Below are 54,970 nucleotides of genomic sequence, written 5' to 3'. Positions count from 1 at the left end.
ATCTGCGGGGTGCCCTGCCAACGGTGCTGCCGCTCGGCCGCGGTCAGGCGCATCCGGGCCGACTGGAACTGCCTCACGGCTTCCTGCTCGTGTCCCTGGGCCAGTGCGTCTGCCGCTTGGTCGAGATCCTTCGCCGCCTCCTTCACGGTCCGGCTCCCTCGGCCGTCCTGCGCACTCTCGCGCACCAGCCGGGCGAGCGTGCGCAGAGACTGCGGGCTGGCGGTCTGCGGTTCGGACGGCGTCTTGGTGGGAGTCGGCTTCGGAGTGGGCTTCTTCGACGAGGTCTTGCTCGGCGTCGGAGTCGGCTTCGGCTTGACCACCGGCTTCACCGTGGCAGACGGCGCCGTCGTCGCGGGCGGGCCGGCCTCGGCCGTGTCGTTGGAGACCCCTTGGCGGAGCAGTGCAGCGATCACCACACCGGCCAGTAGTACTGCGGCCGCCAGCAGCACCTTCGGGAAGGGGAAACCCTTGGTGTCGCGTCGGTGCGAGGCCGGCTCGGGCACGTCCTCGTACTCGTCGTCATCAGCCGGCTCGAACCCGATCCGCGCCAACCCGTCACCAGACTCCCCGCCGTCCGCCGACTCGGCGGCTCCGGCGGCAGGTAGGAGCGGCAGCACCCTGGTGCCGTCGTCCATCGGCGCCACCATCGTCGGCTGGCTGTTGAGGACCTCCGTCACCGCAGCGACCGAGGCCGGCCGGGCGGCGGGGTCCTTGGCGAGCAGCCGCATCACCAGCTCAGCGAGTCCCCCGGGCACGTCGGGACGGCGTACGGCAATCGGTACCGGGGTGGCCTCCAGGTGCTGGCGCAGCACGCTTTCCACGTCGTCGGCGACGAACGGCGGCCGGCCCCCGAGCAGTTCGTACAGGACACAGCCCAGCGCGTACCAGTCGCTGGCAGGTGTGGCTGTCTGGCCACCGACCTGCTCGGGCGCGACATAAGAAGCAGTGCCGAGCAGTACTGCGCTGCCGGCTCCTTCCAGGCCTGCTGCCTCGGCGATGCCGAAGTCGGTGATCTTGAGCGTGCCGTCAGGCGCCAGCAGGAGGTTGCCCGGCTTCACGTCCCGGTGCACGATCCCCGCGGCGTGGGCTGCGTCCAGCGCCCGAGCACCCTGCAGGGCGATATCGCCGACCAGCTTGCTGGACGGGAGGCCCTGGCTGCGGAGCAACTGCGCGAGGTCGGGGCCGTTCACCAGTTCCATCACCAGGAACACCTGACCGCCCGCGGTCCCCACGTCGTACGTGCCGACCACGTTCGGGTGGGTCAGCCGAGCCGCCGCACGGGCCTCCGTGCGGAATCGCTCGGCGGCGTCCATCGGGTCGCCTTCCATCCGGCGCAGCAGTTTCACCGCCACCGGCCGGGCGAGGACCTCGTCCTCGGCTCGCCATACCTCGCCCGCTCCGCCGTGCCCCAGTGGGGACAGCAACCGGTAGCGCCCTGCGAGTACCTCGCCGTTCACACCAACACCCCACTACACCTCAGCCACGGCCGGATCGCCGCCGCTACCTTAGGCGGCCACGCCGAGGAGAGCGAGTGCGCGCGGAATTCCTTCAGCCTCCTTTGAGGCAACCGCCCCGCTGGGCGTGCACAACGTCCGCTATCCGAATGCCGCGGCCGCCGTACCCGCGCTGATCCGGACTACGTACATTCGCCGTGCTCATGAGCACGCGGAGTACTAGCGTGAGCGCATGATGCGATCACTCAGGTCCACTACCGCCCTGGTCGCGGCCGTACTGCTCGCCGCGACACTCACTACAACCACCGCGGCGGCCGCGCCCGAAGTACCGGCCAAGGCCAAGCCCGTCGTCCGGTGCGAGTTCACCCCGACGCCGGAGAACCCGGCCGCGAAGCCGGTCCGGATCCCCTCCCCCGTGGCGAAGGCGAAGGGCACGGTCGACGTGTACTTCGTGACGAACTACGGGCCCTTCGTGGTCCGGATGGACCGGGCCAACGCGCCGTGCGGTGTGCACAACTTCGTGCACCTGACGAAGAGCCGGTTCTACGACTGGACCCAGTGCTTCCGGCTGACGAACTCGGCCCGGCTCGGCGTGCTCCAGTGCGGTGACATCTACCGCCAGGAGGAGGGCGGCCCGGGGTACAAGTTCCCTGACGAGGTCACCGGCCAGGAGACCTACCCGCGCGGCACGGTTGCCATGGGCAACCAAGGGCCCGGGACCAACGGCAGTGAGTTCTTCGTGGTGCACTCGTTCGCGAACATCCCGCCGAACTACACCGTGCTCGGCCACGTCATCTACGGCATGAGCACGTTCGACCGGATGGTCGCGGCCGGCATCGCCGACCCCGACCAGGACGGCCCGCCGGTGCACCCGATCCGGCTGCTGAAGGTCTTCACCCTCGGCTGATCACAGCTCTGTCCTGAAATCCGTACTGAAAGGCGAACCGATCAAGTGACGATCCAGGTCATCGTGCTGAACGGCGGCTCGAGCTCCGGCAAGACCGGGATCGCCCGCTGCCTGCAGGCGATCCTGCCGCGGCCGTGGCTCAGTCTCAGCGTGGACGACTTCGTCGACGCGCTGCCACCCTCGCTGGTGAATTCGGACTCGGCCCCGGGCTCGGGCTCGGGTATTGCGTTCGGGCAGCAGGGCGAGGTCGTCGTCGGCGAAGGTTTCCGCGAGCTGGAGGCCGCCTGGATGGCCGGGATCGCCGCGATGGCCCGGGCCGGGGCACGGGTCATCGTCGACGACGTGTTCCTCGGCGGCGCCGCCTCCCAGGAGCGCGTCCGGGCGCAACTGGAGGGTCTCGAGGTGCTGTGGGTCGGGGTGCGCTGCGACGCCGCGATCGTGGCCGGCCGGGAGCTCACCCGGGGCGACCGGGTGGTCGGGATGGCCGCGTCGCAGGCGGAGATCGTGCACGAGGGCGTCGTCTACGACGTCGAGGTCGACACCGGCCACGCCGAATCCCTGGACTGCGCCCGCACCATCGCGGCATACGTCAAGGACAGTTGAGCCCTCCCCTCGGGGAGCACCTCGAGGGGAGGGTAATTCGGCGAGGCCGGGGCTAGCGTGAGGTCGTGAGCAGTAAGCGCGGCCGGCCGCGGCACCCCGACGTACTGACTCCCGCCGAGTGGCGGGTGGTGGACGCGGTCCGGCACGGGATGTCGAACCGGCAGATCGCCACCCGCCGCGGCATCAGCGTCGACGCGGTGAAGTTCCACGTCGCGAACGCGTTGCTGAAACTCGGCCTGCAGCGCCGCGCCGACCTGCGCACCTGGCGCGGCGTACCGGCCGACAGCGCCCTTCGACAAGGAGTCCTCGAGATGACCAGAACGACTGTGCAACTCGGCGCCATCGGCCAGATCTCCCGGCCGGTCCGCGACATCACCGCCGCCGTGGAGTGGTACGGCAAAGTGCTGGGCCTGCCGCACCTCTACACCTTCGGCGACCTGGCCTTCTTCGACTGTGGCGGCACCCGCCTGTTCCTCAGCGCGACCGAGGAGTCGCAAGCGAACGCCGAGCCGTCGGTCCTCTACTTCCGCGTGGACGACATCCAGACCGCGTACGACGACCTGCGCGCGCGGGGCGTCGAGTTCGAGAACGCCCCGCACCTGATCCACAAGCACGAGTCCGGCGTGGAGGAGTGGATGGCCTTCTTCCCCGACCCCGACGGCCACCTGCTCGCGATCATGGCCCAGGTACCACCTGAATGACCCCTTGCGTCCGAAGAACTGCGGACACGTCTCCGCAGTTCTTCGGACGCAAGGTCGGTGGAATCACTCGGACGGTGGTTGCCAGACGTCGGTGCGGGTCATGCCGGCGGCGCGGCCCTTGGCGGAGATGACCAGCGCCATCTTGCGGGAGGCCTCGTCGATCATCTCGTCGCCGAGCATCACCGCGCCGCGAGCGCCACCGGCCGCGGAAGTGAAGTGGTCGTAGGCGTCGAGGATGTTCTCGGAGTGGTCGTAGTCCTCCTGCCGCGGCGAGTAGACCTCGTTGGCGGCGGCGATCTGGTCCGGGTGCAGCACCCACTTGCCGTCGAAGCCGAGCGCCGCCGACCGGCCGGCCACTCGGCGGAACCCGTCGAGTTCCTTGATCTGCAGGTACGGCCCGTCGATCGCCTGCTTCCCGTGCGCCCGCGCCGCCATCAGGATCTGCATCAGGATGTAGTGGTAGGCGTCGCCGACGTCGTACCCGGGCGGCTGCTCGCCGACCACCAGCGACTTCATGTTGATCGACGCCATGAAGTCGGCCGGGCCGAAGATGATCGTCTCCACCCGCGGCGACGCCTGGGCGATCGCGTTCACGTTGGTCAGGCCGAGCGCGTTCTCGATCTGCGCCTCGATGCCGAGCCGGCCGATCTCCAGGCCGTGCACCTTCTCCAACTGGGTCAGCAGCAGATCGAGCGCGACCACCTGCTCGGCGGTCTGCACCTTCGGCAGCATGATGCAGTCGAGGTTCGCGCCGGCGCCGGAGACCACCTCGATCACGTCGGCGTAGGTCCACTCGGTGGTCCAGTCGTTCACCCGGACCACCCGGGTCTTCTTCCCCCAGCCGCCCTCGTTCAGCGCGGCGACGATGTTCTTGCGGGCGTCCACCTTGGCGATCGGCGCGACCGAGTCCTCCAGGTCGAGGAACACTTGGTCGGCGTCCAGGCCCTTGGCCTTCTCGAGGAATCGCGGGTTCGAGCCCGGGGTCGCCAGGCAGGAACGCCTGCTGCGAAAGGCCTTGCCGGTGGTCGTCTCGTCAGCCATCTTCGCGATCCTTAGCCTCGGTTACCCGTCGGTCACTCGCAGCGTACGGCGAAAGCGCCCGCCGCTGCCCGGTGACATCCCTCACGCCCGGCGGAGTTGTGGCAGGCGTCACCGGACCTCCGCGGGTCCGGGCGTGTGGGACGCTGAGGCGGTGACGATGGAGCAGGCTGTTGCGGAGATCGCCGGGGTGATGAAGAAGGCGGGGCTCGTCTGGCTGTCCTGGGGTGGCGGACGCCCGGCACCGGCGTGGTTCGCGGCCGTCGACGGCTCTTATGTCGTGCTCGCGGACAGGTCAGGCAGCGCGGAGCAACCCCTGCCCGGACTGGCCGACGCCGGCGCGGCCCAGGTCGTAGTACCGGCGAAGCCTGCCACCAACCGCCTGGCCGGCTGGACGGCGCGGGTGCGCCGCCTCGAGCCGGGCAGCGAGGAGTGGACGACGGCCGCCCAGGTACTGCGGACCGAGCGGCTGAACGCGTCCGGCCTGGACACTCAGCTGGATCGCTGGCAGACAGAGGCCGACCTGCTCGTCCTGGAGCCCACCGGGGAGATCACCGAGAACGCCGGGAACTACGACGACACCTCGCGGCTGGAGTCCCCTGCATCTACTCCCGCCACCACCCGGGGAGCGCGGCCGATCACCTTGCACCGGCGGTCCAAGCGGCGCCCGAAGCTGACCTGATCACCCCGCTCGGGGAAACCGCGGGCTGCCGGGCCATGTCCTGCGCCGGGTGGGCGTGACAAGGGCACTAACCTTCGAGTTATGAGCGGATCACCGTCGCGCGTCTACATCGCCCGGCTGGCCGGTCTCCCGGTGTACGACCCGAACGGGGACCAGGTCGGCAAGGTCCGTGACGTCGTGGTGATGCTCCGGCAGGGAACGCAGCCGCCCCGGGTGCTCGGGCTGGTGGTCGAGGTGTTCACCCGGCGGCGGATCTTCCTGCCGATGACCCGGGTCACCTCGGTGGACGTCGGGCACGTGATCACCACGGGTCTGGTGAACATGCGGCGGTTCGAGCAGCGCCCGACCGAGGTGCTCGTGCTGGGCGAACTGCTCGACCGGACCGTCACGATCCGCGAGACCGGCGCCACCGCGGTCGTCTTCGACCTGGCCATGGAGCAGTGGCGGACCCGCGACTGGGTGCTCTCGAAGGTCGCGGTCCGGGAGGGCGGCAAGCGGTTCCGGCGCCGCGGGCAGACGCACGTGCTCGACTGGACCGACGTCAGCGGTTTCGCGCAGATGGAGGAGGGCCAGGGGGCGACGCACATCCTGGCCGCGTTCGAGTCGATGAAAGCCGCGGACCTGGCCGGCGTACTGCACGAGCTCTCGCCCAAGCGGCGCAAGGAGATCGCCGCGGCGCTGGACGACGAGCGGCTCGCGGACGTACTGGAGGAACTGCCCGAGGACGACCAGGTCGAGATCCTGGCCGGCTTGGACACCGAACGCGCCGCGGACGTGCTCGAGGAGATGTCCCCCGACGACGCGGCCGACCTGATCGCCGAGCTGCCCACCGAGACCGCCGAGGCGCTGCTGACGCTGATGGAGCCGGATGAGGCCGAGGACGTCCGCCGGCTGCTGACGTACGAGGAACGCACCGCCGGTGGCCTGATGACCTCGGAGCCGGTGATCCTGCCTGCGGACGCCACTGTCGCCGACGCGCTGGCCCATGTCCGCAACGCCGAACTGAGCCCGGCCCTGGCCGCGATGATCTACGTGTGCCGGCCGCCGCTGGAGACCCCGACCGGGCGGTTCATCGGGATCGGCCACATCCAGCGGCTGCTCCGCGAACCCCCGTCCGCGCTCGTCTCCGGCGTGTTGGACACCGACCTGGACGGGTTGCGGGCCGACGACAGCCTGCACACCGTGAGCAAGTACCTCGCCACCTACAACCTGGTCGCGGCGCCCGTGCTCGACGACGAGGGCCGCCTGCTCGGCGCGGTCACCGTCGACGACGTGCTCGACCACCTGCTGCCCGACGACTGGCGCGACCCCGAACCTGAGGAGGTGGACCGCCATGCCCCGTGACGACCGCGGCACCGAGGAGCGCCGGCTGACCCGGCCCGCCGCCGCCCGGCTGGACATCCCCCGCGAACTGCGCCGCACCATCGTCCGCCGCCGCGCGTACGACGCGGACGCGTTCGGGCGGCTCTCGGAGCGGATCGCCCGGTTCCTCGGCACCGGCCAGTTCCTCGTCTACATGACCGCGACGATCGTGCTCTGGGTGGTCTGGAACATCTTCGCGCCGCAGAACCTGCGCTGGGACGAGTACCCGTTCATCTTCCTGACGCTGGCGCTCAGCCTGCAGGCGTCGTACGCGGCGCCGCTGATCCTGCTCGCGCAGAACCGGCAGGAGTCGCGCGACCGGGTCGAGTACGAGCGGGACCGCGACGTGGATGCCCGGACCAGGGCCGACATGGAGTTCCTGGCCCGCGAGATGGCCGCGCTGCGGATGTCCGTCGGCGAGGTCGCCACCCGCGACTTCCTCCGCTCCGAACTCCGCTCCCTGCTGGCCGAGCTCGAGCTCAAGGACCGCGAGGACGGCCGCGTCTGATCACGGCTGGGTAAGGGTAGCCTTGCCGGGCCTACGTCACAGTGGACTGCGGTCCGCCGGTAGACGGGAAGCACGTAACCTGGTGGGTATGGCCCCCACTGCTGATCAGGTGACCGCTGCGCTCGGTGGCGTGATTGACCCCGAGATCAAGAAGCCGATCACCGAGCTCGGAATGGTCGAGTCCGTCGTCGTCCGCGACGACGGTGTCGTCCACGTCCGGATCCTGCTGACCGTCGCCGGCTGTCCGATGAAGGACACGCTGCGCCGTGACACCAACGCCGCCGTGAGCGCGCTGGACGGGGTCACCGGGGTGGAGATCGACCTCGGCGTGATGTCGGCCGAGCAGCGGGCGGCCCTGCAGACCCAGCTCCGCGGTGGCGTGGCCGAGAAGGAGATCCCCTTCTCCCGGCCGGACTCGCTCACCAAGGTGTTCGCGATCGCCTCCGGCAAGGGTGGCGTCGGCAAGTCCTCGGTGACGGTGAACCTGGCCGTCGCGATGGCCGCCAAGGGCCTGTCGGTCGGCGTCCTCGACGCCGACATCTACGGCCACTCGATCCCGGCCATGTTCGGGGTCGCGGACGAGCGTCCGACCGCGGTCGACGACATGATCATGCCGGTGCCCGCGCACGGCGTGAAGGTGATCTCGATCGGCATGCTGAAGCCCAAGCGCGACCAGGTGGTCGCCTGGCGCGGGCCGATCCTGGACCGCGCCCTGGTGCAGATGCTCGCCGACGTCTACTGGGGCGACCTCGACGTGCTGCTGCTCGACCTGCCGCCCGGCACCGGTGACATCGCGATCTCGGTCGGCCAGCGGCTGACCAGCGCCGAGGTCATCGTGGTGACCACGCCGCAGGAGGCTGCCGCCGAGGTGGCCGAGCGGGCCGGCACGATGGCGCAGATGGTCCACCAGCGGGTGGCCGGCGTGATCGAGAACATGTCGTTCCTGCCCTGCCCGCACTGCGGCCCCGAGCACCGGATCGAGATCTTCGGCGCGGGTGGTGGCGCGCGGGTGGCCGCGACCCTGTCCCAGCGCCTCGGGTACGACATCCCCCTGCTCGGCGAGGTCCCGCTGGACGAGCGGCTGCGCAGCGGTGGCGACGTCGGCCAGCCGCTGGCGCTGTCCGACCCGGAGACCCCGGCGGCCCAGGTCCTGAGCCAGATCGCCGAGCGTCTCGGCGGCAAGCCCCGCGGCCTCCTCGGCCGCCAACTCGGCCTGTCCCCAGTCGGCCGCTAGTCCCTGGCGGTGCGGCGGCCACCTGCTGTTGGCCGCCGGCTGCTGTTGAATGGGCAGGGTGCCTTTCCCTGCCGAGACACCGGTTCTGACCGACGGTGTGGTGACGTTGCGCGCTCCACGCCCCGAAGACCTGCCCGGCGCGATCGAACGCAACACCGAAGACTCGGACGGCACGTTCGACGCCGACGACGCGCTGCGATGGATGACCTACGGGATCCCCGAGGCGTGGTCCACCGGCACCCGGCTGGTCTTCGTCATCGAGCACCAGGGCCGGTACGCCGGCACGGTCGGGCTGGCGCCTGATTCCAACGGGAACGCGAGCGTGCACTACGGACTCGGCAGTTGGGCGCGAGGGGCGGGCGTCGCCTCCCGGGCGGTGCGGCTGGCCCTGGAGTTCGGGTTCACGGTCTGCGGGTTCCACGTCATCCACTGGTGGGCCCGGGTCGGGAACTGGCCTTCGCGCCGGGTGGCCTGGGCGACCGGGTTCCACCTAGGGCCGACGATTCCCGCGCTGGCAGAGGACCGGGGCCGCCGTACCGATGCCTGGACCGGGTGGATCGGGCCGGACGACCCGCGGTCGCCCCGGCAGCCGTGGTTCGTGAACCCGGTGCTCGAGACCTCCCGCCTGCGGCTGCGGGCCTGGCGTGACGACCAGGTGGACCGGATCACCACCGCCCGGACGAACCAGGCGACGGCTCATTTCCTGCCGTTCATCCCCCAGCCCTTCACGGCTGAGGACGCGCGATTCTGGCTGAAGGACATGGCCGAGCAGGCCGCCGCCGGGCTCCGTTTCAACTGGTGCGTCGCCGATCGCGGCACAGATGTTGCCATAGGCAACGTCACGCTCTACAACGTGGCCACCCGGATCGACGGTGAACTCGGGTACTGGGCCCACCCCGACGCGCAGGGCCGCGGTCTGATGGCGGAGGCGCTCCGCCGGGTCGCCGACTGGTACTTCTCCCCGGGCGGCTTCGGTGGTCGCCGCCTGGTCATCCGGACCGCCGCCAGCAACAAGGCCGCCCGCCGGGTCGCCGAGTCAGCGGGCTTCCGGCCAAGGGGCCTCGACCGCGCCGCCTTCGCCTTGGGCGACAAGACCGTCGACGACCGAGCCGTCTACGACCTCCTCCCCACCGACTAGCTGTAGGCGTCGGCCTGGATCCGGTACAGCGCGGCGTACTGGCCGTTGCGGGCCAGCAGGTCCTCGTGGCTGCCGGACTCGACCAGCCGTGATCCGTCCAGGACGACGATCAGGTCGGCCATCCGGACGGTGGAGAACCGGTGCGAGACCAGGACCGTGATGCGGCCGTCCGTGTTGTCGCGCGCCGTCTCCGCATAGCGCTCGAACAGTTCGTGCTCCGTCTCGGCATCCAGCGCGGCGGTGGGTTCGTCCAGGACCAGCAGCAGCGGGCGGTCCCGCATGAATCCACGAGCGAGAGCCAACTTCTGCCACTGGCCGAAGCTGACCTCGGCCCCGTCCGGCCAGGTGGGACCGAGTTGCGTCTCCAGCCCGTCCGGCAGCCGATCGACGACATCCTCCGCACCGGCACGACCAACCGCAGTGGAGACCGCGGACTCCTGGTCGTAGCGAGGGAGATCGCCGACCCCGACGCTGTGCCGGGCGCGGAACTCGAACCGGAAGAAGTCCTGGAACGCCCCGGCGAGCCGGTCCCGCCAACTGTCGGTCCGCATCCGCGCCAGCGGGCTGCCGTCCACCAGGATGCGGCCGGAGGTCGGCGCGTACATCTTGGCCAGCAGCTTCACCAACGTCGACTTGCCCGCGCCGTTCTCGCCGACGACCGCGATCACCCGACCGGCAGGCAGGTGCACCGAGACGTCCTCGAGCACTAGGCGATCCGTGCCCGGGTAGGCGAACGACACGTGCTCCAGCCGGATCCCGTCGTCCAGCCGCTCCGGTACCTCGACGTCGGCCTCCGCGTTGAACGCCTCGGCGTAGTTCTCCAGCCAGACAAGCCGGCGGGAGCCGTCGAGCCAGATCCCGCGGAGGAAGCCGATCTCCCCCACGGTCGCTCCGACGTACGCCGAGAGCCTGGCCCCCGCCGCGAGGATCAGCAGGACGTCGCCGACCGAGCCGTCGAGGCCGACAGCCACCAGCACCACGGCACCGACGTACGCGGCGCCGAAGATCGCCCAGGCGAGGGCATGCCAGGCGGCACTGATCCAGCGCACCTTGGCGATCGGGCGGTACCAGCGCTCCCACTCGCTCCTTCGCCGGCTGACCAGGTCCGGGCCGATCCCCGTCACCCGGACCTCCTTGCCGGCCGACGCTGTGGTCGCAGTACGGAACAGGTGATCTGCCAGCCTGCTGTACGACGCGTGGCGTTCTTCGGTGACCCGCTCGATCCCCGGGCGCCAAGCGGACGTCAGCACCGTCGGCAGGGCGAACACGACGAGCAGCACCAGGATCGGGTCGATGGAGACAAGCAGGGCGATGGTGATGCCCAGCCGGAGGATCCAGCCGCAGGTCGAGAACAGGGACATGTACATGTGGTCGAGCACGAACACCTGTTTGCGCAGGACCGACAGCCGGTCCAGGTAGTCGCGTCGCTCGTGGTGCTCGATGGTCGACACGGAGGCCTGCAGCCGGGCGACATGCGCCTCCAGCGCGATCGTCACGCGGTCGCGGAACCGGCGGGAGACCCGGGTGCTGACCGTGCGGAGCAACCAGGTCGCGGTCACCGAGGCCGCCATACCGGCGGTGGCCAGGATGACCTTGGAGCGATCCTCTTCCAGCAGGCCGTCGGCGAGGATCTTCAGCAGGAGCGCGAGCAAGGCATCGGGGATGGCGGCCAGCAAGGTCATCGAGAAGGCGAACACCAGCAACCCCGGCTCGTGCTGATAGCCGAGCTTGCACAACCGCCACATCGCCGGCAACGCCCTCGGCATCTGCTCGGCGGCCTGGACGGTGGCCTGATCGGTGGCCTGATCGGTGACTGGTTCGTCCGGCTCAGAGGACGTCATAGGTCAGTCCTTCCTCGTCGGTCTCGGCCGTGAACCGTCTGGCCTGCAGGTCGAACATCGTCCGGTAGCGGCCGTCCAGCGCCATCAGTTCGTCGTGACTGCCGAGCTCGATCACCTTGCCCTGCTCCAGGACGCAGATCCGGTCGGCATGCCGAACGGTGGAGAACCGGTGCGAGATCAGGATCGTGGTCACACCACGCGTCGCGGTCAGGATCCGGTCGAAGACCGTCGCCTCCCCGCGGACATCGAGCTGAGCAGTCGGCTCGTCGAGCAACACCAGCCCCGCGCCCTCTCGCACCGCACACAATGCCCTCGCGAGCGCCACCCGCTGCCACTGTCCGCCGGAGAGGTCGGTGCCGCCGTCATAGCCCTTGGCCAGTGGTGTGCTGAGGTCCGCGAGCCCATCGGCACCGGCATCCCTCAACGCAGCAATGATGTCTTCGTCCTTCGCTCCGGCCGGTGCGACGTTGTCCCGCAGCGGCAGCTCGAAGCGGATGAAGTCCTGGAACACCGCAGTGACCTGCTCCCGCCAGGCCGTCACGGACAGGTCGCGCAGGTCCTTGCCGCCGACCTCGATCGCGCCGCTGTCCGGGTCGTACAGGCGGCACAGGAGCTTGGCCAGCGTCGTCTTGCCGGCGCCGTTGCGCCCGACCACCGCGAGCGAAGTACCGGCGGGGATCGTCAGGTCGAGGCCGTCGAACACTTTCCGCGTCGCGCCCGGGTAGGCGAAGGTCAGGTCGCGGATGCGCAGGTCGCCGGGGACGGCTGCGACTGGCGACGGGTTCATCACGAGAGCACCGGCTGGCGCCATCGCCGGCCGGAGATGCTGCACTGCTGCCACCGGTGCCGAGGCGCCGTCCAGCGACCAATTCAGGCCGCCGAACGCGACCATGGAGACGCCGATGGCCAGTTGCGCATTGGTGATCAGCGAGTCCAGACCGATCCGTCCGTCGAGCGCTGTCGCCGCCAACGCCCAGAACACCAGGCCGTTCGCGACGGCGACGATGAGCAGACTCCAGGCCAGTGGTTGCTCCCGCAGCCGGGTCGCTTCGTACTGCAGGCTGAACAACCGGCGTCGCCGCTCGGTGAACCGCTCAACCGCCCAGTCGGCCAGCCCGAACAGCCGCAACTCCTTCGCCGGTTCGGGGTCGACGGCCAACTGATAGGCGTACGACGCGTGCCGCTGGGCCGAGCGGACCTCGTCGGTGTTGCGGTCGCGCCAGACACCGCTCTCGCGCAGCAGCCAGTGAGTCGAGCCCCAGGCCGCGACCAGCACGATCGGTGCCCACCAGGTGAAGTTGAACAGCACCACCGCGCAGGCGATCCCACCGAACAGTTCCACCAGGCTGCCGGCGATGAAGTCGACGTTCAGGTACATCGGCGGTCCGGTCTGACCGCGGTCGAACTCGCGAGCGACCTCCAGATCCTCGGCCAGGTCCGGGTCTTCGAGGTGGCCGATGCCCGGCGGGTCGACGCACGCGCCGGCCAGCTCGTCGTTGAGCCAGGCGGCGACCCGGCTGCCGAGGTTGGAGCTGACAGCCTGGTGGATCGGCATCAGCACCTGCATCAGGACGAAGGTGATGCCGACTCTGGTGAGCGGTGCGGCCAGCTCACCGCTGTGCTGGACGGTCCCGACCAGCTGGCCCATGGTGAGCGCGAACAGCGCGGGGAGGGCGCCGCGCGTGAGCAGCAGCAACCACCAGAGCGCGGCCAGCGGCGCACTCGCGCGGGGCAGGACGGTGAAGAACTGCCACTCCGGGCGACTGCGGACACGGGCGATCATGCCGACAGCGTGGCAGAGACCGCCGACGCTTTTCTTGACGATTTGCCGGATCGCGCCGGCTCAGGCGATGCCTGAAGAGATCAGGTGGCTTCGGGGTCGAAGGGGGCGCGGACACCGGCGGGGAGGCGCTGCGGTGTGTCCATCGCGTCCATCGAGGAGACCGGCTTGTCCTCGTCGAACTCGTCGTCCATGCCGTCCAGCAGGTGCTTGCGGACGAAGCTGCGCGGGTTCAGGTCGCGGACGTCGAGGTCGGCGAACTCAGGGCCGAGCTCGTTGCGCAGGTCGTTCTGTGCGTTGTTCACCATCTGGCGGACCTGGCGGAGCAGCCGCCCGGCGGTCCGGGCGAACTCCGGCAACCGGTCGGGGCCGAAAACGAGCACCGCGACGATCGCGATCACCCCGAGCTCGAGTGGCCCGATGCCGAACATGTCCCCACCTCTCCGAACGTGGAATCCAACACCGCGGGACAGCGTAGCCCGCCCCTGGTCAGCCCGCGTCCCGGGCCGACCGTTCCGGCTGTGCCGGTCAGCCGGTCTGCGTGCCCAGCGTCACCGTGACCTCGCGAGGCTTGCCCGCGCGCTCGAACTCCAGCCGCACATTCTCGCCCGGCTGGTGCGTCCGGATCGCCACGATCAGCGCCTCGGCGGTCTCCACCACCTGGTTGTTGATCGAGGTGACCACATCACCGATGCGGATCCCGGCCCGCTGGGCCGGCGAGCCTGCCGTCACCTTGCTGACCCGGGCACCGCCTTCGAACTGCATGTCGACCTCGGCACCGATCACCGGGTACGACGCTCTGCCCGACGCGATCAGTTGCTGCGCAGTACGGCGGGCCTGATCGATCGGGATCGCGAAACCGAGGCCGATGTTGCCGCTGCTGCCCTCCTGGGCGCCGCGCACGGTCGCGATCGCGGAGTTCACGCCGATCACCCGGGCGTTCATGTCGACCAGCGGACCGCCGGAGTTTCCGGGGTTGATCGCGGCGTCGGTCTGGAGGGCGTTGATGTACGAGAGCTCGCCACCCTCGCCGCCGGCCGTGACCGGGCGGTTCTTCGCCGAGATGATGCCGGAGGTGACCGTGCCGGCCAGGCCCAGCGGCGAGCCGATCGCCACGACGTCCTGCCCGACGACCGCGGCCTCCGACCTGCCGAACTGCACCGAGGGGGCATCCAGCCCGAGCACCTGGACGACGGCCAGGTCGTATGCCGGCGAGCGGCCGACCAGCCGCGCGGTGGCGGTCTTGCCCTTCTGGGTCACCACCTGGATCGCGCCACCGGTCGCCGCCGCGGCGACCACGTGGTTGTTGGTCAGGATGTGCCCGGAGCCGTCGATCACGAAGCCGGAGCCGGTCGCGTTGGAGTCGTCCGCGCCCTCGACCTTCAGCTGAACCACGCTCGGCAGCAGGGTCTCCGCCACGGACGAGACGGATCCGCTGCGGACCTTGGGGTCGGCGACGCCGATCGGCGGGCCGGACTGGTCGTCGATCGTGCCGCTGTGGTCCAGCGCGACGACGGTCGCGGCCGCGCCGGCACCGGCGAGCAGCCCGACGATCAGCGCAACGATCGCGGCGATGCCGATCATCCGGCCACTCTTCGGCGGCGGAGCCGGCGTGTAGGCGCGGGCCTGCTGCTGGTGCCAGTCGAGCGGCGGGGGCGGCGTATACGTCGGCTGGTAGGTCGGCCAAGCCTGCCCCGGATAGACCGGCCGGAAGAGCGGATCCTGCGGCTCGGGCTTCCCGAAGCTCCGCTGGCTGGTGGAGCGAATCGGCCCCTGCTGCCGGTACGGCGCGTCGCCCCCGGGCAGCGGAATCGGCGCGGCCCCGACACCAGCCGACGGCGGCGTCAACGCGGTCTGGTCGGACGGGGGGACTACTGGTCCGGCGGTCAGGGGGTCCTTGGGGAGCTCACGGGTGGGTTCCGGGTCCGCGGGATCCCGCGGCGTCCGCACTGTCGGCTCGGCGTCATCCCAGCTCACGGTGCCCCGCCTCACGTCGTCGTTGTCTCGTGGTCGAAGTGCCCCGCCGGGATCGCCGGGAGGTACTCCCACACTTGATTATCCCAGCTTGTGGGAGAGAGCACCCATCGGAGTGAGCCAAGAAGCGATTTTGGCCAGTCCCGTGCCCATTCTCTGGACGGCCGTGACTCTCGGTGGCGGCACGTGCGGGAAAGCCGCCACGACCTGGCCGAGTACGTCGGACGGCAGGTCGCCGACCAGGGTGTAGACGATCCCTCCGGACGACCAGACCGCGTACGACGGCATGCCGTAGCGCTGGTAGACCCGGGCGCCCTCGGGCGCCGTGGTGGCCGTGTAACCCGCCACGGCGGCCGGGTCGAGCTGCCCGCGCTGCTCGAAGAGGGAGACGTTGAAGAGCCCGTCGGAGTACGAGAACTGCAGGGACTTGGTCGCGGTGTCCTGGTGCACGTCGTACAACTGCAGGGACGCGGGCAGCGCGGCCGAGCAAGTCCAGCCCTGGGAGCGGAGGTTGTCGACCTTGCTCATGCCGACGGACTCCACTCCGCCCGGAGCCATCGGCGGCAGGTGCCCGAGGAACTCGGAGTCCTCGATCTCCAGCTCGGTGAACACGGTGGCCCGCACCATCGTTTTGCCGTCGACGTTGAACAGTTGCCGCTGCAGCAGTAGCCCGGTCGCCTTGTCGATCCAGAAGCGCGCGGCGAGGGTCTGGTCGTCCCGCAGCGCCTCGATCATCACGGCGGTCCGCCCGATGGTGTCCGTGCAGCACTTGTAGACCAGCTGGTACGTCGCCTGCAGCAGTGCGAGGGGTCCGCCGTCGATGGTCGGGCCGGCAGCATGGTTGGCCCGCTGCACGAACGCCTTGGCGCCCGGTGACGCCGAGGAGCCGAGCACGCTGATCTCGCTCCCCTGCGAGGCGGCGTGCACGATGTCGAGCATCGCCGAGCTGGAACCCTGCGGTCCCCAGGAGGTGATGATCTGGGTGCCGTGGAAGGAGACGAGGTCCGGAGCGGCCGCGGCGCGCTCCAGCCAGGTCACGGCGGACGGCGAGTCCTCACGCTGGCCGGAGGGCGCAGGCGTGGCTGCTGCGGGCAGGGGCAGGCCGAAGCCGATCAGCGCGGTGCCGACCAGGACGGCGAGCCGGGAGAGGCTCACTGCTCAGCGCCCCGTCAGCGCCACCGGCTGCAGCGTCGGGCTGAGCCCGGCGTAGCCAGCCCCGTTGAAGGAGTTCAGCAGGGCCACCGGGTCCGCGAACGGTGTCCCGCTCGTGGCGGCGGCGTGGTCGGAAGAGAAGCTCGCCACGGGCGGCTGCAGCACTGGCGGCTGCTCCGTTCGCGCCGGGTCACCCAGCACGAACGCAGTACCCAGCAGTGACGCCACGGCCGCTGCCGAACCGGCTGCACCCAGTACTCCGGTACGCCGGCGAGAGCGGGTCGCCGTGCGGGTGCCAGGGCGGGTGGCTCCGGTCCGGGCGGCGGGGAACGCCGAGCGCTGGGGGCTGAGCGAGATCGTCGGCGTGAGCACCGGGCGGATCTCCTCGCGCGGCTCCGGGGAGAACGACGGAACGCCGAGCAGGCGCTGCATCAGGTCGGTCGAGGGCTCCGGGTCCGGCGTGGCCGCCAAGCGGGTCTTCAGCCGGCGCTGGGCGTCCACCTCCGACCGGCAGGAGTCGCAGCCGACCAGGTGGCTCAGCACCTTGTCGCGGGAATCGTGGTCGAGCTCGCCGTCGACAACGGCGCTCAGCTTGTCCAGGGGGTGTTGCAGCGTCACCGGTCGTCACCTCCGGCACCGAACGGCCCGTCCGCCGGCGGGCCACTGACACGGGTCTGGCCGGATCGCGGCGCACGGTGCTCGAGGTGCTTGCGGAGCATCGAGCGGCCGCGGTGGATCCGGCTGCGCACGGTGCCCAGCTTCACGTCGAGCACGTCCGCGATCTCGTCGTACGTCATGCCCTCGATGTCGCAGAGCACCACGGCCGCCCGGAAGTCCTCCGGCAGCGCGTCCAGCGCGTCCTGCACATCGTGGTCGAACAGGTCGTGGTCCAGCTTCTCCGCCGGGCCCGAGCCCTTGGAGGGCAGCCGGTCGTGCGCGTCGTCGGGCAGTCCGTCGAAGCGGATCCGCTGCCGGCGGCGGGCGCCGTCCAGGAAGAGGTTGGTGGTGATCCGGTACAGCCAGCCCTCGAAGGTGCCCGGCGTGTAGGACGACAGCGACCGGAAGACCCGGACGAAGACCTCCTGGGTCAGGTCCTCGGCGTCGTGCTTGTTGCCGGTCAGGCGGTAGGCCAGCCGGTAGACGCGGGCCGAGTGGGTCCGGACGATCTCGTCCCAGGACGGCAGCACCTCGGCGTCGGCCTCGGCCTGGACCTTGGACCGGGCGTCGGCGGGGGCCTGCTGGGGTACGAAGGCAGGCGCAACAGAGGTGTCGACCGGCTTCACGGCAACGCCTCCCTGGGTACCCGTCCTGCGATCCGCACTCTGCGGGGCAACGAGCGTGACCACCATGGTGCCGCGTTCACCGTCCTCTGCGCACGTCGGGGACACCCGGGTTGAACCCTGAGATGCCGGTACGACGAGTCAACGGCCTCCGTCTCCGGGAAGTTCCCCGGCCCGGTGATCGCACTCGTAGTACTGGACGCGCGAGCTGACATGTTCGTTTGAGTTCTACTTTTCTTCGATCACGGCGATGGGATCTCCGTCTCGGACGACCTCGCCCTCGGCGACCTTCATCTCGGTGATGGTGCCGGCCACCTCGGCGAGCACCGGGATCTCCATCTTCATCGACTCCAGGATGACCAGGGTGTCCTCCGGGCCCACCGTGTCCCCGGCCTTGGCGGTGACCTTCTGGACGTTCGCCACCAGCTCTGCGACCACGGTGTGACTCAACGTGCACTCCTCTGCATCGGATCCTCGCTGTCGATCCTAGTGCCCTGCGTCGGATGTTGTTTGAGTGATTGCGGTGGTCAGGTGCGTGCATCGCGGTGCTGGACGAGCGTCCTCGATGCGGAGCATCGTGGATGATTGGCCAGTGGCGCGAGGTGCGCGCCTGGGCGCCGCAAGCACCAAAGAACATCCGACGCAGGGCACTAAGTGCCGCTGCCAGCGGCCTGGCGGGCCCGGTACGACGCTACGCGGGTGCGGCTGGAACACGTAGGGGTGCAGAAGCGGCGCGGGCGTCTCTCGGCCGGGTTCACGAACACCCGCTCGCAGTCCTCGGCGGCGCACGAGTCGATCGCGGCGAACCCGTGCCCGGCGGCGAACCCCGCCAGACCGAGCGCAGTACCGGCCGCGAGCCACGCGGCCCAGGTTGCCTCCGGCCTCGCCACATGCAGGTGCCATGGAGCACCGTCATGATCGGAGAGATAGGGCCGTACCGCGTACTCGGCGAGCAGGTCGTTCAGGATCCTCGCGGCGTCGCGGGGCTCGGCGTGGAAGACCGGGCGGATCCGCTCGCGGACCGCCTTCACCTGGGCGAGGTCGTCCTCGTCGACGTCCGCGGTGGGCTCGCCGTGATCGAGCAGGAACCTTTCGAGCGCCCCGGCTGAGGTCAGCTTCTCCGGGTCCAGCGACTTGGTGTTCACCAGGTCCACCGCGAGCCGGATCAGCCGGTCCGGTGTCTGCAGGGTCTCCACGCGAGCCTCCTTTCCGATGGCGGCATCGTAACGGCTTTGTTAGCGTAACGCGTAACGGAGTCTTATGCGTTACAGGAGGCTGAGTGATGTCCGATCGGCTGCCGGCGAGCTACTACCTCGCCGCGACGCTGGCCCGGGTCGGGGACGAGATGGTGGCGTTCACGCTCGTCCTGCTCGTGCTGGAGCGCACAGACAGCCCGGCGCTGGCTGGTCTCACCGGAGCCGCCTACGCCCTACCCGCAGTCATCACTGGACCGCTGCTCGGTACTTGGCTCGACCGCACGCCATACCGGCGTACTGCGCTCGGGCTCAACCAGGCTGTCCTGGGCGCGGTGATGCTGGCCATGCTCGCGGTCGTCGGCCACACCGCTCACTGGGTCACGCCGGCCCTGGCCGCTCTCGCCGGTACGACGCTGCCGCTCGTGAGCGGGGGTTTCACCAGCATGCTGCCGAGTCTGGTCCCTCAGCCGCTGCTGGCGCGGGCGAACTCGCTGGAGGCCGCAAGCTTCGGTGCAGCCACGATCACCGGTCCGGCGACTGCTGCCACGATCGCTGCCGCTGTCTCGGTCGACGCTGCCGCAGCGGTCATTGCCGTCACCGCGACGCTCAGCATCGTCGCGATCATGCGGCTGCCCGCACTACCTGCCGCGATCGACGTCGCAGACCGAGAGCCCTTCCTTGGCTCGGTAGTGGCCGGCCTGGCGCATCTGGCCCGTACTCCGCGGCTGCGGGCCTCCACTGTCACGACGACGCTGCTCATGGGTGTCATGGGCGTCCTGCTGATCACACTGCCGCTCCACATGGAGTCACTGGGCGCTCCAAGGTCCGCCGCTGGGTACCTGTGGACCGCTCTGGAGATCGGGAGCGTCGCCACCGCCCTACTGTTTGGCCGTTGGCAGACCCGCTGGCGCCCCGAGCACGTGGTGATGGTGTCGGTGGCGCTCTACGGACTGGCCTTCACCACCTGGCCGCTGGCTTCGAGCCTTGCCGTCCTCCTGGTGCTCGCGGCGGCCACCGGTCTTCTGGAGGGGCCGATGCTGCCCGCGATGTTCTCCGCGCGTCAGCAGTACAGCTCGGTTGAGCTGCAGGGCCGCGTGAGCACCACAGCCGCCAGCCTGCGCGTTGGAGCGGCCGCCCTGGGCCAGGCAGCCGGCGGACTCCTGGTGCCGGTCGTCGGCACCCACGCTGCGCTGCTGGCCGTGGGGGCAGCACTGCTCGCCGCGTCGGCTCTTGGCTACCTCTCGACGCTCAGCCGGGCCGCCGTACCGGCGCGGCTTTGAGGATCAGTCGAGGATGACCGAGCGGGTGAGGCTGCGGGGCTGGTCCGGGTTGAGGCCCAGGGCGAGGGCCTTGGCGACCGCCACCCGCTGGGCCACCACCAGGGAGGCCATCGGGTCGAGGTCGGGATGGTGGACGATCGTCGCGCCGGTCGCGGCCACGTCGTCGAGCAGACCCTCGGGCGGAGTACCGAAGATCCAGACGCCACGGCCCGGCTGGGCGATGGCGATCGGGCCGTGCCGGTAGTCCATCGCCGGGTACGCCTCGGTCCACGCCGACGCCGCCTCGCGCTGCTTCAGGCCGGCCTCGTGCGCCAGGCCGACGGTCCACCGGGTGCCCAGGTAGGTGACCTGCTCCAGCTTCGCCAGATCGTCCACGTCGACCGTGAGCGCCGTCTCGGCATCGACCGCGGCCTGGGTCAGGTCCTCCCCCAGCGACGCCCGGAGCAAGGCCAGCGTCGTGGTGGCGAACCGGGTCTGTACGACGGACTGCTCGTCGGCGAAGTCCAGCAGGATCGTCTGGTCGGCCAGGTCGACGATCGGTGAGCCGGGGGTGGCGGTGATCGCGATCGTCGGGATGCTGGTCTGCCGGATCAGCTCGAGCACCTCGGTCGTCGTACCGGACCGGCTGATCACCACCACCGCGTCGTACTCCCGGCCGGCCGGGAACTCCGACCCCGCGAACGCGTCGGTCAGGCCCTGGCCGAGGTCCTCGCGCAGCGCGGCGTACGCCATCGCCATGAACCAGGAGGTGCCGCAGCCGACGGCTGCAACCCGTTGACCAGAGGCGGGCAATGCGCCACCGTACTGCGCGAAACCGGTCGACACCTGCCGCCAGAGGTCGGGCTGAGTGGCGATCTCAGTGCTCACGAATGGCGTGTCGGTCATGTCGTCTCCGGAGATGTAATGGTCGAAACTGCTCGAACGTGATCGAATGGTGCCAACCGGCAGCCGTCCGGCTGACCGATTGTGTGAAGGAGGAGCCCCGGGTGAAACGTTATGAACGTCTGAACACGTTGCTCGAGTCGCTCGCCGAGAAGGGGGCGATCGATGTCGACGAGCTCGCCGAGCAGTTGCACGTGTCCGCGGCGACGATCCGGCGCGATCTGGACCACCTGGGAAAACAGCAACTCCTGACCCGTACTCGCGGCGGCGCGGTGGCCAACGCGGTGTCGTACGACCTGCCGCTGCGCTACAAGACTGCGCGTTTCGCATCGGAGAAGCAGCGGATCGCGCAAGCCGCTGCCACCCTGGTCCGCCGCGGCATGGTGATCGGCATGAACGGCGGCACCACGATCTCCGAGGTGGCCCGGACGCTGGCCACCCGGCCGGAGCTGTCCGCCGAGCACGGTGAGCCGGCCTTCACCCTCGTCACCAACGCGCTGAACATCGCCAACGAGCTGATCGTCCGGCCGCACGTCAAGATGGTGCTCACCGGCGGCGTCGCCCGGCCGCAGTCCTACGAGATGATCGGCCCGCTGTCGCACCGGATCCTGGCTGACCTGTCGCTGGACATCGCCTTCATCGGTGTCGACGGGATCGACGAGACCGGCGCCACCGCCCATCACGAGGGCGAGGCGAACATCAACCAGCTGATCGTCAGCCGCGCGGCCAAAGTGGTCGTGGTGGCCGACTCCAGCAAGCTCGGCCAGCGGGCCTTCGCGCGGATCTGCGAGCTGAGCGAGATCGACACCCTCGTCACCGACGCCCAGGCCGACGAGTCCCAGCTGGCCGTCTTCAAGGAAGCCGGCATCGACGTCATCCGGTCCTGACATCGCCCGCACCTCCTTCAAGGATGATTTCTGACCTGTCGGCACGATCATATCTGCTCAAGGGCCGAAGTTACGAGCAAGAGTGCGCAGCCTCCGCGCGGGAGACGCTGGCAGAGCGCCTCGGGACGCTAGGCTTCGGGCTAGATGAGTACCGCAGCGTCATCGATCAGGGAGGGCATCATCGCCACGGGCATCGACCCCACGTCCTGGGCCTACGCCGAGGACTACACCGGTGAGGACGAGGTTGTCACCGGTGCACGGGCGAGCGCCGAGGACAGCGGCATCTCCGCGATCGGCCCGGGCGCGGCCTCCGCGCTGAGCATGCTGGCCGCCGCGGTGGGCGCCAAGGCGGTCGTCGAGATCGGCACCGGCACCGGCGTCTCCGGGCTGGCGCTACTGCGCGGAATGCGCACCGACGGCACGCTGACCACGGTCGACATCGACGCCGAGAACCAGCGCCTCGCCCGCAAGACCTTCCTGGACGCAGGCGTCCCCTCGAACCGCTTCCGGCTGATCGCCGGCTCCGCGCTGGACGTGGTCACCCGGCTCACCGACGGCCACTACGACCTGGTCTTCTGCGACGCCGACAAGCGCGAGTACACGGCGTACCTACACGAAGCCCTCCGCCTGCTCCGCCCCGGCGGCCTGGTCGCCTTCGACAACGCCCTCTGGGAAGGCCGCGTCGCCGACCCCTCCCACCGCGACCCCGACACCAACGCGATCCGCGACCTCATCCGCGCGATCCGCGAGAACGACGACCTGGTCTCCGCCCTCCTCCCCGCCGGCGACGGCCTCCTTACCGCCGTCAAGCGCCCCTGAACCAAGTACTTTCCGTCTTCGTCACTTGCTGCGCACGAAAGTTGCAGAAAGTGAACGGGGGTGTGGTAGAACTACCTAATCAAACCGACATTGGCGCTAATCAGGCCCTCGATTAGCATGATTGTTGGTTGTTGTTAGGGGGTTCAGCATGCGCTCGTTCGCCGACCTCGACCGACTGATCGGCCAGGTACCTTCACACGTCGTGATGCGTCTCCGCGACATCGACACCGGCCGAGGAAGCGAGGCACTCTACCGGCATCAACTGCCGGCCCTACTGACGGAGCTCGCGAGCCGTGCCCGTGTTCAGAGCATCACCGCGTCATCGGCGATCGAAGGTGTGGTCGTTCCCGACTTGCGGAGAGCTCAGCGGATCATCGACGGCGACGCCGGAGTACTGCGTAACCGCAGTGAGCAGGAGCTGGCTGGTTACCGCAAAACGCTCGACTACCTGTTCCAGGAGGACTGGCACCCTCTGAACGTCGGCCTGATCCTGCACCTGCACCGGCTGCTCTGGTCGGAGACCGCCTTGGATGGCGGTCGACTCAAGATCGACGACAACCTTGTAGTGGACCGCTCGCCCGACGGCAGCGTGACGGTACGTTTCGTACCGGTTCCCGCGGCCAAGACGGAGAGCTGTCTCGCCGATCTGCTCGAGCGCTATCAGGCCGCGCAGACAGCATCGCGCCACCATCCGATCCTCTTGGTCGGCCTGGCGATCCTCGATCTGCTGGTCATCCACCCCTTCGCTGACGGCAACGGTCGAGTAGCCAGGGCACTGACCAACGCGCTGCTGATCGACGCGGGGTACGAAGTCTGCCGGTGGGTATCGCTGGAGCAGTCCATCGCCGATACCGCTGACGAGTACTACGACACGCTGCTGCGCTCGACCGCCGATTGGCATGAAGGCGAGGCCGATCCGTGGCCGTGGCTCAGCTACTTCGTCGTCACTCTTGCTTCGGCGTACGACACCTTTGCTCGTAAGGCGGCAGCAGACCGGTCCGGCAGCACGAAACAGGATCGAGTCCGCACTCATGTGCTGAAGCACGCCGCACCCGTCTTCAAGCTGGCCGACGTCCGGGAGGCGTTGCCCGGGATCAGCGACCAGACCATCAGACTCGTTCTCGATGAGCTCAAGACGGACAAACTGGTCATGCCTGAGGGCACTGGCCGGGCCGCGCGCTGGCGGCGAATCCCACCCATACGATCGAGCAGCTCGCCCGCCTAGCAGATTGCCCAGGCGGGCTAGCGGGCTAGAGGGTTAGCCGGAGTGTTTGGTTAGTTCGGCGGTTACCTGGTGCCAGGCGTCGGTTTGGGGGTCTATGACGTCGTAGTGGCCCGCGCCTTGGACGGGGATCAGGCGGGCGGTGGGGTGGGCCGTGACGTAGGAATCGGCGATGGTGATCGGGACGCGGGTGTCGCCGGTGCCGTGGACGATCGAGATCGGGGTGATCGGGGCCGGGAGGCGGACCGGGTCCAGGTCGTTGCGGACGCCGCTGCCGATGAAGTCTTGTACTGCGCCGTCGTCGAGCCCTAGGCGGTCTGCCATCAGCAGGTCGGCCACCGGGGCCAGGGCCACGGTGCCGCGCAGGCGGACCGGGTTCATGGTTGCAGCGGCCCACAGCGCGAGCTGGCCGCCTGCCGAGTGGCCGGCGAGGACGAAACCCGCGTGGAGGTCCATCAGATCCGGCAGCCTCTCCAGAGCGTCCCGTACGTCGTCCATGGTGGCGTCGGGGTTCCCCGGCTCGCGGCGGTACTCGATGGACGCCACCGACCATCCCTCGGCGGTCAGGGCCTCCCCCAGCGGCCGGGCGTGCACCCGGTCGTACTCCGGCCGCCAGAACCCGCCGTGGATGAACACGATCGCGGGCCGGTACTCCTTGGCGTGCCAGACGTCGATCACCTGGTCCTCGTGGTCGCCGTACCGGAGCAGTTCGTCCGGGTCGGCGGCCTCGCGGGACAGGACAGAGCGGTTCTCACTCATCTGACCTCCCTAGGAAACGCAGGGCGTTGTCAGACAGCAGCTTGACCTGCTGCACCTCGGAGAGCCAGTCGGCCCGCCGGACAACCTCCCCGACGGGACGTTCACCGAGCGGGTACGGGTAGTCACTGCCGACCATCACCCGGTCCTCGCCGAGGGTGTCCACCAGTAACCGCAACGCCGCCTGCTCAAACACCACGGTGTCGACCGAGAACCGGTCCAGGTAGTGACTGGGCGGATGCTGCGACCGCCCCCGTACGACGTCGCCGCGCCGCTGCCAGGCGTTCTCCACCCGGCCCAGCCAGAACGCGAAACTCCCGCCACCGTGGGCGAAACACAGCCGCAGCGACGACGGCAGTTCGTCGAAGGCGCCGCCCAGGATCATCGCCAGCAGGGACAGATGCGTCTCCGCGGGCATCCCGGTCAGCCAGCGGGCCATCCACCGGTCCAGCCGCGGCCCGCCCGGCATGTCCCACGGGTGCACCAGCACCGGCGCACCCACCTCGGCGCAGTGTTTGAGGAAGGCAACGATCCCGGCGTCGTCGAGATCCTTGTCGCCGACGTGGTTGCCGATCTCCACCCCGACGTGGCCCGCGGCGAGGCAACGGTCCAGTTCGGCGCAGGCTGCGTCGGGATCCTGCAGCGGCACCTGGCAGAACGGGACCAGGCTGTGGTCGCCGGCCAGCGTCTCCAGGGTCAGGTCGTTGAAGATCCGGGACACCTTCACCGCCTGGTCCGCGGGCCGGTCGTAGGCGAAGAACACCGGCGTCGGCGACACCACCTGCAGGTCGACGCCGTCCGCCGCCATGTCCTGGTGCCTTACCGCCGGATCCCAGGTCTGCGGCCCGATCGGGCGGAACTCGTTCTCCCCCACCATGATCATCGCGGCCCGCTCGGAGTCGATCCGCAACCACGGCCAGCCCTCCCCGCCGCACGCCGCCGCGAGATCCGGCCAGCCCTTCGGGACCAGATGGGTGTGGACGTCGACGACCGGACGCATCAGCCCTTGCCTGGGTGGACTGTGCCGCAGTTCGGGCAGGTGCGGGCGTCCTCGCTGTCGTAGAACGCCTTGAACACCGGCGGCAGGTCCTCGACGATGTCGTTGACCTGAAGTTCGACCTCGTGCACGACGCCGTTGCAGTTGGCGCAGTACCAGCGGAACTTCTCCAGCGTGCCCTGCTCCCGGACTCGCTCGATCACCAGGCCGATCGAGTCCGCGTCACGCTGCGGCGAGTGCGGCATGCTGCGCGGCAGCACCCACATCTCGCCCTCGTTGATGTCCACCCGGGCCGGTCCGTCGTCCGTCATCACGTCGACGTGCATGGTGCCCTTGATCTGGTAGAAGAACTCCTCGTACGGGTCGACGTGGAAGTCGGTGCGCTGGTTCGGCCCGCCGACCACCATGGTGATGAAGTCGTCGCCGGTGGGGAACATCTGCTTGTTGCCGACCGGCGGCTTCAGCAGGTGCTTGTTGTTCTCGATCCACTCCGGGAAGTTCGTCGACTCCAGGTTGGCCATCACGTCACTCTCCAAGTTTCTGCGGGATCGCCGCGACTGCTTGAATCTCGATCAGTAGTTGCGGATGGGGCAGTTGATGTACTGCGACTGTGGTGCGGGCCGGCCCGTTCTCGTCGAAGAACTCGCCGTACACCTCGTTGTAGCCACCGAAGTCGTTCATCGACACCAGGTACGTCGTGACGCTGACCAGATCTTCCAGCCCGGCGCCGACCGCGCCCAGGATGTCCCGGATGTTCTCCAGCACCGCGCGGGTCTGCACCCGAATATCCAATGAGGTGGTCCCGAACTCGTCCACGGAAGCGCCCGCGATCGTGTTGTCCGGCAACCGGCTCGACGTCCCCGACACATACGCGAACCCACCTGCCACCTTCACGTGCGGGAACCGCCCGCGCGGCGTCGCCTTCCCTGCCACGAGTTTCGCGTCGGAGCTCATGACAACTCCACGCAGACGTTGGTGAGCTCGGAATAGAAGTGCAGTGAGTGCTTGCCGCCCTCGCGGCCGATCCCGGAGAGCTTGACGCCGCCGAACGGAGTCCGCAGGTCGCGGAGGAACCAGGTGTTCACCCAGACGATGCCGACCTCGAGTGCCGCTCCCGCGCGGTGCGCCCGGCCGACGTCCCGGGTCCAGACGGTTGCCGCGAGCCCGTACTGGCTGTTGTTGGCCAGCGCGAACGCCTCCTCCTCGGTGTCGAAGGGCGCGATGTGGCAGATCGGGCCGAAGATCTCCTCGGTGTTCGTCCGGGCGTCCGCCGGCAGCCCGGTGACCACCGTCGGTTGCACGTAGCAACCATTGTCGCGGGCATCCCCGAAGGTCGGCACTCCGCCGCCCGCGAGGAACTTGGCTCCCTCCGAGCGCGCCAGTTCGTAGTACCCGAGGACCTTTTCGCGGTGCTGCTGCGAGATCAGGGGCATGTTCACAGTGGCCTCGTCCGAGGGCCAGCCGAACGTGAGCTCACTCGCCCGCGCGGCCAGCCGCGAGCAGAACTCTTCGTAGACGGGTCGTTCGACGTAGAGCCGTTCGGTGCACAGGCAGACCTGGCCGCCGTTGGTAAAGACCGAGCGGACGGAACCCTCGACAGCCGCATCCAGGTCGGCATCCGCGAAGATCAGGCCCGCGTTCTTGCCGCCCAGCTCGAACGAGGTCGCCTTGACCCCGTCGGCCGCCGCCTTGGCGATCGCGCTGCCGGTCGCGGATTCCCCGGTGAAGGTGATCGCGTCGACCCCCGGGTGCTTGGTCAGGAACTCCCCGGCCGAAGACGGCCCGAAGCCGTGCACGAGGTTGAAGACACCAGCCGGTACTCCGGCATCGGCCATCACCTCGGCGAGAACGGTGGCCGAGGAGGGGGTCTCCTCCGAAGGCTTCACCACCACAGTGTTGCCGCAGGCAAGCGCCGGGGCCACCTTCCAGGTCAGCAACAGCAACGGGAGGTTCCACGGCACGATGATCGCGACCACGCCGACGGGCTTGCGGACCGCGTAGTTCAGCGCCCGGCGGCCGTCGGCGAGCGTGGTCGTGTACGACTCGGTGGAGGCGGTGGTGGCGAAGTCGGCGAAGGCGCGGAAGTTCGCCGCACCGCGCGGGATGTCGAGTGTGCGGGCCTGGCTGATCGACTTCCCGGTGTCGCCTACCTCGGCGGCCACGAGGTCTTCGAAGCGCCGTTCCAACTCGTCCGCGACCCGCCGGAGGATCACCGCCCGCTCCTGCTCGCTCATCCTTCCCCACGGGCCCTTCAACGCCGCCCGGGCCGCGGTCACGGCGGCGTCCACCGTCGCGGCGTCCGCCTCGCAGACATCGAAGATCTTCTGCCCGGTCACGGGGCTGAGCTTGGCGAAAGTGGATTCGCTCTCCACGAAGGCGCCATCGACGAAGTTCCGCAGCAGCCCGGCCTCACTCGGCTCTCCGGTCAACAACTCCGGCCGCCACAGAGTCGCGTTCATCGCCGTCTCCTGCCCGCGCGGGCCGCGGCGCCTATAACAGCGGCTCCGGCGAGGACCGCGCCGGCGAGGTACTGGTGCTGGCGGTGGACGCGGTCGCGGACCTGGGCGTACGGAGTCGTGGAGAAGGAGACGAGTTCGTAGCGGGAGACGTAGCGGCCCGGGAGGAGGCGTTCGAGACCGTGCTCGATGCGCTTGCCGAGGCGGAAGACCGGGGAGGCGACCTTGTCCCGCATCTCGACGAAGTTCGCCAGCGCCATCTCCGCGATCGCCTCGGTGTTCTCCCGCCGCCGGTGCTCGTACAACGGCAGCGCCCGCGCCCAGGATCCGCCGGTGTCACCGAGGCTGCGGTCCAGCTCGACCACGTCCTCGAAGGCACAGTTCGCGCCCTGCCCGTAGAACGGCACGATCGCGTGCGCCGCGTCCCCGACCAGCGCCGTCCGCCCGTGCGCCTGCCACGGCTGGGTGTGCACGGTGCCCAGTACGCCGACCGGGTTGTGCCGGTAGTCGTCGACCAGCTCAGGGGCCAACGGCAACAAATCCGGGTAGTTGGTGCGGAAGTGCTGCTCGATCGCCGCGGAGGTGTTCAGCGCGTCGAAGCTGCCGGTCGGCCAGAACAACGTGCAGGTGAAGGACCGATCCGGGTTCGGCAGGGCGATCATCATCGACGTCCCCCGCGGCCAGATGTGCAGCGCACCCGGGTCCAGCGCGAACTCGCCGCCAGCCGACGGGATGCTCAGCTCCTTGTACCCGTAGTCGAGGAAGTCCACCTCCTCGGCCAAAGCCCCCTCAGCCAGCAACTGCCCGCGTACTGCGGACCCTGCCCCGTCCGCACCCAGTACTACGTCCGCATGCGCCTCGACCTTGCCCGCCGGTGTCTCGAAGATCAGCTTCCCGGCCTGCGAGTCGAGCTCGAGCAGCCGATGCTCGAATCGGATCTCCACCCCGGGAGCAGCCTCGGCGGCGTCGAGCAGGGCGTTGTTCAGCGCACCCCGGCTGATCGAGTTGATCGCCCGCTCACCGCTCGCGCTGTACTGCTGGAAGTCCAGCGGCCCTTCCACCGGGTGGATCATCCGCCCCTTCATCGGCAGCGCGTCGGCCATCACCTGGTCGACCAGGTCGATCCGGCGCAACGCGTCCAGGCCTCGCTCGGAGATCGCCAGGTTGATCGACCTCCCGCGCTCGGCCTGACCGCCGCGCGGATCCGGCCGCCGCTCATACAGGGTGACGTTCAGGCCCCGCCGCGCCAGGAAGCAGCCCAGCAGGCTCCCCGCCAGCCCCGCACCGACGATGGCGACACGCTCACTCATGCAGTCTCCGGAACTGTCTCGGCCAGCGCTTGTGCCGCGCGCCAGCAATCGTGGTACGTCGAGTAGAGCGGCACCGGCGCGAGGCGCAGTACGTCGGGCTCGCGGGCGTCGGCGATCACCCCGAACTCGAAGCGGAGCACCTTCGCCAGCTCCCCGGCAGTACGGGCGCCGCCGATCCGCAATGAGAGCTGGGCGCCGCGGCGAGCCGGGTCGGTCGGCGTGATCACCTGCAGCGGCCGGCCCGGCGTGACACCGGCAAGCAACCTCTCCAGGTACTCCGTGAGGCGGATGCTGCGCTCGCGGAGAACCGCGATGCCAACCTTGTCGAACAGCTCGAGGGACGTCCGGACCGGGCTCATCGAGAAGATCGGCGGGTTCGACACCTGCCAGGCGTCCACCGAGGCGGGTGGACGCGAAACAGCGGCCATCTCGAACCGGCTGCTCGCCTCCGTGCTCCACCACCCCTCGAACCGCTGCAGCGTCGGGTCACCCAGATGGCGCTCGTGCACGAAGGCTCCGGCGAGTGCTCCCGGGCCGGAATTCAAGTACTTGTACGAGCACCAGGCGGCGAAGTCCACGTCCCAGTCGTGCAGGGCTAGCGGGACGTTCCCGGCGGCGTGCGCGAGGTCCCAGCCGACCACAGCACCGGCGGCATGACCCGCGGTGGTGATCGCCGGGATGTCCATCAGCTCGCCGGTCAGGTAGTTCACCCCGCCCAGGAGCACCAGGGCCACCTCGGACCCCAGCCGCTCGACGACGTCCGCAGTACGGAGGCAGTCCTCGCCTTCGCGTGGGCGGAGGCGGACCACGGCGTCGTCCGGGTCGAAACCGTGGAAGCGCGCCTGCGAGCGGACCGCGTAGCTGTCCGACGGGAACGCCGAGTCCTCGATCACGATCCGGAAGCGTTCGGGGGTCGGCCGGTAGAACGACACCATCAGCAGGTGCAGGTTGACCGTCAGCGAGTTCATCACCACGGTCTCGCTCGGGAGCGCACCGACCAGGCGGGAGGCCGGACCGGTGAGCAGTTCGTGGTAGGGCAACCACGGCCTGGCGGCGTCCAAGTGACCCTCGACGCCCAGTGCCGCCCAGGAGTCGAGATCCTCGAGCAACTCGCTCCGGGTCGCCTTGGGCCGCAGGCCGAGGGAGTTGCCGGCGAAGTACGCCACGTCCGGGTAGCGGCCGCCGTCCACCGGCGGGACGTCGAACAGCTCCCGGTGGCCGGGGTCGGCCGCGTCCAGCGACTGGGCCCCAGCCTCGGACAGCTCGGCGGCTGCTGGGTCGCTCACGCCTCGATGACCGTGCCCTTCCCGATCGCCGTCACGCCACCCTTGCTGACGGTGAAGCCGCGCTCGCGGTCCAGGTCGGGGTCGACGCCGATCTTCACCCCGTCCGGCACGATCACGTTCTTGTCCAGGATGACGTTCTTCAGCACCGCGTTGGCGCCGATCTTGCAGTTGTCCATGATCACCGAACGCTCGATGGTCGCCCCCGAGCTGACGATCACGTTGGCGCCGAGCACGGAGTGGTCGACGCTGGCGCCGGTGATGATCGACCCGGCGCAGACGATCGTCTCGCCGACGGTCGCGTTGTCGGTGAACTTCGCGCCCGGAAGTTGCGGGTGCGAGGTGAAGATCGGCCAGTCGTGGTTGTAGAGGTTGAACACCGGCTGGATCGAGACCAGGTCCATGTGTGCCTCGTGGTAGGAGTCCAGCGAACCGACGTCGCGCCAGTACGAGTGGTCCCGCTCCAGCGCGCCCGGGATGTCGTTGTCCTTGAAGTCGTAGACCCCGGCCTTGCCCTCGGCAACCAGCATCGGCACGATGTCGCCGCCCATGTCGTGCCGGGATGCCGGATTGGCCGCATCCTTGCGCAGGGCCTCGACCAGCACGTCCGCGGTGAACACGTAGTTACCCATCGACGCGAACGTCTCGTCCGGCGAGTCCGGCAGCCCCGGCGGATCGGCCGGCTTCTCCAGGAACTCCGCGATCGTGTGCCCGTCGTCCCCGGTCTTGATCACGCCGAACTCCGACGCCTCGACCCGCGGTACCCGGATGCCGGCCACGGTGACGCCGTTCCCGCGCTCGAGGTGGGCGTCCACCATCTGCGAGGCGTCCATCCGGTACACGTGGTCCGCGCCGAAGACGACGATGATGTCGGGCTGGTGGTCGTTGATCAGGTTCATCGACTGGTAGATCGCGTCGGCGCTGCCCTGGTACCACTGCGGGCCGAGCCGCTGCTGGGCCGGCACGCAGGTGACGAAGTTGCCCAGCAGGGTCGACATCCGCCAGGTGAGCGTGACGTGCCGGTCGAGCGAGTGCGACTTGTACTGCGTCAGCACGCACAGGTGGCGGTAGCCGGCGTTGACCAGGTTGGACAGCACGAAGTCGATCAGGCGATAACTGCCGCCGAACGGCACGGCCGGTTTGGCCCGGTCCGCCGTCAGCGGCATCAGCCGCTTCCCCTCGCCACCGGCCAGCACGATTCCGAGAACTCTGGGTGCCTTCGCCATGTCCGCACCTTAGCTTCGCTTGGCCCTTCGCAATAGACGGTTGCGAGTGTCGCCACACCAGTGACCGGTACCGCCGGTGCGCAGCCGCCGCCAACACCGGACACTGGGTCCATGCCAACCCTCGTCGAGCCGACTCTTGCTGTTCACCGTTCCTTCCTCGAGGCTTGGGACGAGTTGGAGCCGCACGAGGAGCGCTGGATGGGGGCCGCGGGGCTGAACGACCAGTGGACCCGGGCCGAGGCGGAGGATCCCGAGCAGTTCGCCCAGCTGATCGACGCGATCCTGGCGGAGGCGGACGAGGAGACCGAGATGCCCTCCGACCTCGTGCACCAGACCGTGCTGTGGTTCGTCGAGGCGGACCAGTGGCTCGGCCGGCTCTCCATCCGGCACCGGCTCACCCCCGCCCTGCTGGAGCTCGGCGGCCACATCGGGTACGTCGTACGGCCGTCGGCCCGGCGCAAGGGGTACGCCACCCAGATGCTGGTCCAGTCGCTGCCGTTCGCGGCCCGGCTCGGCATCGATCCCGCGCTCGTGACCTGCGACGGCGACAACGAACCGTCCCGCAAAGTCATCCAGGCGGCCGGCGGCGAACTCGAGGACGAACGGCACGGGAAGCTGCGATTCTGGGTCCCCACCCGCGTGTCCTGATGCCCTATGGTCGGGGGATGAAGATCGCGATCCTGACGCGTGAGTTCCCTCCGGACGTGTACGGCGGGGCGGGGGTGCACGTGGACTTCCTGGTCCGCGAACTGCGCCGCAGGCTCGACGTCGAGGTGCACTGCATGGGCGAACCACGGCTCGGCGCGATCGCGCACTCCGAGGACGACCCGCGGATCCCTCAGGCGAACGCGGCCCTGCGGATTCTGTCCACCGACCTGACCATGACCGCAGCCGTCGGCTCGGCCGAGCTGGTGCACTCCCACACCTGGTACGCGAACATGGCCGGCCACTGGGCGAAGCTCCTGTACGGCGTACCGCACGTGGTGACGGCGCACTCGTTGGAGCCCCGGCGGCCGTGGAAGGCGGAGCAACTGGGTGGCGGTTATCGCCTGTCCAGCTGGGCCGAGCAGACGGCGTACGAGGCCGCGGACGCGGTGGTCGCGGTGAGCCGGGGGATGCGGGACGACGTCCTCGACTGCTACCCCACGATCGACCCGGCCAAGGTGCACGTGATCTCGAACGGCATCGACGCGGACTTCTACCACCCCGACCCGGCGACCCACGTGCTCGAGCGGCTCGGGGTGGACCTGAGCCGGCCGTACGTCACCTTCGTCGGGCGGATCACCAGGCAGAAGGGCGTTCCGCACCTGCTCCGCGCCGGACTCCAACTGGACCCGTCGGTGCAACTCGTCCTGCTGGCCGGCGCGGCTGACACAGCCGAGCTCAAGGCGGAGACGGACGCGCTGATCGACGAGCTGAAGGCCGCCCGCGACGGGGTCTTCGTTGTCTCCGAGATGCTCCCCCGCGAGGAGGTCCGCCAGGTCCTCACCCACGCCCTGGCCTTCTGCTGCCCCTCGGTCTACGAGCCCCTCGGCATCGTCAACCTGGAAGCCATGGCCTGCGAAACGGCCGTCGTCGCCAGCGCAGTCGGCGGCATCCCCGAGGTCGTCGACGACGGCGTCACCGGCACCCTCGTCCGGTACGACGAGAACGACATCCCAACCTTCGAACGCCAACTGGCCGAAGGCATCAACGACCTGGTCGCCAACCCCGCCAAAGCGGAAGCCATGGGCAAGGCGGGCCGCGCCCGGGCAGTCTCCGAGTTCGGCTGGGACGCGGTGGCCGACCGCACTATCAGCCTGTACCAGTCGCTCGTCCAGTAGGTGGCATCCGGCGCCCCGAGGGCGCGCCACGGAGTACAGCGGTGGTTGCGGTTCGCTTGAGCTACTTGTGGAGGACCACCAGGTTGTAGTCGGTGCCTGGCGGTACTCCCGTGCCCAGCGGCGGCGGGAGGCCGACATCAAAGCGGGCGTTGACCAGGGCAAGCTTGCCGTTCTGCTCGGCGACCGCGGTCGGGATGCGGAAGGCGCCCTTCACGTCCGCGTCGGTGACCGTCGCGACGATCCGCGCGGTACGGAGGTCATGACTGAGTTTGAGCGTCATCAGTCTCTCGGTGAAGTTCTCGACCACGTACAGCTTGTTCCCGCGCAACAGGATGCCGTCCAGCGAGCCCGCGCTGAGCGCGCCGCCGGTGACCGTGATCTCGCGGCTGGAGCCGGTCCGGGGGTTGATGGTGAACAGCTTGCCGAGGTCGGTGTGGTCGACGATGAGCCTGCCGTTCGCAGCCGCGATCCCGTTGAGGTTGAAGCCGCCGGGAACGATCGTCGCTGCCGGTCCACTCAGAGCAATCGCTCGCGCGCTGCCGATCTTGCCGTGGTGGCCGATCCGGACCTTGTAGATGACCGGGTTGAACGAGTCGGTGAAGTAGGCGGCGTCCTTCGTCAATGCCACGTCATTGATCAGTGAGGCGCCGGGAGTGGCGAGAGCGAGGTCGGCGAGCGGCGTGCCGTTGCGGGTGTCGTAGACGTACGCGTGCCCGGTGGGACCACCGGCGACCCACAGCCGGTGATGGGCCCGGTCGAACTTCAACCCGCCCGCGATCCTGCCCGCGGGCGCATCGATGAACGTCGCCCCCTTGCCGGTGCGCAGATCCGCCCGATAGATGTCCCCGTCCCGCAGCGACCCGACGTACACGGTCGTTCCGGTGCCTGCCGCGATGCCCTCGGGCGAGAAATCGTCCGGCAGCGGCACGGACCGCACCGACGGCGCGGCCATTCCCATCGTCAAGACCACCACTGGCACGACAGCCAGCAACCTGCTGATTCTTCGCACGATGCCCTCCCTGAACAGTGCCTCCCCTCTTTCGAAGCTAGGCCTGCATCGCGCACCGGTCCAGGTTCCGCCCCCACCCATCACCCACCGCCAGCCACCGCTCCCCCAGCGTGGCCAGCCGTTTGCCTAGTTGATGCCGGCGGTCGGGTTGTCTGTGGTTAGCCAGGTGGTGAGCAGGCGGGCGCCCGCGCCTGTCGCGCCCAGGGAGTACTCGTACTCGTCGCGCTGGGACTCCGCGATGCTCGACAGGTCCAGGTGCGCCCAGGGGAGGCCGCCGGAGAACGCCTTCAGGAAGAGGGCCGCGGTGATGGAGCCTGGGCCCTTCGAGCTGTTCACCGAGTCGGCGATCGGGGTCGAGATCAAGTCGGTGTACACGTCCGGCAACGGCATCCGCCACAACCGCTCGCCCGCGGCATCACCCGCGCCGGCCAGGTTGTCGGCCAACGCGTCGTCCGTGGCGAAGAGCCCGCCGTACAGCATCGAGCCGAGGGACACCTTGATCGCGCCGGTCAGGGTGGCGATGTCGACGAGTGCGTCGGGCTTCAGCTCGTTCACCGCGTACGCGAGTCCGTCGGCGAGCACCAGGCGGCCTTCGGCGTCGGTGTTCTTGACCTCGGTGGTGCGCCCGCCGTAGTGCCGGATCACGTCGTCCGGCCGGTACGCCGTGCCCGACGGCATGTTCTCGGCCGAGCAGATCAGGCCGGTGACCTTGATCTTGGCGCCGAGCTCGCGCAGGGCGGACATCGTCGCGATCACCGAGCCGCCGCCGGTCATGTCGCGCTTCATCGACACCATGCCCTCGCGCGGCTTGAGCGACAGCCCGCCGGTGTCGTAGGTGATCCCCTTGCCCACCAGTACGACGTACGGCGTGTTCTTGTTCGCGCCCTCGGGGACGTAGTCGAGGCGGATGAACCGCGGCGGCCGGGTTGAACCCTGGCCGACCGCGAGGATGCCGCCGAAGCCGTCGGCGGCGAGCTGCTTCTCGTCCCAGACGCGGACGTCGAGGCCGGTGGCCCCGGCAAGCTCAGTCGCGCGGGCGGCGAGCCAGGCAGGGTCCTTCTCGTTCGACGGCGTGGTGGCGAGCTCACGGGCCAGCCATCCGGTCCGGCCGATCACCAGGCCCCGGTCGAGTACGGCCGCCCGGTCGTTGCTGGTGCCGTCGGTCAGGCTGATCCGCTCGACGGCCGGCTTGCCCGGGTCAACGGTCTTGCGGTGGAAGGTGAAGGAGCCGAGCGCGACCCCCTCGGCGAACGCCTGGAGCGCCGCGTCCTCGATGCCTTCGGCAACGACCGTGGTCAGCTCGTCCTTGCCGCGGCCGAACCGGGCGATCGCCGCACCGGCGTGTCGCAGATCCGCGGGCGAACCGTCCCCCGCGCCGACGAGCAGCACCTCGGCCACCTCGCCGGCCAGCAGCGGGTACGCCGCCGTGGCACCGGCAGTCGGGCTGAAGCCGGTCGACTGCTGCACCTCCAGCAGCCGGTCCAGGTCGACGCCCAGTCGCTCTCCGGCCTCCTTGGCGGCAGCGGGCAGACCGGCCTCGCCGACCACGATCACCCAGGTATGGGAGCCGTGGACAGGGAGCCCGGGCTGCCAGGTCAGAGCCGGCAGGGTGGGAAAGACGTTGCGCGCAGCGGTTCGGCGAGCCACCAGGGGGTCCTCACTCTTTGATCAAATGTGTCGGGGCAACCGTAACGACCCCGGTCGGTGCCTCAAAAGGCACCCACCGGGGTCGTGGAGATGTCGCAGGTGCGCTCTGGGTCGAGCACCCCGCGGAGATCGTCTCAGCCGACGACGGCCTTGAGTGCGTTCCCGAGTTCGGTTGCCTCGTCGGCGTTCAGCTCGACGACGAGCCGACCGCCGCCCTCGAGCGGAACCCGCATCACGATCCCGCGGCCCTCCTTGGTGACCTCGAGCGGACCATCGCCCGTCCGCGGCTTCATCGCCGCCATGCGCGCACCCCTTCCCTCATTGGAACAGCCCTCTTCGGTATTGAGCGACGACACCGCACAGAATCCGTCGCCGGCTCTATGCGGTGATGCGCCGTCGGCGCGTATCGCAGTGTGTGTCGCGACCCATTATCCCCGATCGCAGGCCAGAGCCGTGCACCATACGGCAGACTCCTGTCTTGTGCACGCCCGTTCAGCGCTCTTCGACCTGTACGGCGACCACCTGCGCGCGCGTGGAGCGCGTGCACCGGTGGCCGCCCTGGTCCGCCTGCTCGCACCGCTGGGCGTGCAACCACCGGCCGTTCGGACCGCCGTGTCGCGGATGGTCCGGCAGGGCTGGCTCGAGCCGGTGCGGATCGACGGACAGCCCGGATATGTCCTGACCGCCCGGGCGCGTCGCCGCCTCGACGACGCGGCCGCACGGATCTACCGCACCGAGACCGACGGCAACGGCCGCGGCAGCTGGGACCGGCACTGGCATCTCGGCATCCTCCGGGAGGTGCCGAACGCGCGCCGCCGCGAGCAGCTGGCGAGCCAACTCGCCTTCCTGGGTTGGGCTCCGCTGTCCGACGCGGCCTGGGTCGGACTGCGCAACGATGCCGAGGTGGACCAGATCCTCGGCATGGAAGGGATCGCCGCGGACCGGTTCCGCGCGCCCGTCGACGAGGGCGCCGTCGAGTTCGCCCGGCGGGTCTGGCGACTCGACGAGCTCGGCGCGTCGTACGACACCTGGCTGAACGAGGCGAAGGCGCTGGCCGAGAGTGCCGGCGACGACGCCACCGACGAGCAGGCATTCGCGGTCCGGTCGAACCTGGTGCACGAGTGGCGCAAGTTCCTGTTCCTCGATCCGGGCCTGCCGGCCGAGCTGCTGCCGGACGACTGGGCCGGCACCCGGGCGGCCGCGTTCTTCGATTTCCATGCGACACGGCTGGGCCACGCGGCCGGGCGTTTCGTCGACAACTGCCTGACCATTCACTGAATATTCTCACCGACTGTTGGGAGCCTGCCACGATGAGTGACTCTGTCGCGTACGACGTGTTCGAGGGGATCGCGACGATCACCCTGAACCGTCCCGAGGCGATGAACGCCCTCGACACCCCGACCAAGGTGGCGCTGAGGGACACGGTCCTGGCGGCCGCCGAGGACGACGCAGTCCGGTGCGTCGTGCTCACCGGGACCGGCCGCGCGTTCTGCGTCGGCCAGGACCTGAAGGAGCACATCGGGCTGCTCGAGGCGAACGACATGGACGCGCTATGGAACACCGTGCCCCTGCACTTCGCCCCGATCGCACTGGCGCTGGCCGAGATGCCGAAGCCGGTGATCGCCTCGCTGAACGGCGTGGCCGCCGGTGCCGGCGCGTCGATGGCCTTCGCCTGCGACTTCCGGGTGGCCGCCGACACGGCCGGCTTCAACCTCGCCTTCACCGGTATCGCCCTGTCCTGCGACACCGGCATCTCCTGGACGCTCCCCCGCCTGATCGGCCACGCCCGCGCGACGGAGCTCCTGTACTTCCCCCGCACGATCCCCGCCGCTGAGGCCCTGACGCTCGGCCTGGCGACGAGCGTCGTACCGGCTGACGAGCTGGCGGCGGCGACAGCCGAACTGGCGGGCCGGCTTGCCAACGGGCCGACGGTCGCGTACGGATCTGTGCGCCAGTCGCTCGGGTACTCCGCCTCGCACACGCTGGCCGAGGCACTCGAGTTCGAGGCCGGCAAGATGCGCCTGACCGGCGACACCGAAGACCACCGCAACGCGGTCGCCTCCTTCGTCGCCAAACAAAAACCCACCTTCCACGGCAAGTAGCCAGCACTCCGCCCCCACACCTCCCCTGTCGCCGCTCCCGCCGACCCGGACGCGGCTCCGGCACGGCCGTACCGAACGACAGGAGGAGGTCGCTCACGACGCCAACCTCCACACTTACCGAGACGGCAGAGGCGCAGGCGGCACGCAGTACTTCCTGTCCTTCCGTACGCAACTCGCCCATCCACGGCAATTGCCGGAGCTCCCCACCTGCCCAGACGTGCCAGCCCGGGAAATAACCGAGGGTATTCATGCGCGCACGCTGGGCACACATCGCCCAGCCGCCGGGGAATCCCGACGTTTAGTGCCGACCGGGACCGCCTTCGACACGGCCGCGCGCGGGTTGCCGGCTAGCGGGCGATGCAGTCGGCGAGATGGTCGTTGACGATGCCGGTGGCTTGCATCAGGGCGTAGGCGGTGGTCGGTCCGACGAAGACGAAGCCCTTCTTTTTCAGGGCTTTGGACATCGCAATGGACTCGGGCGTGGTCGCCGGGACGTCGGCGCTCGTCTTCGGCGCCGCACGATCGATCGGCTGGAACGACCAGAGGAACTCGGTCAGCTCGCCGTCCGCCAGCTCCAGGAGAGCCCGGGCGTTGGAGATCGTGGCGTTCACCTTGAGCCGGTTGCGGACGATGCCGGGGTCGGCCATCAGCCGGTCGAAGTCCTCCGGCCCGTACGCCGCGATCAGCCGCGGGTCGAAGTTGTCGAACGCCTTCCGGAAGTTCTCCCGCTTCCGGAGGATGGTGATCCAGGACAGCCCGGACTGGAACCCCTCCAGCGTCATCCGCTCGAACAGGCCGTGGTCGTCGCGGATCTCCCGGCCCCACTCCTCGTCGTGGTACTGGATGTACTCCGGAGCCGACGTCGCCCAGCTGCAGCGCGGCTGACCGTCGGGGCCGGCCACGGTCACCGGATGACCTTGTTCTCGAGGCGCTTCAGGGACGTCCTCATCATCAGCTCGAAGCCGGGCCGGACCAGCGTCCAGCCGATGCGCCCGGGTCGCCCGAGCGGCGGGATGACGTCCTCGGACCAGGTGAAGGTGCTGCCGGCCGGCGCGGGGGTGACAGCGAAGGTGCCGGTACCGCGGACGATGGTGCCGAGGTGCTTCACCGTGCACTCGCGCGGCGGATCCCATTGTGTGATGACCATGTCGTCAGTGAAGCCGAGCGGACCGACACTTGTGCGCGCGGCGACTCCACCGCCGAGGCCGCGGCCCTGGTTCTCGGTCGCCCAGACGCGGGTCAGGACCATCCACTCCGACTGGGCATCCCAGTCCATCACCGCGTCCCAGGCGGCCTGCGGGTCCAGCGGCAGGTCGATCGACGCCTCTGCATGGCAGGTCGGCTCGTCGGCGGTCATCAGTTCGGCCGCTGCGGGACGTTGACGTCAGGGGCCGAAGAGTGCCGACCCCGAGTCGTCTCGTCGCCGTTGACTCCCGGCTCGTCCTCGGCTGCGTTCGGGGCCTGCACGCTGTTGTGGTCCGGCGGCGGCTCCTTGGCCTGGAACCACGGCTCCGGCTCGGGCTCGTCGTCGTAGTTCGTGTGCACCAGTTCCTGCAACAACGGCGGCAACGCAACCTGGGCCGGCGGCTCCGGCTGATCATCCAGAACCGACCCTACTTCGTGCTCCCGCTCGTCCTGCTGTTCCCGCTCGTCTGCCATCGGCTGCGGCTCACCCTCGCCGCCAGCCTGCTGGACTGGGGCCGCGGGCTGCTCCCGCTCAGCAACAGGCTGAGGAGCTGCCTCTGCCGCACCGACCTCGCTCGCCGGTACTGCGGCCGCCGCGCTCGCGGGTGCGGTGCCTGAGGGAGCCGCGCTCGCTGATGCGGTGTCTGCGGCGGGCGCGCTCGCCTGCGCGGGTTCAGCTACAGCGGGGTCCGCTGGGACCGCGGGCTGGTCGACTGCCGTGATCTCGGCCGTGGCGGGCTCGGCGGTAGTCGGCTCGGGCGACGTCGGTTCGGGTGAGAGCGCATCTGTTGTGAGCGCATCTGTCCGGGCAGGCTCGACCGGGACGCCCTGGTCGGTAGCGGGCGCGGACTCTGCAGCGGCGGGCTCGGCTGCAACCGCCTCGGCCTGAGCGGGCGCGGGGTCGGCAACGGCCGGCTCGGCAGCGGGCGACTCCGGCGATACGGGGTCTGGGGTGGGTTCGGGGAAGTCGCCGCCTACCAGGATGGGTTTCTGGAAGCCGGTGTCGTCGAAGTCTGCGGCGGCGTACTCGGAGCGGGAGGTGAAGCCCGCGCCTTCCGGGCCGTGCAGGATCGGGGTGACGGCGCGCTCGAGGTCGGCGATCCGGCGGTCGCGCTCGGCGACCTCCCGGGCGACCCGTTCGAGCAGCGTGTCGACCTCGTCCATCCGGTAGCCGCGCAGCCCGACGCCGAACCTGGCCGTCTCGAGATCAGCCGCGGTGAGCGCTTGCCGAGCGGGCACGGACATGTCGGGCCGGTCGTCGTACGCAGTACTCATGCCGCCCCACCGCCCCGAGGCGACGACGGCAACCGCTCCGATCAGGAGCACGACAATGAGCCCGAAGAACCACATCACGTGACCGATCGTGCCATGTCGGTGGGCCTCACCGCACAACCGCTACAGGAATCAACTGCCATCCGAGCCCAGCCGGTGCGCCTCACGCCGCTCGCGGGCTTCCGGGCTGTCGGCCTCCGCCACATCCCGAGCGGCGGCCGCAGCGGCCTCCTCGGCGGCAGCGTCGGCCATCTCGCCGGCCTTGATGATGTAGCTGATCGCCTCGTCCACGTCGTCGGTGATGGTGAACATTTCCAGGTCGGCCGCGGAAATCTTGCCGTCGGCAAGCATCGTCTCGCGCAGCCAGTCCGCCAGCCCGCTCCAGTACGACGTACCGAAGAGCACCACCGGGAACGAGGTGACCTTGCGGGTCTGGGCCAGGGTGAGCGCCTCGAACAGCTCGTCCAGGGTGCCGAACCCGCCCGGCATCACCACGAAACCCTGCGCGTACTTGACGAACATCGTCTTGCGGGTGAAGAAGTAGCGGAAGTTCATCCCGATGTCGACCCACTCGTTCAGGCCGTTCTCGAAGGGCAGTTCGATGCCGAGCCCGACGGACACGCCGCCCGCCTCGGAGGCACCCTTGTTCGCCGCCTCCATCACACCCGGCCCGCCGCCGGTGATCACCGCGTACCCGGCGGCGACCAGCTTGCGGCCGCACTCCTCCGCCGCGCGGTACATCGGATCGTCAGGCTTGGTCCGGGCCGAGCCGAACACGCTGATGGCGGGCCCGAGCTCGGCGAGCATGCCGAAGCCCTCGATGAACTCCGACTGGATCCGCAGTACACGCCAGGGATCGGTGTGCACCCAGTCCGACGGTCCACGGCTGTCGAGCAGCCGCTGCTCCGACGTCGACTGCTGCACCTGCTTGCGCCGCATGACCACCGGGCCGCGTTGCTGCGAGCCCTGGGGACGGTCGGGGTGGATCGATGGTTCTGCCATACCCCCAGATTAGTGGGCGGACCAGGTACGGACGTGCCGGAACCGGGCGCGCCCTACGCCGTCAACCAAGTCCTCAGCCGCTGTTCACACTGCTCGATCTCCGCCTCCGGCACGAACTCCTCCTGCTTGTGCGCGAGCAGCGGGTCACCCGGCCCGTAATTCACCGCGGGCACCCCCAGCAGGGTGAACCGGGCCACGTCCGTCCAGCCGAACTTGGGTTGCGGCTCACCGCCGACCACCCGCAGGAACGCCGCCGCAGCGGGCCGCTCCAGCCCCGGCAGCCCACCCGGCGCGGTGTCCGTGAAGGCGAGCTCGAACCCCTCGAAAACCTCCCGCAGGTGCGCCTCGGCCTCCGCCTCCGACCGGCTCGGCGCGAACCGGTAGTTCACCGTCACCGTGCACAGATCCGGTACTACGTTGCCCGCGACGCCGCCGCTGATGGCGACCGCGTTCAGCCCCTCGCGGTACTCGAGGCCGTCGATCGGCACCCGCCGCGGCTCGTACGCCGCCAGCCTGGCGAGGACCTCCCCGGCGGCGTGGATCGCGTTCTTCCCCATCCAGGAGCGGGCGGAGTGCGCTCGCTCGCCGCGGGTGGTCACCTCGACCCGCATGGTGCCCTGACAGCCGGCCTCGACCACCGCGTTCGACGGCTCCATCACCACGGCGAACACGCCCTGCAGCAGCTCGGGGTGCGTCTGGGTCAGCTTGAACAGGCCGTTCCGCTCCGCTTCGATCTCCTCGCAGTCGTAGAAGACGTAGGTGATGTCGCGGTTCGGCTCGGCCAGCGTGGCAGCCAGCCGGAGCGCCACCGCGACGCCGCCCTTCATGTCGCAGGCGCCGAGGCCGTGGATCAGCCCGTCCGCGCGGCGGGACGGCAGGTTGTCGTTCAGCGGCACCGTGTCCAGGTGCCCCGCGATCACGATCCGCTCGTCCCGGCCGAGGTCGGTCCGGGCGACGACCGTGTTGCCGTGCCGCGACACGGTCAGGTGCGCGAAGGCCGACAGCGCCGCCTCGACCGCGTCCGCGAGCTCCTCCTCGGTGCCGCTCACCGAAGGGATGTCGACCAGCGCCTGGGTGAGGTCCGGTCCGGAGACGGTGAGATCGAGCTTGGCCATCAGTCTTCCTCTACAGCTGGGGGCAGGAACACGCAGAACTCGTTGCCCTCCGGATCGGCGCACACGTGCCAGCCGATCTCGTCGTCCTTGCGCCGCAGCAGTGTCGCACCCGCGTCGAGCACCCGCTGCAGGTCGTCCGCCGTCACGTCCCAGTGGATCCGGTTCTTCACCGTCTTCGGCTCGGGCACCGGCACGAATACCCAGTACGGGAACGGCAGTCCGGGCACGTTCTCCAGCCAGTAGTACGGCTTGCCCGAGTTGTTCGTGACCTCACCGCCGACCACGCCGGCCCACCATCGCGCCTGGGCCTCGGGATCCGCCACGTCGACCACGAGCTCCATCAGCCTGTACGCCGGAACCTTGTCCCGCACGAATCCGCAGAACTCCCCGCCCTCCGGGTCCTCCATCACCGCCCATTGCTGCTCGTCCGTGATCGGACTCCGCACCTTCGCCCCGAGCCGCTCGAGCTCCTCGATCGAACTGGTGTGCAGGTCGAGGTGCACCCGCTGCTTCACCGTCGGCGGCTCGGTCACCTTGTTGATCCAGATCGTCTTCTCCGGCCGATCCCCGACCAGCACCTGCGGATTGTCCGCAGGCGACGTCAACCCCACCACTCGCCCCCAGAAGGACGTCATCGCACTAGGAGAGGCGACGTCCAGACACAAATCCTTGAACCGAGCCAGACTCATCCCCAAAGGCTAGTGCTTCGGTCGCCCCACGCAGCTCCCTCCATGCCCGTACCCGAGGCGTGCTGGCGATCGGAGCCGTCCCGGGTTTCATGCCCCGTGTTCGATGCGAGGCCTGGCCACCGTCGTACAGGACGGAGCAGCTCAGCTAGCTGTCTGTTTGCGGTGGTAGTGGCGGTTGACTCGTTCTCGGTTGCCGCACTTCGGGGAGCACCAGGTCTGGCGGGGGTCGTCTTGGAGGAAGTACTTGACGCAGCGGGCGGCTGGGCAGGCTCGGAGGCGGGGGCGGTCGGGGCCGGTGAGGAAGTCGATGCCAGAGCGGCCGATCGCGCCCAGGAGGAGTGGGAGCGGCTCCGAAGCTCGGCGGGACCAGTGGGTGATCGGGTCGCCGTCGTCGGGCCAGGTGAGGTGGGCGGTACCCAGTTCGTCGGCGGCCGTGTTGAGGAGGCGGAGGGCTGTCGCCGGGGCGAGAAGGGTGTTCGCGTCGGCGCGGCTCGGTGGCGCGGGGCTGACGGCTCGGGCGAAGAGTGACCTGACGGCTCGCCGGATCTCGTGGAGCGGTGCCCCGAGCGCATCACCCGCGGGCAGTGCGCCAGGGTCGAACGGTCGGCCGAGCACATTCTCGACGAGCGGGGTGTTGTGGTGGACCCACTCCCGTACGCCGGCGTCCGTCTCCAGGCTGTCCGCGATTCCGCCATGCCCGTCGTGGCGGATCGTGGCGGCGAGTTCGAAGGCCAGCGCGCTCATGGCGGCGAGTCTAATGGGAAAGCCTCTTGCTGCCATATGAGTCTGCCGTCTAGGGTCTCTAACGGAATCAGGTCGATCTACCGTTAGGAACAGCCGATGAGCCCTGAGGTGGCAGTAATCCCCGCGGTGAGAGATGCCACCGAGCGACTGAACGCAGTACTGGTCGAGGTCGACGACACCGCGGTACGGGCGTCATCGGGGCTGCCGGGGTGGTCGCGGGAGCACGTGCTGACGCACATCGCGTACTTCAGCGAGGCGATGACGCGCCAGGTCGAGGAGGCGCTCGCGGGCCGACTGATCGAGATGTACGACGGAGGCCGGCCGGCGCGGGAGGCCGCGATCGAAGCAGGGGCGGGGAGATCGGCCGACGAGCTCAAGCAGCACGTGAGCCGGGCGACCAAGGGGTTGCTCGGCGCCTGGGATCGGGTGGACGACTGGAGCCGCCCAGTCCTCCACCGCGACGGCACGCTCGCGGACACCGTCTACACGGCCTGGCGCGAGATCGAGATCCACACCGTCGACCTGGCACTGGAGCCGACCAGCGACCAGTGGTCAACGGAGTTCTGCCTCCACCTGCTCGACTTCCTCCGCCCACGCACCCCCGAAGGCACCCGCCTGATCCTGCAAGCCGGCGACACTCGCTGGGAACGCGGCGAAGGCACCCCCGTCCTCCTCACAGGCACCCTCCAAGACCTCACCGCCTGGTTCGCCGGCCGCACCCCCGTCAACAACCTCACCGGCCCCGCCCCGGCCCTCCTCCCCTGGCCCTGACCACCCAGCGTGAAACCAGCCGCCCCAACCCTTGGCTCACGGATCGGCGGTGAACCGACAGTGGGTTTCCGGCACGGGTCTAAGGTTGTCTGCGGCGGTCCACATCCATTGGCGGCTGCGAGGTGACGGCTTCGTGAGCTCGGGGAAACTGATGTCAGCGGACCGGACGACAGGTACGCCGGCGCTGTCCGTCCGTGGGCTGGGCAAGCGCTTCGGCGACAGGATCGCGTTCCAGGATGTGTTCTTCGAGGTTGGGTATGGCGAGGTCTTCGGCTTCCTGGGCCCGAACGGCGCGGGGAAGACGACGACCGTGCGGACGCTCGGCACTCTCGTCGCACCGACCTCGGGCTCGGCGACTGTTGCCGGAATCCCGCTGGCGGCTGAGAACGGAGTGGAGATCCGCCGGCGGATCGCCATCGTGCCTGAGTCGCCGGGCCTGTATCTCCGCCTGAGCGTGATGGAGAACCTTGAATGCTACGGAGACCTCTACGAGACGCCCGGCTTGAAGGCTCGCATCGACGATGCCCTGCAAGCCGTCGACCTGACCGACCGGGCCGGCGACGCCTGCGGCACCTTGTCCAAGGGTCTGCGCCAGCGGGTCGCCCTGGCGAGGGCGCTGCTCAGCGACCCCGAGGTGTTGTTTCTCGACGAGCCGACGTCCGGGCTCGACCCGGTCGGCGCCCGCGACGTCCACGAGCTGATCGACGAACTCCGGAAGCGCGGCGTGACGATCTTCCTCACGACGCACCGGCTCGAGGAGGCCGAACGCCTCTGCGACCGCGTAGCGATCCTGAACACGACGCTGCGAACGATCGGCCGGCCGGCTGACCTCCGCGAACAGCTGTTCGCCAAGACACTGGCCGTCAGAACGCTCGTCCCGCTCCCGGAGCCGGGGCGCGTCTTTGACGGCCTCCCGGCTGTCGACGGCTGGCGCGAGAGAGATGCCGGTGCGTACGTCGTCTCCGTGTCCGACACTGCCGTCGCCGCCCCGGCCGTCACCCGCGCTCTCGTGGCTGCCGGCGCGGACGTCTTGTCGATCAGCGAGTCGTACCACTCCCTCGAGGACATCTACCTCGAGCTCATCGACGAGGACAGCGAGGTAGGCCGGAGATGAGCGTGAGCTGGAGGAGGGTCAGGGCTGTCTTCCGCAAGGAGCTGCGCGAGTACCGGCGCAACACCTCGATCGTCGCGGCGATGGCTGTCCTCCCCTTGATCTTCGCCATCAACCCGCTGATCGCCGTCTTCGCCGTACCGGCGTCATCCGCGGACGCCCTCGCGCAGGGCAACTCTCTGCTGTACCTGCTGGGCATACCGGCGGTCGTGCCGGCCTTGATCGCGGCGTACTCGGTGGTCGGCGAGCGTCAGCAGGGCACGCTCGAGCCTGTGCTCACGACGCCGATCCGTGGCGAGGAGTTCCTGCTGGGCAAGGCGCTGGCGTCCTTCGTTCCGTCAGTCGCGATCTCTTTCGCGGTCTACGCGCTTGTTCTCGCCTGCGTCGGGGTGTTCGCAGCTCCGGCTGTGGCATCGGCCCTGTTCAAAGGCCCGGAACTCGTCGCCCAGGTGCTCTTCACGCCGCTGCTCGCCGGCTGGTCGATCTGGGTCGGCATCGCCATCTCGGCGCGGTCGAGCGATGTCAGGGTCGCGCAGCAGCTCGGCATGCTCGCGAGTCTCCCGTCGGTCGCGGTGTCGACGCTCGTGGCGTACGACATCATCCCTGCGACCGTCGGTCTTGCGATCGGCCTCGCCGTGCTGCTGCTGGTGCTCGATGGCCTCGGCTGGCGGATCGTGTCTGCCATGTTCGACCGCGAACGCCTCATCACAGGCACCAAGCCCTGAGCTGCCGTCAGCTCAGGGCCCGATGCGACAGCCGGACCGGCCTACGAGACGGTGAAGTCGTCGACCTGGATGAACGTGTCGACGCCGGGAGCGGTGAAGCCGGCATGGACAGTGACCTCGTATACGGCGAGTAGAGCCCCACGCTTCATGAATTGCCTTTCGGGCTATTTGAGGCCTGTGGTCTTCATTGCGTCGACCAGGCGCTTCTGGCCGGCGACGAACACCACGACGGTCGGGATGGCCGCGATCACCGCGGCCGCGAGGATGAGGTTCCAGGCCGAGGCGTACTGGCCCTGCATGCCGGAGATGCCGAGCTGGATCACCCGCAGGTCCGGGTTGCGGGTGATGGTCAGCGGCCAGAGGAACGCGTTCCAGTTGGCCAGGAAGAAGAGCACGGACAGCGAGGCGAGTACGGGCCGGCTCAGCGGCAGGATGACGCTCCAGTACCGCCGCCAGTAACCGCAGCCGTCCAGGTCGGCCGCTTCCTCCAGCTCGCGCGGGATGTTCAGGTAGTACTGCCGGAGCAGGAAGATGCCGAAGGCATGGAAGATGCTCGGCACGATCAGCCCGGCGTAGCTGTCCAGCAGACCGAGTTGCTTGGCCACCAGGAACAGCGGCACCAGGATCACCGGCAGCGACACGAGCAGCGTCGACATGATGCCGGAGAAGATGATCCCGCGGCCGGGGAACCGCAGCCGGGCGAGCGCGTACGCCGCCATCGAGTGGAAGAACAACGCCACCACCGTCACCACCACGGAGACGATCGCGCTGTTCATCAAGAAGGTCGGCAACGGGATCTTCAGCAGCACGTACTGCAGGTTGTCGAGCGTCCAGGTCGACGGCCAGCCGAAGGAGAACACGTCCTCGGCCGGCTTCAGCGCGCTGATCAGGATCCACAACAGCGGAGCGACCGCGATGATCGCCAGCACATGGGCGAGGATCGGGAAAAGCCTAGTCCTCATCGAAGCGACCTCCTCGCGTGAAGGCGAACATCAGGCCGGTGCAGAGCACGAGGATTCCGACGACGACCGTGGTCAGAGCGGCGGCGTACCCCATGTTGTTGAAGGTGAACGCCTGCTCGTAGATGTAGAGCACCACCGTGCTGGTGGCCCGAGCCGGACCGCCCTTGGTGAGCACGTAGACCAGGTCGAACGCCTGCAGACCGGTCACCGCACCAATGGTCGAGTTCACCACGATGAAGAAGCTGGTCGGCCGCAGCAACGGCCAGATCACGTGCCGGAACCGCTGCCAGGCGCTTGCGCCGTCGATCTCGGCCGCGTCCTCGAGCTCCTTCGGGACGTCCTTCAGCCCGGCCAGGAAGACCAGCATCTGGTAGCCCATCAGGAACCAGACGCTGATCACCACATAGGTGCCGAGCGCGAGGGACGGCGTACCGAGGAAGGACACGTCACCCAGGCCGAGCGGTGCCAGCAGGTTCGAGATCGCGCCGCGCTTGTCGACCAGCAGGAACTGCCAGATCAGGCCCACCACGACCAGGCTGACGACGTTCGGCAGGAAGAACGCGGACCTGACCCAGCCGATCCCCTTGAAGTGGTTGCGGACCAGCATCGCCAACGCGAAGCTCACCACGAAGGCGATCGGCACGAAGGCGACCACGTAGATGGCGGTGATCTTCAGCGACGCCCAGAGTTGGTCGTCGGAACCCATCAGCTTGTAGTTGGCCAGGCCGACGTACTGGTAGTTGCCGAAGCCGTCGACCTGGTAGTTGCCGAAGCCGTCGACCTTGAAGAACGCGACGCCGAAGGCCAGCACCATCGGTACGGCGACGAAGATCAGCAGGCCGAGGACGTCCGGCGCGAGGAACGCGTACGCCGCCAGGGCCTCGCGCCGCTTCTTCGTCATCGGCGTCTTCTCGCGAGCCGTCCGAGCCAACACCTGCGGCTCGGACGGTGGTGCGCTGGTCGTCGCCGCATGTGATGGGCGCGCCCTGGTAGGTCTTCAGGAAGGTGTCGATCTTCTGCGCCGCGTCAGCCGCCGCCTTGCCTGGGTCGGCGCCGTTCAGCTGGCACGCCTGGATCGCGTCCGCGATCGGCTGGTACACCTCCGGTGGGAACCGCGGCTCCGGCTTGCCGGTCGGCGCGATCTCGCTGACGAACTTCTTCAGCGCGCCCTCGGCGAAGGCGCCCTTGGCGTCCGCGGCCTGCTGGACCGACTTGCGCGGCGGCACGTTGGTCTTCACCACGGTGTTCCACTGCCGCTGCCGCTCGACGCCCTCGGCATCGGTCGAGCCGAGCGCCCAGGTGATGAACTTGGCCGCGGCCTCGGGGTTCTTGCCCTTGGAGTTCGCCACGAAGGCCCAGCCGCCGAGGTCGGTGGCCGGCTTGCCACCGTCGGGCGTCGGGTGCGGGATGATCCCGTACTTGAAGTTCTTCGCCTTGGTGCGCAGGTCCGAGACGGCCCAGATCCCGCTCTGCTGCATCGCGACCGCGCCCGAGCCGAGGTTGGAAACGACGTCACCGCCGCCGTCGCCGAGGGCCTTGCGCGGAGCCACCTTGTTCTTGATCGTGTCCTGCCAGAACTTGAGCGCCTGTACTGCGGCCGGCGAGTCGAAGGCGACCTTGCCGTCCTTGATCGGGGTGCCGTCGCCCTGCCAGAGGAACGGGTACCAGGTGAAGTTCTGGTAGTAGCCCGGCAGCGTCTCGAACATCACGCCGTTGCGCTTGTCACCGGTCAGCTTCTGCGCGACGGCCAGCGTCTGGTCCCAGGTCTTCGGCAGGTCGGCCTCGGACAGGCCCGCCTTCTCGAACGCGGTCTCGCTGTAGTACATCGCAAGCGGCTCGATCTCCATCGGCAGGCCGTAGATCTTGCCGTCGACACTGCGCGCCTCCAGCAGACCCGGCAGGTAGTCCGACTTCGACTCGGCCGGCAGCACCGAGGACAGATCCTGCAGCACACCGCCGTTGTAGTAGCGAAGGAAATCGCCCGGGCTGATCAGGAAGATGTCCGGGCCCTGCCCCGACTGGAACGCCGTCTGCAGCGTGGTGCCGCTGAGGTAGTCCTTGCCGGGGATGTAGCGCAGCTTGACCTTCACGTCATTGTTCGCGTTCCACTGCTCCGCGAGCGAGACGAACCACTTGCTCTGCGGACCGTTGTCGTCGGCCGGCCCGTAGAAGTTCCAGAACGACATCTCCTTGCCGTTCCCACCACCGGCGTCGTCGCCACCGCAGGCGGTCAGCAGCGGTCCACCGACGGCCGACGCTGCCAGCGCGCCGAGGCCGCCGCGCAGCACGGATCGCCGGCTGACCGACCTAGCGGGCTGCACCAGTTTTCTGGGGGAGGTTGCGGACATCAGGAGCTCCAGGGGTCTCGTCCGGCCCAGACGGGCAATCGATTTCACGCAATCTACGAGTGCCGCCCGGAGTGGTCAAGACTTACAGCCGGTCGATTTTGATCGAAGGTCGCGATCCGCCTTATTTGGAACAGACTCACCGCGTTTCGACCAGGGTGCAGACGTTGACACTCGCTCATTCGGCTGCCTAGTCTTCGGAAATCGATTTCTGACGATTGACGGGAAAGCGGGTCGAGGATGCCAGTTGTGCCGAACCGTGCGAACGCCCAGCGCACGGCCGACGAACTGCCGCGGGACCTGGTCACCCGGGGGCTCGACGCTGCCCGGAACGCGATCGAGACCGAGGCCGCCGCGGTCTCGGCGCTAGCGGGCCGGCTCGACGGAGTCTTCCTGGACGTGCTTACCGCGGTCGCCGCCTGCGAGGGCCACTTGGTCGTCACCGGTCTCGGCAAGTCCGGACTCGTCGGGCGCAAGATCGCCGCCACGCTCGCGTCGACCGGGACGCCGGCGACCTTCATCCACTCCGGCGACGCGCTGCACGGCGACTCCGGCGCGGTCACCTCGCGGGACCTGGTGCTCGCGCTGTCCGCGTCGGGCGAGACGGCCGAGGTCTGCGCGTTCGCCCGGATGCTGGCCGAGAGGGACATCCCGGTGATCGCGATGACCGGCGCCGAGGAGTCGACCCTTGCCAAGCTGGCGACGTACACGCTCGACACCATGGTGCTGCGCGAGGCCGACCCGCTGAACCTCGCTCCTACCGCGTCGACCACCGCCGCCCTGGTGATGGGCGACGCCCTCGCCTGCGCACTCGTAGTACTGCGGGAGTTCACTCACCACGATTTCGCGCGGTTCCATCCGTCCGGGGCGCTCGGCCGCAAGCTGCTCGGGCTCGGGGAGGACGCATGAACGAGCAGAGCGAGTTCATCATCAAGTGCAGCGCGTGTTGTGCCTCATCCGCGCCCGGAGCGAAGCGAGGACGCGGATGAGCAAGTACGACGTCTGCGTGCTTGGGTCGTTCATGAAGGACCTGGTGGCGAGCGCGGACCGCCGGCCCTTGCCCGGGGAGACCTTGCACGGCACCGGGTTCGCGGAGTTCCTCGGCGGCAAGGGCGTGAACCAGGCGATCGCCGCGGCCCGGATGGGAGCCCGTACCGCGATCGTCGGCACCATCGGCGACGACCGGTACGGCGAGGAGTTCCTGGACCTGCTGAAAGCCGACGGGGTCGACACGGACTGGGTCGTCCGGCATCCCGAGCTCGGCACCGGCGTGGGACTTCCGCTGGTGCTTCCGGACGGCAGCAACTCGATCATCATCGTGTCCCGCGCGAACTCGGCGATCACCCCGGCCGATGTCGAGGCGGCCGCCGACCTCTTGACGTCCAGCGCAGTACTCAGTGTGCAACTGGAACTCCCGGTCGAGGCGAGCAGAGCTGCCCTCCAGCTCGCCTCGACCGCGGGCGTCACCACGATCCTGACCCCGGCACCGGTCGGGCCGGTCGATCCGTCGCTCGCGTCCTTCGTCGACATCCTGGTGCCGAACGAAGTAGAGGCGGCCGCGCTCACCGGGCTCGACTGCGACGACGAGTCCCAGGTGCCGGCGATCGCGAAGCGGCTGGCCGGCGAATGGGACCTGCGTGGTTGCGTGATCACGCTGGGCTCACGAGGCGCCTATGTGCTCGACCTGGTCGCCGGTATCGAGGCTCGAGTGCCCGCGCATCGGGTGGCGACGGTGGACACGGTCGGCGCTGGCGACGCCTTCTGCGGATCACTCGCGGCATCACTCGCCGCGGGCGCGACGCTGGCGGACGCAGTACGGCTCGCCAACGCCGCCGGGGCGCTCTCCACCACCGTGAACGGCGCGGCCGCCTCAGCCCCGGACCGGTCGACCGCCCAGGCGCTTCTCGACGCGCAACCTTTTGATCAGTCGCCTTTCCCGGTCGGACAGCCGCCGCCGTGAGATCCTAGTGCCGTCCAGGCGGCAGAACGGCCTCAAGCGGGGAGCGAGCATGACGACGATCTACGACGTCGCGCGTAGATCTGGCGTCTCGCCGGCCACCGTCTCGCGGGTGCTGAGCGGCCGTCGCAACGTCGACCCGGAGCTGTCGGAGAAGGTCCGGGCCGCGGTAGCCGAGCTCGGCTACCGGCCGAACGGGGTGGCACGGAACCTGCGCCGCGCGAGCACGAACCTGTGGGCCGTGGTCATCTCCGACATCGAGAACCCGTTCTTCACCTCGCTGGTCCGCGGTCTCGAGGACGTCGCCCAGACCGAGGGCTACCACGTGGTGCTGTGCAACTCCGACGAGGACCCGGCCAAGGAAGCGGCGTACGCGTCGGCGGTGCTGACCGAGCAGATGGCCGGCGTGGTGATCTCCCCGACCTCGACCGCCGAGGGCGTCCAACTGCTCGACGGGGCGAAGACCCCGATGGTGCTGATCGACCGCCGGGTCGAGGGCGTCGAGGCGGACACCGTGCTGGTCGACAACGAGCACGGCGCTTTCGAAGGCGTCAACCACCTGATCGATGGCGGCTACCGCAGGATCGCCTGTATCACCGGCCCGCGCCGCGTCAGTACCGCGATGGACCGGCTCGCGGGATACCGCTCGGCCCTACGCGGGGGTGGGATCCGCTACCAGAAGGACCTGGTCCGGCACGCCGACTTCCGCGAGGCCGGTGGCTACGCCGCGATGGAGAGCCTGCTCGACCTGTCCGAACCGCCCGAAGCCCTCTTCGTCACCAACAACCTGATGACCGTCGGCGCACTGGAGTGCCTGGCCAAACGAGGCATCCGCGCCCCCGACGACATCGCCATCGTCGGCTTCGACGACATTCCCTGGGCCGACCTGGTCGTCCCCTCCCTCACCACCGTCGCCCAGCCGACGTACGAACTCGGCCGCACCGCCGGCCTCCTCCTGAAGGACCGCATAGCCTCCCCCGGCCGCCCCCCATCCACAGTCACCCTCCGCACCGAGCTCCACATCCGAGCCACCTCAGCCCCGAAGAAGCCCTAGCCGAAACCGCGGCCGAGGATCTGCTCGCAACTGCTAGGCTGAGGTCCACGAGGCCTTCGATGGCCGCGGAGAGAACGCCAGGTCTGCTGCCAGACCCTTCCGGCCCAGCCCGGTTGTGGCGCTCCGGACCATCGAAGGTCTCGTTCTTGTTCAGAGCCCCTCAACCGGCCACCAGGGCTACGACTCCATAGTTCCCGGCAACGCCAGAACCTTGAACCCGTAGCCTAGGCTCTCCCCTTCGAACCGCCGGATCTGATGCCGCACAGCCATCAGATGATGATGCTCGAACCCACCGAACTCGTCCGGCTCGAGCGCCGCCCGCAGCATCCCTGCGTACTGGTCCGCCGCCTGCAGACCGTCCAACTGTCCAGCGCCGAGAAATCGCGGCATCCCGCGCAACAAGTCCCAGGGTCCCCGTCGCCCGCCATCCGCGCGCTTCTTCTCGAAGTAGGCAAGGGTTTCGTGATGCGGGAACCCGCGCACGTGACCGAAGGACGCCACCACGTCCCGCCTACCACCCGGCCACTCGTCCGCCGTCTGCAGGATCGTTTCCAGGACCATCCCGGCTACATAGTTGTAGAACGCCACCTGATCGGTCCTCAGCTCGGCCTCCGCCGGAATCGCAGCTTTCTCGAAGATGACGCTATTCACCACAATCCCGGGCACCGCCGCCAACTGAGCTGCGACGAACTGCCGGCGCGGAAATCTCTTCACGTGCTCAGACCAGTGCAGAGACTTGCCTATCGGCACAGCCAACCGTTGACGACAGATCCCGATCGCGTTCCTCAGCGAGGGTCATCTTCGTCCGCGATCACGACTGCGACCATGGCGAAGTAGCGTGAGGACCTCGCGGAGGTACCGCGGTCGCCTGTCTCGTCAACGTAGGCGCGAACCAGAGGCCGCTCGAAGTACATGTGACGGACCCTATGCAGAACAAATCCTTGTGCGGGCCGCCAAGCAACATCTGTGGATATCTGCCCTGAAATGCCCCGGTCTGGCCGGTGATCTGCCCCTAAGAAGCAGATCAGCCGGCTGCAACGCGCTGGGCATCCACTGTCCGGCGGGGGTCGTAGTGCGGGACCCAGCGGGCTAGCCAGGCGGTGCCGGTGATGGTCAGGGCGCCTAGGGCGAGGCTGGCTGCGGCTAGTGGGGCGATGAAGGTGATGGTGCTGATCAGGATCGGGCCGATGACGCTGCCGAACTCGGCGCAGAAGGTCCAGCCGCCGAGGAACTGGGCGCGCAGGGTGGGTGGGGAGGCGTCGGCGCCGAGGGTCTTGACGATGCCGGAGCCGAGACCGTTGCCGATGGCCATGAAGATGCCGACCGCGAGGACGCCGATCATTGCCGTGGACAACGGCAGGGCCAGCATGCCGAGGCCGAGCAGGAGGGTTGACGGTACGGCGATCCAGACGCGGCCGAGGCGGTCCATCACCAGGCCGGCCGGGTAGAACAGCAGCATCTCGATGCCATTGGTGATGCCGAAGATGAT

57 protein-coding genes (2 of these 57 cut by a window edge) are annotated in these 54,970 nt (G+C 69.0%); 22 read left to right on the top strand and 35 right to left on the bottom strand.

Features of this window, described 5'->3' with window-relative positions; genetic code table 11:
- Positions 1–1,457, bottom strand: the 5' portion of a protein-coding gene (locus tag ACFPJ1_RS32995) for a serine/threonine-protein kinase (RefSeq protein ID WP_380109996.1). The gene continues 79 nt to the left of window position 1, outside the view; only the first 1,457 of its 1,536 coding nucleotides appear in the window; it begins with the start codon at positions 1,455–1,457; its stop codon lies off the left edge, out of view.
- Positions 1,458–1,686: 229 nt separating this feature from the next.
- On the opposite strand from ACFPJ1_RS32995, the gene ACFPJ1_RS32990 reads away from it, so the two are divergent.
- The 3 genes from ACFPJ1_RS32990 (at position 1,687) to ACFPJ1_RS32980 (ending at position 3,665) form a co-directional block, all read left to right on the top strand.
- Positions 1,687–2,361 carry a peptidylprolyl isomerase gene (locus ACFPJ1_RS32990; protein ID WP_380109995.1) on the top strand — a complete coding sequence of 225 codons (675 nt, stop codon included), beginning with the start codon at positions 1,687–1,689 and terminating at the stop codon, positions 2,359–2,361.
- 45 nt (positions 2,362–2,406) lie between these two features.
- Entirely contained in the window at positions 2,407–2,964 is a 558-nt protein-coding gene (gene cpt / locus ACFPJ1_RS32985; RefSeq protein ID WP_380109994.1) for a chloramphenicol phosphotransferase CPT, read from the top strand.
- Between the two features lie 65 nt (positions 2,965–3,029).
- On the top strand, positions 3,030–3,665 hold the full coding sequence (locus ACFPJ1_RS32980) for a VOC family protein (RefSeq protein WP_380109992.1): 636 nt from the start codon (positions 3,030–3,032) through the stop codon (positions 3,663–3,665).
- Between the two features lie 63 nt (positions 3,666–3,728).
- On the opposite strand, the gene ACFPJ1_RS32975 is transcribed toward ACFPJ1_RS32980, so the two are convergent.
- Positions 3,729–4,706 (bottom strand): HpcH/HpaI aldolase/citrate lyase family protein, encoded by a 978-nt coding sequence (locus ACFPJ1_RS32975; RefSeq protein WP_380109988.1) that lies wholly within the window; start codon positions 4,704–4,706, stop codon positions 3,729–3,731.
- A gap of 157 nt (positions 4,707–4,863) precedes the next feature.
- Between ACFPJ1_RS32975 and ACFPJ1_RS32970 the strand changes: the two genes are divergently transcribed.
- The 5 genes from ACFPJ1_RS32970 (at position 4,864) to ACFPJ1_RS32950 (ending at position 9,627) form a co-directional block, all read left to right on the top strand.
- On the top strand, positions 4,864–5,385 hold the full coding sequence (locus tag ACFPJ1_RS32970) for a hypothetical protein (RefSeq protein WP_380109987.1): 522 nt from the start codon (positions 4,864–4,866) through the stop codon (positions 5,383–5,385).
- 81 nt (positions 5,386–5,466) lie between these two features.
- Entirely contained in the window at positions 5,467–6,729 is a 1,263-nt protein-coding gene (locus ACFPJ1_RS32965; RefSeq protein WP_380109985.1) for a magnesium transporter MgtE N-terminal domain-containing protein, read from the top strand.
- A complete protein-coding gene (locus ACFPJ1_RS32960; protein WP_380109984.1) occupies positions 6,719–7,255 on the top strand; it encodes a DUF1003 domain-containing protein in 537 nt (178 codons plus the stop codon). Before ACFPJ1_RS32965 ends, ACFPJ1_RS32960 begins: the two co-directional genes overlap by 11 nt.
- A gap of 88 nt (positions 7,256–7,343) precedes the next feature.
- Complete coding sequence (locus ACFPJ1_RS32955) at positions 7,344–8,489, top strand: Mrp/NBP35 family ATP-binding protein (RefSeq protein WP_380109983.1); 1,146 nt, start codon at positions 7,344–7,346, stop codon at positions 8,487–8,489.
- A 58-nt stretch (positions 8,490–8,547) separates the two neighbouring features.
- A complete protein-coding gene (locus ACFPJ1_RS32950; RefSeq protein ID WP_380109981.1) occupies positions 8,548–9,627 on the top strand; it encodes a GNAT family N-acetyltransferase in 1,080 nt (359 codons plus the stop codon).
- Here the strand turns inward: ACFPJ1_RS32950 and ACFPJ1_RS32945 are convergent.
- From ACFPJ1_RS32945 to ACFPJ1_RS32905, 9 genes are all read right to left on the bottom strand, one after another.
- Entirely contained in the window at positions 9,624–11,468 is a 1,845-nt protein-coding gene (locus tag ACFPJ1_RS32945; protein ID WP_380109980.1) for an ABC transporter ATP-binding protein, read from the bottom strand. The genes ACFPJ1_RS32950 and ACFPJ1_RS32945 overlap by 4 nt on opposite strands.
- A complete protein-coding gene (locus ACFPJ1_RS32940; RefSeq protein WP_380109978.1) occupies positions 11,455–13,251 on the bottom strand; it encodes an ABC transporter ATP-binding protein in 1,797 nt (598 codons plus the stop codon). The genes ACFPJ1_RS32945 and ACFPJ1_RS32940 overlap by 14 nt, the downstream gene beginning before the upstream one ends.
- An 80-nt stretch (positions 13,252–13,331) precedes the next feature.
- Positions 13,332–13,679, bottom strand: coding sequence for a sec-independent translocase (locus tag ACFPJ1_RS32935; protein ID WP_132193519.1), 348 nt, complete (start codon positions 13,677–13,679; stop codon positions 13,332–13,334).
- Positions 13,680–13,776: 97 nt separating this feature from the next.
- Entirely contained in the window at positions 13,777–15,225 is a 1,449-nt protein-coding gene (locus ACFPJ1_RS32930) for a S1C family serine protease (RefSeq protein WP_380109975.1), read from the bottom strand.
- Between the two features lie 78 nt (positions 15,226–15,303).
- The gene (locus ACFPJ1_RS32925) at positions 15,304–16,377 is read right to left on the bottom strand and encodes a sigma-E factor regulatory protein RseB domain-containing protein (RefSeq protein WP_380109973.1); all 1,074 of its coding nucleotides are present in this window, start codon (positions 16,375–16,377) and stop codon (positions 15,304–15,306) included.
- A 3-nt stretch (positions 16,378–16,380) separates the two neighbouring features.
- Positions 16,381–16,992, bottom strand: a complete 612-nt coding sequence (locus tag ACFPJ1_RS32920) for an anti-sigma factor family protein (RefSeq protein ID WP_380109971.1) — start codon at positions 16,990–16,992, stop codon at positions 16,381–16,383.
- Positions 16,989–17,723, bottom strand: a complete 735-nt coding sequence (gene sigE, locus ACFPJ1_RS32915) for an RNA polymerase sigma factor SigE (RefSeq protein ID WP_380110106.1) — start codon at positions 17,721–17,723, stop codon at positions 16,989–16,991. Before sigE ends, ACFPJ1_RS32920 begins: the two co-directional genes overlap by 4 nt.
- 159 nt (positions 17,724–17,882) lie before the next feature.
- Entirely contained in the window at positions 17,883–18,104 is a 222-nt protein-coding gene (locus ACFPJ1_RS32910) for a biotin/lipoyl-binding carrier protein (RefSeq protein WP_380109969.1), read from the bottom strand.
- Between the two features lie 200 nt (positions 18,105–18,304).
- Positions 18,305–18,850, bottom strand: a complete 546-nt coding sequence (locus ACFPJ1_RS32905) for a CGNR zinc finger domain-containing protein (protein ID WP_380109968.1) — start codon at positions 18,848–18,850, stop codon at positions 18,305–18,307.
- 86 nt (positions 18,851–18,936) lie between these two features.
- Between ACFPJ1_RS32905 and ACFPJ1_RS32900 the strand changes: the two genes are divergently transcribed.
- On the top strand, positions 18,937–20,130 hold the full coding sequence (locus ACFPJ1_RS32900; protein WP_380109967.1) for an MFS transporter: 1,194 nt from the start codon (positions 18,937–18,939) through the stop codon (positions 20,128–20,130).
- A 3-nt stretch (positions 20,131–20,133) separates the two neighbouring features.
- On the opposite strand, the gene ACFPJ1_RS32895 is transcribed toward ACFPJ1_RS32900, so the two are convergent.
- Entirely contained in the window at positions 20,134–21,015 is an 882-nt protein-coding gene (locus ACFPJ1_RS32895) for an SIS domain-containing protein (protein WP_380109965.1), read from the bottom strand.
- A 101-nt stretch (positions 21,016–21,116) separates the two neighbouring features.
- Here ACFPJ1_RS32895 and ACFPJ1_RS32890 point away from each other — a divergent pair, with 101 nt between their 5' ends.
- The 3 genes from ACFPJ1_RS32890 to ACFPJ1_RS32880 all read left to right on the top strand — a co-directional run bounded on the left by ACFPJ1_RS32890 (position 21,117) and on the right by ACFPJ1_RS32880 (position 23,943).
- Positions 21,117–21,899 carry a DeoR/GlpR family DNA-binding transcription regulator gene (locus tag ACFPJ1_RS32890; RefSeq protein WP_112244167.1) on the top strand — a complete coding sequence of 261 codons (783 nt, stop codon included), beginning with the start codon at positions 21,117–21,119 and terminating at the stop codon, positions 21,897–21,899.
- Positions 21,900–22,043: 144 nt separating this feature from the next.
- Positions 22,044–22,718: an O-methyltransferase gene (locus tag ACFPJ1_RS32885; protein ID WP_380109962.1), complete on the top strand. Its 675-nt coding sequence runs from the start codon at positions 22,044–22,046 to the stop codon at positions 22,716–22,718.
- A gap of 148 nt (positions 22,719–22,866) precedes the next feature.
- Positions 22,867–23,943, top strand: a complete 1,077-nt coding sequence (locus ACFPJ1_RS32880; RefSeq protein WP_380109961.1) for a Fic family protein — start codon at positions 22,867–22,869, stop codon at positions 23,941–23,943.
- A 33-nt stretch (positions 23,944–23,976) separates the two neighbouring features.
- Here the strand turns inward: ACFPJ1_RS32880 and ACFPJ1_RS32875 are convergent, their stop codons facing one another.
- The 8 genes from ACFPJ1_RS32875 to glgC are packed head-to-tail and all read right to left on the bottom strand — an operon-like array spanning position 23,977 to position 31,968.
- Positions 23,977–24,699, bottom strand: a complete 723-nt coding sequence (locus ACFPJ1_RS32875) for an alpha/beta hydrolase family protein (protein ID WP_380109959.1) — start codon at positions 24,697–24,699, stop codon at positions 23,977–23,979.
- Positions 24,692–25,696, bottom strand: coding sequence for an amidohydrolase family protein (locus tag ACFPJ1_RS32870; protein ID WP_380109958.1), 1,005 nt, complete (start codon positions 25,694–25,696; stop codon positions 24,692–24,694). The genes ACFPJ1_RS32875 and ACFPJ1_RS32870 overlap by 8 nt, the downstream gene beginning before the upstream one ends.
- Positions 25,696–26,214, bottom strand: a complete 519-nt coding sequence (locus tag ACFPJ1_RS32865; RefSeq protein WP_380109957.1) for a 3-hydroxyanthranilate 3,4-dioxygenase — start codon at positions 26,212–26,214, stop codon at positions 25,696–25,698. The genes ACFPJ1_RS32870 and ACFPJ1_RS32865 overlap by 1 nt, the downstream gene beginning before the upstream one ends.
- Before the next feature lie 4 nt (positions 26,215–26,218).
- Positions 26,219–26,647: a RidA family protein gene (locus ACFPJ1_RS32860; protein WP_380109956.1), complete on the bottom strand. Its 429-nt coding sequence runs from the start codon at positions 26,645–26,647 to the stop codon at positions 26,219–26,221.
- Positions 26,644–28,152 (bottom strand): 2-hydroxymuconic semialdehyde dehydrogenase, encoded by a 1,509-nt coding sequence (locus tag ACFPJ1_RS32855; RefSeq protein WP_380109954.1) that lies wholly within the window; start codon positions 28,150–28,152, stop codon positions 26,644–26,646. Before ACFPJ1_RS32855 ends, ACFPJ1_RS32860 begins: the two co-directional genes overlap by 4 nt.
- Positions 28,149–29,459: an FAD-dependent oxidoreductase gene (locus ACFPJ1_RS32850; RefSeq protein WP_380109952.1), complete on the bottom strand. Its 1,311-nt coding sequence runs from the start codon at positions 29,457–29,459 to the stop codon at positions 28,149–28,151. Before ACFPJ1_RS32850 ends, ACFPJ1_RS32855 begins: the two co-directional genes overlap by 4 nt.
- Positions 29,456–30,745, bottom strand: a complete 1,290-nt coding sequence (kynU, locus tag ACFPJ1_RS32845; protein ID WP_380109950.1) for a kynureninase — start codon at positions 30,743–30,745, stop codon at positions 29,456–29,458. Before kynU ends, ACFPJ1_RS32850 begins: the two co-directional genes overlap by 4 nt.
- Positions 30,742–31,968 carry a glucose-1-phosphate adenylyltransferase gene (gene glgC, locus ACFPJ1_RS32840; protein WP_380109948.1) on the bottom strand — a complete coding sequence of 409 codons (1,227 nt, stop codon included), beginning with the start codon at positions 31,966–31,968 and terminating at the stop codon, positions 30,742–30,744. The genes kynU and glgC overlap by 4 nt, the downstream gene beginning before the upstream one ends.
- 111 nt (positions 31,969–32,079) lie before the next feature.
- Between glgC and ACFPJ1_RS32835 the strand changes: the two genes are divergently transcribed.
- Entirely contained in the window at positions 32,080–32,616 is a 537-nt protein-coding gene (locus ACFPJ1_RS32835; RefSeq protein ID WP_380109946.1) for a GNAT family N-acetyltransferase, read from the top strand.
- A 17-nt stretch (positions 32,617–32,633) separates the two neighbouring features.
- Positions 32,634–33,791 carry a glycogen synthase gene (gene glgA, locus ACFPJ1_RS32830; protein ID WP_380109945.1) on the top strand — a complete coding sequence of 386 codons (1,158 nt, stop codon included), beginning with the start codon at positions 32,634–32,636 and terminating at the stop codon, positions 33,789–33,791.
- Between the two features lie 61 nt (positions 33,792–33,852).
- On the opposite strand, the gene ACFPJ1_RS32825 is transcribed toward glgA, so the two are convergent.
- The 3 genes from ACFPJ1_RS32825 to ACFPJ1_RS32815 form a co-directional block, all read right to left on the bottom strand.
- Entirely contained in the window at positions 33,853–34,800 is a 948-nt protein-coding gene (locus tag ACFPJ1_RS32825) for a YncE family protein (RefSeq protein WP_380109944.1), read from the bottom strand.
- A 126-nt stretch (positions 34,801–34,926) separates the two neighbouring features.
- Complete coding sequence (locus tag ACFPJ1_RS32820; RefSeq protein ID WP_380109942.1) at positions 34,927–36,447, bottom strand: leucyl aminopeptidase family protein; 1,521 nt, start codon at positions 36,445–36,447, stop codon at positions 34,927–34,929.
- A 134-nt stretch (positions 36,448–36,581) separates the two neighbouring features.
- The gene (locus tag ACFPJ1_RS32815) at positions 36,582–36,749 is read right to left on the bottom strand and encodes a DUF3117 domain-containing protein (protein ID WP_012923066.1); all 168 of its coding nucleotides are present in this window, start codon (positions 36,747–36,749) and stop codon (positions 36,582–36,584) included.
- A 178-nt stretch (positions 36,750–36,927) separates the two neighbouring features.
- On the opposite strand from ACFPJ1_RS32815, the gene ACFPJ1_RS32810 reads away from it, so the two are divergent.
- Together ACFPJ1_RS32810 and ACFPJ1_RS32805 are read left to right on the top strand one after the other, a co-directional pair.
- Complete coding sequence (locus ACFPJ1_RS32810) at positions 36,928–37,725, top strand: PaaX family transcriptional regulator (RefSeq protein WP_132289710.1); 798 nt, start codon at positions 36,928–36,930, stop codon at positions 37,723–37,725.
- Between the two features lie 32 nt (positions 37,726–37,757).
- On the top strand, positions 37,758–38,549 hold the full coding sequence (locus tag ACFPJ1_RS32805) for an enoyl-CoA hydratase/isomerase family protein (protein ID WP_380109941.1): 792 nt from the start codon (positions 37,758–37,760) through the stop codon (positions 38,547–38,549).
- Positions 38,550–38,896: 347 nt separating this feature from the next.
- Here the strand turns inward: ACFPJ1_RS32805 and ACFPJ1_RS32800 are convergent, their stop codons facing one another.
- From ACFPJ1_RS32800 to ACFPJ1_RS32770, 7 genes are all read right to left on the bottom strand, one after another.
- Positions 38,897–39,457 carry a DNA-3-methyladenine glycosylase I gene (locus ACFPJ1_RS32800; protein ID WP_380109939.1) on the bottom strand — a complete coding sequence of 187 codons (561 nt, stop codon included), beginning with the start codon at positions 39,455–39,457 and terminating at the stop codon, positions 38,897–38,899.
- Positions 39,454–39,906, bottom strand: coding sequence for an SRPBCC family protein (locus ACFPJ1_RS32795; RefSeq protein ID WP_380109937.1), 453 nt, complete (start codon positions 39,904–39,906; stop codon positions 39,454–39,456). Before ACFPJ1_RS32795 ends, ACFPJ1_RS32800 begins: the two co-directional genes overlap by 4 nt.
- Positions 39,906–41,084, bottom strand: a complete 1,179-nt coding sequence (locus ACFPJ1_RS32790) for a DivIVA domain-containing protein (RefSeq protein WP_380110103.1) — start codon at positions 41,082–41,084, stop codon at positions 39,906–39,908. Before ACFPJ1_RS32790 ends, ACFPJ1_RS32795 begins: the two co-directional genes overlap by 1 nt.
- A gap of 54 nt (positions 41,085–41,138) precedes the next feature.
- On the bottom strand, positions 41,139–42,008 hold the full coding sequence (locus ACFPJ1_RS32785; RefSeq protein ID WP_380109935.1) for an LOG family protein: 870 nt from the start codon (positions 42,006–42,008) through the stop codon (positions 41,139–41,141).
- A gap of 53 nt (positions 42,009–42,061) precedes the next feature.
- Complete coding sequence (gene dapE / locus ACFPJ1_RS32780; protein ID WP_380109933.1) at positions 42,062–43,123, bottom strand: succinyl-diaminopimelate desuccinylase; 1,062 nt, start codon at positions 43,121–43,123, stop codon at positions 42,062–42,064.
- On the bottom strand, positions 43,123–43,812 hold the full coding sequence (locus tag ACFPJ1_RS32775; RefSeq protein WP_380109931.1) for a VOC family protein: 690 nt from the start codon (positions 43,810–43,812) through the stop codon (positions 43,123–43,125). The genes dapE and ACFPJ1_RS32775 overlap by 1 nt, the downstream gene beginning before the upstream one ends.
- Before the next feature lie 141 nt (positions 43,813–43,953).
- Positions 43,954–44,556 (bottom strand): CGNR zinc finger domain-containing protein, encoded by a 603-nt coding sequence (locus ACFPJ1_RS32770; RefSeq protein ID WP_380109929.1) that lies wholly within the window; start codon positions 44,554–44,556, stop codon positions 43,954–43,956.
- A gap of 96 nt (positions 44,557–44,652) precedes the next feature.
- On the opposite strand from ACFPJ1_RS32770, the gene ACFPJ1_RS32765 reads away from it, so the two are divergent.
- The 3 genes from ACFPJ1_RS32765 (at position 44,653) to ACFPJ1_RS32755 (ending at position 47,163) form a co-directional block, all read left to right on the top strand.
- Entirely contained in the window at positions 44,653–45,327 is a 675-nt protein-coding gene (locus tag ACFPJ1_RS32765) for a maleylpyruvate isomerase family mycothiol-dependent enzyme (RefSeq protein WP_380109927.1), read from the top strand.
- Between the two features lie 133 nt (positions 45,328–45,460).
- Entirely contained in the window at positions 45,461–46,441 is a 981-nt protein-coding gene (locus ACFPJ1_RS32760; protein WP_380109925.1) for an ABC transporter ATP-binding protein, read from the top strand.
- Positions 46,438–47,163 (top strand): ABC transporter permease subunit, encoded by a 726-nt coding sequence (locus tag ACFPJ1_RS32755; RefSeq protein WP_380109922.1) that lies wholly within the window; start codon positions 46,438–46,440, stop codon positions 47,161–47,163. The genes ACFPJ1_RS32760 and ACFPJ1_RS32755 overlap by 4 nt, the downstream gene beginning before the upstream one ends.
- A gap of 164 nt (positions 47,164–47,327) precedes the next feature.
- Here ACFPJ1_RS32755 and ACFPJ1_RS32750 read toward each other — a convergent pair whose 3' ends face one another.
- From ACFPJ1_RS32750 to ACFPJ1_RS32740, 3 genes are read right to left on the bottom strand one after another with little or no spacing between them, the layout of a single operon-like run.
- On the bottom strand, positions 47,328–48,125 hold the full coding sequence (locus ACFPJ1_RS32750; protein WP_380109921.1) for a carbohydrate ABC transporter permease: 798 nt from the start codon (positions 48,123–48,125) through the stop codon (positions 47,328–47,330).
- Positions 48,115–48,678 carry a carbohydrate ABC transporter permease gene (locus tag ACFPJ1_RS32745; RefSeq protein WP_380110101.1) on the bottom strand — a complete coding sequence of 188 codons (564 nt, stop codon included), beginning with the start codon at positions 48,676–48,678 and terminating at the stop codon, positions 48,115–48,117. Before ACFPJ1_RS32745 ends, ACFPJ1_RS32750 begins: the two co-directional genes overlap by 11 nt.
- Positions 48,572–50,473, bottom strand: a complete 1,902-nt coding sequence (locus ACFPJ1_RS32740; protein WP_380109919.1) for an ABC transporter substrate-binding protein — start codon at positions 50,471–50,473, stop codon at positions 48,572–48,574. Before ACFPJ1_RS32740 ends, ACFPJ1_RS32745 begins: the two co-directional genes overlap by 107 nt.
- A gap of 246 nt (positions 50,474–50,719) precedes the next feature.
- Between ACFPJ1_RS32740 and ACFPJ1_RS32735 the strand changes: the two genes are divergently transcribed.
- From ACFPJ1_RS32735 to ACFPJ1_RS32725, 3 genes are all read left to right on the top strand, one after another.
- A complete protein-coding gene (locus ACFPJ1_RS32735) occupies positions 50,720–51,379 on the top strand; it encodes a KpsF/GutQ family sugar-phosphate isomerase (RefSeq protein ID WP_380109917.1) in 660 nt (219 codons plus the stop codon).
- A gap of 76 nt (positions 51,380–51,455) precedes the next feature.
- Entirely contained in the window at positions 51,456–52,430 is a 975-nt protein-coding gene (locus tag ACFPJ1_RS32730; protein ID WP_380109915.1) for a ribokinase, read from the top strand.
- 49 nt (positions 52,431–52,479) lie between these two features.
- The gene (locus ACFPJ1_RS32725) at positions 52,480–53,481 is read left to right on the top strand and encodes a LacI family DNA-binding transcriptional regulator (RefSeq protein ID WP_380109913.1); all 1,002 of its coding nucleotides are present in this window, start codon (positions 52,480–52,482) and stop codon (positions 53,479–53,481) included.
- Between the two features lie 177 nt (positions 53,482–53,658).
- On the opposite strand, the gene ACFPJ1_RS32720 is transcribed toward ACFPJ1_RS32725, so the two are convergent.
- Both ACFPJ1_RS32720 and ACFPJ1_RS32715 read right to left on the bottom strand, forming a co-directional pair.
- Positions 53,659–54,237, bottom strand: coding sequence for a hypothetical protein (locus ACFPJ1_RS32720; RefSeq protein ID WP_380109911.1), 579 nt, complete (start codon positions 54,235–54,237; stop codon positions 53,659–53,661).
- Positions 54,238–54,505: 268 nt separating this feature from the next.
- Positions 54,506–54,970: the end of an MFS transporter gene (locus ACFPJ1_RS32715; protein ID WP_380109909.1), read on the bottom strand. Its footprint extends 738 nt past the window's final position; the window shows 465 of its 1,203 coding nt (coding positions 739–1,203); its start codon lies beyond the right edge, outside the window; its stop codon occupies positions 54,506–54,508.

The sequence above is a fragment of the Kribbella qitaiheensis genome (assembly GCF_042657745.1).
GTDB lineage: Bacteria > Actinomycetota > Actinomycetes > Propionibacteriales > Kribbellaceae > Kribbella > Kribbella qitaiheensis.
The sequence above is the reverse complement of the archived record's forward strand: the minus strand, read 5'-3'. Positions and strand labels throughout refer to the sequence as shown.

Excerpts from the sequence above, each read along its gene's own strand:
- ACFPJ1_RS32990 (WP_380109995.1), top strand. The coding sequence starts at position 1,687 with ATGATGCGATCACTCAGGTCCACTACCGCCCTGGTCGCGGCCGTACTG.
- ACFPJ1_RS32975 (WP_380109988.1), bottom strand. The coding sequence starts at position 4,706 with ATGGCTGACGAGACGACCACCGGCAAGGCCTTTCGCAGCAGGCGTTCC.
- ACFPJ1_RS32970 (WP_380109987.1), top strand. The coding sequence starts at position 4,864 with ATGGAGCAGGCTGTTGCGGAGATCGCCGGGGTGATGAAGAAGGCGGGG.
- ACFPJ1_RS32965 (WP_380109985.1), top strand. The coding sequence starts at position 5,467 with ATGAGCGGATCACCGTCGCGCGTCTACATCGCCCGGCTGGCCGGTCTC.
- ACFPJ1_RS32960 (WP_380109984.1), top strand. The coding sequence starts at position 6,719 with ATGCCCCGTGACGACCGCGGCACCGAGGAGCGCCGGCTGACCCGGCCC.
- ACFPJ1_RS32955 (WP_380109983.1), top strand. The coding sequence starts at position 7,344 with ATGGCCCCCACTGCTGATCAGGTGACCGCTGCGCTCGGTGGCGTGATT.
- ACFPJ1_RS32945 (WP_380109980.1), bottom strand. The coding sequence starts at position 11,468 with ATGACGTCCTCTGAGCCGGACGAACCAGTCACCGATCAGGCCACCGAT.
- ACFPJ1_RS32940 (WP_380109978.1), bottom strand. The coding sequence starts at position 13,251 with ATGATCGCCCGTGTCCGCAGTCGCCCGGAGTGGCAGTTCTTCACCGTC.
- ACFPJ1_RS32935 (WP_132193519.1), bottom strand. The coding sequence starts at position 13,679 with ATGTTCGGCATCGGGCCACTCGAGCTCGGGGTGATCGCGATCGTCGCG.
- sigE (WP_380110106.1), bottom strand. The coding sequence starts at position 17,723 with ATGGTGGTCACGCTCGTTGCCCCGCAGAGTGCGGATCGCAGGACGGGT.
- ACFPJ1_RS32900 (WP_380109967.1), top strand. The coding sequence starts at position 18,937 with ATGTCCGATCGGCTGCCGGCGAGCTACTACCTCGCCGCGACGCTGGCC.
- ACFPJ1_RS32895 (WP_380109965.1), bottom strand. The coding sequence starts at position 21,015 with ATGACCGACACGCCATTCGTGAGCACTGAGATCGCCACTCAGCCCGAC.
- ACFPJ1_RS32885 (WP_380109962.1), top strand. The coding sequence starts at position 22,044 with ATGAGTACCGCAGCGTCATCGATCAGGGAGGGCATCATCGCCACGGGC.
- ACFPJ1_RS32880 (WP_380109961.1), top strand. The coding sequence starts at position 22,867 with ATGCGCTCGTTCGCCGACCTCGACCGACTGATCGGCCAGGTACCTTCA.
- ACFPJ1_RS32875 (WP_380109959.1), bottom strand. The coding sequence starts at position 24,699 with ATGAGTGAGAACCGCTCTGTCCTGTCCCGCGAGGCCGCCGACCCGGAC.
- ACFPJ1_RS32870 (WP_380109958.1), bottom strand. The coding sequence starts at position 25,696 with ATGCGTCCGGTCGTCGACGTCCACACCCATCTGGTCCCGAAGGGCTGG.
- ACFPJ1_RS32865 (WP_380109957.1), bottom strand. The coding sequence starts at position 26,214 with ATGGCCAACCTGGAGTCGACGAACTTCCCGGAGTGGATCGAGAACAAC.
- ACFPJ1_RS32860 (WP_380109956.1), bottom strand. The coding sequence starts at position 26,647 with ATGAGCTCCGACGCGAAACTCGTGGCAGGGAAGGCGACGCCGCGCGGG.
- ACFPJ1_RS32855 (WP_380109954.1), bottom strand. The coding sequence starts at position 28,152 with ATGAACGCGACTCTGTGGCGGCCGGAGTTGTTGACCGGAGAGCCGAGT.
- ACFPJ1_RS32850 (WP_380109952.1), bottom strand. The coding sequence starts at position 29,459 with ATGAGTGAGCGTGTCGCCATCGTCGGTGCGGGGCTGGCGGGGAGCCTG.
- glgC (WP_380109948.1), bottom strand. The coding sequence starts at position 31,968 with ATGGCGAAGGCACCCAGAGTTCTCGGAATCGTGCTGGCCGGTGGCGAG.
- ACFPJ1_RS32835 (WP_380109946.1), top strand. The coding sequence starts at position 32,080 with ATGCCAACCCTCGTCGAGCCGACTCTTGCTGTTCACCGTTCCTTCCTC.
- glgA (WP_380109945.1), top strand. The coding sequence starts at position 32,634 with ATGAAGATCGCGATCCTGACGCGTGAGTTCCCTCCGGACGTGTACGGC.
- ACFPJ1_RS32815 (WP_012923066.1), bottom strand. The coding sequence starts at position 36,749 with ATGGCGGCGATGAAGCCGCGGACGGGCGATGGTCCGCTCGAGGTCACC.
- ACFPJ1_RS32805 (WP_380109941.1), top strand. The coding sequence starts at position 37,758 with ATGAGTGACTCTGTCGCGTACGACGTGTTCGAGGGGATCGCGACGATC.
- ACFPJ1_RS32795 (WP_380109937.1), bottom strand. The coding sequence starts at position 39,906 with ATGACCGCCGACGAGCCGACCTGCCATGCAGAGGCGTCGATCGACCTG.
- ACFPJ1_RS32790 (WP_380110103.1), bottom strand. The coding sequence starts at position 41,084 with ATGTGGTTCTTCGGGCTCATTGTCGTGCTCCTGATCGGAGCGGTTGCC.
- ACFPJ1_RS32785 (WP_380109935.1), bottom strand. The coding sequence starts at position 42,008 with ATGGCAGAACCATCGATCCACCCCGACCGTCCCCAGGGCTCGCAGCAA.
- dapE (WP_380109933.1), bottom strand. The coding sequence starts at position 43,123 with ATGGCCAAGCTCGATCTCACCGTCTCCGGACCGGACCTCACCCAGGCG.
- ACFPJ1_RS32775 (WP_380109931.1), bottom strand. The coding sequence starts at position 43,812 with ATGAGTCTGGCTCGGTTCAAGGATTTGTGTCTGGACGTCGCCTCTCCT.
- ACFPJ1_RS32770 (WP_380109929.1), bottom strand. The coding sequence starts at position 44,556 with ATGAGCGCGCTGGCCTTCGAACTCGCCGCCACGATCCGCCACGACGGG.
- ACFPJ1_RS32765 (WP_380109927.1), top strand. The coding sequence starts at position 44,653 with ATGAGCCCTGAGGTGGCAGTAATCCCCGCGGTGAGAGATGCCACCGAG.
- ACFPJ1_RS32755 (WP_380109922.1), top strand. The coding sequence starts at position 46,438 with ATGAGCGTGAGCTGGAGGAGGGTCAGGGCTGTCTTCCGCAAGGAGCTG.
- ACFPJ1_RS32750 (WP_380109921.1), bottom strand. The coding sequence starts at position 48,125 with ATGAGGACTAGGCTTTTCCCGATCCTCGCCCATGTGCTGGCGATCATC.
- ACFPJ1_RS32740 (WP_380109919.1), bottom strand. The coding sequence starts at position 50,473 with ATGTCCGCAACCTCCCCCAGAAAACTGGTGCAGCCCGCTAGGTCGGTC.
- ACFPJ1_RS32730 (WP_380109915.1), top strand. The coding sequence starts at position 51,456 with ATGAGCAAGTACGACGTCTGCGTGCTTGGGTCGTTCATGAAGGACCTG.
- ACFPJ1_RS32725 (WP_380109913.1), top strand. The coding sequence starts at position 52,480 with ATGACGACGATCTACGACGTCGCGCGTAGATCTGGCGTCTCGCCGGCC.